The sequence below is a fragment of the Mesorhizobium sp. WSM4846 genome (genome assembly GCF_055811415.1).
Window position 1 is genome coordinate 1 of the sequence record NZ_JBVVPZ010000050.1, and the last position, 47,714, is coordinate 47,714.

Sequence of the window (47,714 nt, forward strand, 5' to 3'; positions counted from 1 at the left end):
TCAATCTCCTCTTACAACGAAGATTGAATCAGTGCTTCAGGACCGCTGCAACCCGGACTTTTTCAACACTATCGGTCAGAACTTGCCGTAGAAGTTCTCCGAACGAAGGCAGACAAGGATTGAACTCAGTCGTTCAGAGTGATTGGATTCTGCCCTAGTCTGGAAAGACCCGGCCGGCGTCTTCAGCCGAATGTCGCCAGAGTCTCAGTGCGAACCTCAACCCACTTGCCGGCCTAGTTGGCCTGCTAGCCGGCCTGCCTGCATCCCTCAGAGCGTCGCCAGCCGCGAATTTGTCATGGACTTTCCATAGGCTTGACGCAGCGTCCGCTTCTCCTCCAGCGCAATGATGACGCTTGTGGCAAAATCCGTCTTGTACATGACGGCGAGCCGTGTCAGCCCGCCTGGCGTGAAGACGTTGATCTCCAGAAGTTTTTCTCCGACGATGTCGAGCCCAACCAGAAACATGCCATCATTGATCAATTTGGGGCGCACCATCTCGGCAATGCCCAACATCGTGCCCGTTACCTTGACTTTGCGGGCTGTTCCAGCGGCATGGATATTGGACCGGACGTCGCCCTTGGCTGGAACGCGGCGAAAGGCTGCGTAATTGCCGTCGCGCACCAGCGGCAGACCGTTCATCAAGAAAAGACGCACGTCACCAGCCTTGGCCTCCGGAATGTAGACCTGCGCGATGAGATAGCCGTCACCACTGGCCGCTTCGAAAATCTGGTTGAGGTTGGAATCGGTGGGCGTTGCAATATGGAAGACGTTCTTGCCACCCGATCCTTGGAGTGGCTTGACGATGCAGCCCTTCGAGTGTTTGTCGATAAATGCGCGGATCTCGGTAATGCTGCGCGATATCAGGGTAGCCGGCCTGACCGCCTCGGGAAAAGACTGAAGGTAGAGCTTGCTCTGTGCTTGTCCCAGGCCATCCGGATCGTTGACGACAATCGCGCCGCGAGCCGCCGCGATCCGCCCGAACATAACGCCTGCGTTGGCGGCCCATGGCCGATCGGTGGCGTCCAGCGATGGATCGTTGCGCAGAAACACAATGTCGATATCGCTTATCGCCAAAGTCTTTTTCTGCTTCGCTGCATCCTTCAGGGCAGCATGCAGTCTGTCGGACGTCTTGTAGGAAGCATCCGGCAGAACCGCCACGCTGACAGCCAGACCGTCATCCGGACGCAGTATGAAGTCGCCTGGTTCAACATAGACAACGGAATGACCGCGCTGGACGGCGGCCAGCGCCAACGCTGTCGTCGTGTAGGCGGGCGTCTCGCTCTCAATGGAATTGACAAAGAACGCGATGCGCATCGAGGAGACTCCGCTCAAGTTTCAACCATATCGATCGGACCGATTCCCGCCATCGCTCTCTTGAGACGCGGACGCGCCGCGTCGGAAGAGAGGAACGCGGGCTCGAGGCGCGGCGCCCGCAGCAAGCCGCGCGCGTTGAGTTCCTGGATCGCTCCGAAATCCGCGGCGGAGATCTTGCCGATCCAAAACGGCGTGAGGCTGCCGCCGTCCTTCAGATGATCGAGGATCTGCACCATGCCCCGCAGATAGATGGCGTCCTTTGCAAGGCCCCCGCCTCGATAGACACGCAGAACGACGTTGAAGGCGCCGCGATCGTCGAGACCGAAATCCCTGTGGAGGATGCGGAAGGTCTCCTCGAATGTTGCTCCGTCGAGCATCGCCTGACAGGCGATAACCCTGGCCGCGATCAGCCTCAACCGCGCTGCGGTCATGCCGCCGACCAGATATTCCGCCAGCACGGCCAGTCCCTCCTGCATGCCCTCATAGCCGGCGAGCCCGTTGCGGAAGATGGCGAGCCCCTGCGCGTCACCGTTGAAATAGGTCAGCAGATGGACACCGATCTCGTGACTGAGCAGCGCAGTCAGACGCTCCGGTGGAAGGTTGGTATCGCGCGAAACCAGCAGTCGGTTTCGCGAGACCAGGAGGCCGGCCGGCAGGTCGCCGCGGATCTCCACGGAAGCATCGAATTTGGGGTAGGCGGCCCGGTATCCGGCGATCATGTCTCGCGCGGCCGCGGCAACGGCGTCGGCGCCCAGGCCCTTCTGCCGGGTGGCCGACGCAACGCTAGGCGCCTTTTCGAGAATGGCGCGTGCTCGCGCCGCCAGGCTCGGCTCGACGCTACCATAGAGAGCTCGTCCGAGTTCGACGAAGCGGGGCGTTTCGCGCGCCGCGAGCATCGACAGCTGGAGATCGAGTTCCTGCTGCTTTTGCGAGAGCAGCGTGGTCAGCAGCGGATCTTCCAGATGATCGAGCGAGACCGAATAGAGCTTCCGTTTCTGGCCGGCGACCTCGAACTCGAGCGGCCTGTAGAGCAGTACGGGCACACGCTCGAAGGCGCCTGCCTGGAATTCCAGCCAGGCTGGTTCGGCATTGATCGGTGTGACGGCAAGCAGAAAATCGAATGTCGACGCGACGTTGTCGATCGCCCGATCAGCGCGCACCACTGCGTCGATATAGGCGCGCCGCCCCAGCGAACGATGGGTTGCCGGCTGTTCCAGCCTTGATGCCTTCAGGAAGGCGCTGACGGCCTGAAGCGCGGAATCGACCATGTTGGCGACGACAAGGTCGTGGAGTTCGGGGTAGACGCGCTTGGTGCCAGGCACCCGGTAAATCGGTGCGAAGCGTACCGTCAAGCACGCCGCATCACCGAGATCATCCAGAAGCCGTGCTTCGGCGCGTGTGGTGGGGTTGAGTTCGTCGACGCGGGGCGTGCGGTATTTTGCCTCGCGTGCGGACGCAGCGGTGGCGAAGCGCTTCAGTGCCGCCTTCTCCGCCGCCGTGTCGCCGCAGGCCAGCGCAATCTCGAAGGGCGGCAGGAACGGAACATCCTCGGTCAGGAACCGGTCTTCGGCCAACTCGCCGATGTCCAGCATGAGGAAGGCGCCGCAGTGATCGCGCAGCCTTCGCACCACCAGCCGCGCGGCCTCGCGGGCGAGGCCGATGTCGGCCGCGATCAGATAGGACGCGTTGGCGGAGACGGCATGGAATGCCGCATCCTGATGCGACCCAACATGGACACACAGAAAGGGCAGCGGCCGATCCATGTGCAAACGGTTGCCATTGCCGAAATCGCGGCGGATTGGCTTGCCGTCCCGCAAAAGCGCGTCCAGGTCCGATTCGATTTGCGCCAATGGAGGCGCGGGTTCAACGAGCTTGGGCTTCATCGCATGGCCCGCAGCGCCGACTCCAGGACGGGCATCGTAGACGCCAGCATGGCGCGCAGCCGCTCGATTGTTCCCCAGTCGGGTTCGCCACTCCATTCGTCCATGAAAATCTTCTTGAACTCGACGGCGATGGCACACCCGGTTTCCGGAAAATTGGCATGGACGAAACGGGTCTGTTCGCCCTTGCCCTGGAAGGACACATTCTCGCGCACATCGATCGGCTCTCCGTTGAGACGCTGGCCGCGAAGCGTCTCGATGAAAGCGTCGACGACCGGTGCCCAGCGCTCGCGGTCCATGGAAGACGTACCGATGTTGATGTCGGGCGCGACGTCACGGGACGTAGGCATAGCCTCCCGTCCGTCGCGCCGGTGATTATAACTATGGACGTCGATGAGAACGAACCTGCCATGGCGCTTCTCGATACCGGCAAGGACACGGTTCAGCTCACTGTAGAAGGCGTCGTGAAAGGAGAGAGACTCCGTAACGATGTCCTCGTCCGGCTGCTCTCGCCAGACTTTCAGGCCCCAGGACTGGTCCGGCGACCGGTAGACCGCAGCGTCTCGCGCACGGTTCAGATCCACTTGGAAGCGTGACCGATGAACGATGATCTGGGTAGGAAAATCGGCGATGAAACGCTCGGTGAACGGGTCCTCTTCTCTACGCCGGTCGGGATCGGAGAGACACATGAGCGATCGACAAGCCCTGCCAACGTCGGTGCCGCTGTGGATAGCTGTACCGACTATAGGCGACTCTCCGAGCTTGATCGTCCAGCCTGCCGGTGATCCACCCCGGTCATTGCTGCCCAGATCATTGTTGGAAGTCATCGTGTTCACAGTCCATCGAATGCGTGGAGAGTGTGGACGGTTCCAATTCATCGAACAAGCGATCGTTGGCTCGCCCTGGATCAGCAGGCTGAACCGTCCAAAAACGTCAGCCGAAGGTGGCCGACGGCTTCAGCCGAACGTCGCCAGAGGCTCAGTGCGGACCTCGACCCACTCGCAGCGCCGGCTGTCGTGATAGAAGGACAGGAAGGGCGGCGGGAACGATGGGTCGGCGAAAGCCCCCACCGGAATGGCGACCAGACCGGGCTGGACATCGATCCGGTAATGGACAGTGGTGCCGCAATCCGGGCAGAAACTGTAGATGACACGGCCGCCTTCGTCGCCAACGCGCGTGAACTCCGCCGCTCGTCCCTGGATCGACACATCATTCTCCGCAAACCGCGCATTGAAGCTGAACGCGCTGCCGGTGCGCCGCTTGCAGGCCAGGCAATGGCAGACAGAGACGCGTACAGGCTCGCCCGAACAGGTGGCTGACAGCTGACCGCAGGAACATTGGGCGCGGCGCGTGACCATGGCTGGCCCCTTTCAGCGAACATCAATGGGTTTCGGCATGGGCCCTCAGCTCCGCCCTCTTCTGATCCGACACCACGGCAAGATCGAGAACCTTCTGCAATTCGGCCGCGTGGCGGAACGACGGCTCGGCTTGAACGCCGCTGCGCACCGCATCAACGAAGCGCTGGTAGTTGGTCGCCACCGTTCCGGCATCGAGACCCTTCCATTTTGCGTTCTCGATGTTCTCGCCCATGCACGCTTTCAGCTCCGAGCCGGTCAGATTGTGCACGACCTCGATCCCACCCTTGTCGCCATAAATGCGCAGCCGCAATTCGTTGAGATGACCGGTTGCCCAGCGGCTGGCATGGACGACGCCGAAGGCGCCGTTGCTGAAATCCAGCGCCATGGTGAAGCTGTCATTGGCGTCGAGCTCGTACTCGCCGATCCGGTTGCCGGGCGCCTTGTCGAAGGACCTGAGGCGGCAGAACACATGGTCGATGTCGAGCGCCGCGCCATAGCTGGCGAAATCGAGGATATGGATGCCGACATCGCCCAGCACGCCATTGGAGCCGTGGCCGCGCGACAGCCGCCACAGCCATTTCGGATCGGTACGCCAGTCGCCCCAGAACTTGGAAACCAGCCAACTCTGCAGATAGGACGCTTCGACGTGCCTGACCGTGCCGATCTCGCCGGCAAGCACCATGGCGCGCGCCCGTTGCAGCGGGGCGACGTTGCGATAGGTCAGGTTGACCATGTTGATGATGCCGGCTTGCTCGGCGGCATCGGCCATTTCACTGGCCCGCTGGTAATTTTCGGCCAGCGGTTTTTCGCACAGCACCGGCTTGCCCGCCGCGATCAGCATCATGGTGGTCGGATGGTGGATGCGGTCTGGCGTCACGTTCGCCACCGCGTCGAACTTGTCCCATGCGAGCGCGTCTTCCAGCGACGCGAACCTGTTGGGGATTGCGTAGCTGTCCGAAAACTTTTCGACACGCGCGCGGTCGAGATCGACGGCGCCGACCAATTCGACGCCTTCGATCCTGCTGAACTGCCTAGCGTGTTCCTCCGCCATCCAGCCGGTGCCGAGTATCAGGAGACGCATGATTCTTATCCTTAGGATGAGGCCTTATCTTCTTGTTCGATTTTTCAGAACCGAAGCTTCGTGATAGCGGTCTAGCGAAACCCGGCTTCGCCCGCGGCATGGAGTTTTCCGCCGCGCTCGGTGATCGGCTCGAGCGCCTTTTCCACCGGCACGTTCGGCGCGTCGAGGATGGCTGGATGCGAGCCCTGCGGGTTGTGCGCCCATTTCACCGCATTGCGCAGCACTTTTTGGACATTCGCGTCGTGATAGGTCGGATAGGTCTCATGGCCGGGCCTGAAATAGAAGATGTTGCCGGCGCCGCGGCGCCAGGTCAGCCCCGACCGGAACACTTCGCCGCCCTGGAACCAGGAGATGAAAACCGTTTCCAGCGGTTCCGGCACGGCGAACTGCTCGCCATACATCTCCTCGTTCTCGAGCTCGAAATACTCGCCGATCCCGGCAGCGATCGGGTGGTTGGGGCTCGTCACCCAGAGCCGCTCGCGCTCGCCGGCCTCGCGCCATTTCAGCGTGCAGGGCGTGCCCATCAGCGTCTTGAAGATCTTCGAGAAATGGCCGGAATGAAGCACGATCAATCCCATGCCTTGCCAGACGCGGCGCGCCACGCGCTCGACGACTTCGTCGGCGACGGCGCCATGGTCCTTGTGTCCCCACCACACGAGGACATCGGTTTGCGCCAAACGGTCGGCCGGCAGGCCATGCTCCGGTTGCTCAAGCGTCGCCCAGGACACGGAAATTTCGGGGTCGAGCCTCAGCGCATCGGCGATCGTTGCGTGCATGCCCTCGGGGTAGATCCCTGCCACCACCTCATTGGTCCGCTCATGGATATTCTCGCCCCAAACGACAGCGCGTATCGTCATGACATCCTCTTGATCGGTTGAAGCCGCCGCCCCGGCCCGGTCAGTCATAGTATCCTCAGCCGGGATTGAAAACGGTTTCGAGGCTGGCTGCTGACAATTGGCTGGAAGTCCGCGGGACAGCGCCCCTCTCTGTCCTGCCGAACATCTCCCCCCACAGGGGGAGATTGGATGTCACGCCGGCTCGGGCTAGCCGCGCACGACGAGGCGTTTGATCTTTCCCTTCTTGAACGCGGCGAGGAAGCTGGCGTAGTCCTTGAAGACGACGCAGCCGCTCGATTCCCCGCGGCGGCCGCGCAGCAGGTAGGTGTGCGCAAGAAAGCCGTCCCGGCCAAATTTGTTCTTGCCGTCGATAGGAGTGAGACGCAGCGCCTCCACCCCATGGAAACGCGATTCGCGCAGCCTCAGATCGTAGGTGTGAGGCGGTGTCGGGCCGGCATTCTTGCGATTGGCGTAGCGAGGCTGGTCGGCCATCGAGCCCAGTCCCGAATGCGCCTCGAGCCGCGAGCCGTCCGGCATATAGACGGTTTTCGCCGAGATGTCGTAGACGGCGACGCCGCTGCCGGGCTTGGTGAACAGGTTGCCGAAGACCCCGCCGCCGCCCGCCGGGCTGTCGGGTTTGGCATAGGCCAGCATGTCTGCGGCCTTCGATCGCTTGGCCGGCTTGCCCGGGCTGCTTTGCATGCCCCGGCTGCCCTGCATGCCCGGGCTGCCCTGCATGTCCTCTTGCATGCTTGGTTTCGCCGCCGGTGACGAACTCCTCGGCGACAAGGCTGGCGCCCGGGGCATCTCGACCTGCGGCGCGGCGGCGGTCTCCACCTTGTTGGCTTTGGATGGCTGAGACTGGGCCTTGGCGGCCCTCGATGCCTGGACCTTGGGCGCATTGGCCTTGGGTGCCCTAACCTCGGGTGCCCTAACCTCGGGTGCCCTAACCTCGGGTGCCCTAACCTCGGGTGCGTTGACCTCGGACGCCTCGTCTGACTGGTCGATTTCCGCCTGCGGACGCCAAGTCGGCAAGGGAACGCTGCCGGGCATTGCGTCCTGCGGCGGTAGCGACGCCATCTGCACCTCGCCCTCTTGCGTGGCAGCAGAATCGGCCGTCGTCGCCTGCGGCAGCACGTCGATCATCGCTTCCGGCAATGCATTCGCAAGCGCCAGCGCCAGCGCCAGCCGGGAGGATCGGTCGATTTCCGCAATCTCGGGCCCGAAGCGCACCGACGCGGGACCATGCTGATCGGCCAGGCGCACCGGCTCCGCAAAGCGCTGGCCCGTCGGCAGACTGACGACCGCAAACGGCGCGGCCCCGCCGGAGGCGCGGGCAAAGGCAGCAGCAATCTTTTCCGGCGATAGCGCCGCATTCGCCACCACCCTGTCGAAGCGCGATTGCGGTGAGATTTCGGCGACAAGCTGCACAGCATCCGGCCGCGCTAACGGCTTGAGACGCGCTACCTTGCCTTCATGCTCGAAGCTCGCGGCGGCCTGCGCGCAGCCGGCATTGCATCGGCCGAGCAGCGACGCCTCACGCTGCCGGCTTGCCAATGACGGCGCCCACCAATTGGCCCGTGGATTGACAAGTGTGTGTCGGGGATCGGCGAGCGCCATGGAGCGCGGCGCGAGCAGGTTTTGCGGAAAACTGTTGGAGGCGGCGGTGAGCGAAGTTCCCAGCGAATGGAGGCCGGCCACTGTGGCAGCCGACCACAGCGCGATCGCAGCGCCAACAACGGGAATCGCGACCCAGCGCAGGCCGAGCCTCATCGAGGGCAATCCACTATCAGGATTGTCACCCCGGTTATTCAAACGCATCAACGCCATACAACCAAACCTCAATCGGCCTTGCGGCATGCGGGCTCGCAGCCGTCACAATCACAGTCGCCTGGTGCCCCCCGGCACGCTTCACGTCTGTTGCCGATTGAATCAAAAGATGGACAAACTTGGTTAACCAATCCCTCTACCGATCGCCGATTAGGCGAAGGTCTATGTCAAAAAAGGCTCCCTCCAAAACTATGAAAATAGCGGAAATGCCCTCCATGCCAGGCTTTGCTGCCCGTTTTTGCAGGCCGAGTCAACAAAGCGAAAGGATTAGACCTTGCCTGGGCGGCGTCAGCTAAAGGCTGACACCTGCCAGCGCATGATCCGAAACGAGGCCCGCGTCCTCCGTTGGAGGCGCGGGCCTTGTCATACCTGCGCAGACTATGCGGCACGCTGCGCTTCCATCGGCCGCAAATTCTGGTTCATGCGGAACAGGTTCAGCGGATCATATCGCTGCTTGATTTCCAGCAGCCGCCGATAGTTGCCGCCATAGGCTGCTTCGACCCTGTCGACCTCGTCCCCGGGCATGAAGTTCACATAGGCCGTGCCGGCGGCATAGGGCTTGGCTGCTTCATAGAGACCCCGCGCCCAGTCGATGCAGGCCTGGTCCATTTCCGGTTCGCGCCAGCGGGCGTGGACATTCATGACGTAGTGCGCGCTGCGTTGCGGAAACGCCGTTGCATCCGCTGTCACCCGGCCCGCGGCACCGCCGACATGGCCGATGAAAATCTCGCATTCGGGGCCGGGAAGCCTGGGTATCGCCGCCGTGACGACCTCCACCGCGCTGTCGGAAAGCTCGGTGAAGTCATGGCTCTTCCAATAGTTGCGGGCGCCAGGCGTCAGCAACGGATCGAATGCCTTCTGCCAGCCGGTGAACGGGTTGGGACCGACCACGTCTGCAATCGGTGTGCCGATGGCGCGAAGCCTCTGTGTCGCCTTCTCACCCTCCTGAAGGTCGCCGCAATAGCACATGGCCAGGACCAGCACCTCCTTGCCATGCCATTCGGCCGGCAGGAACGGCAGCGGCGGCGCCTGCCGCATGACCGCCCAGCAGGTCAGCTCATTGGGCGCTGCTTCGAGCGCCGCTCGGTATTCCCGCAACACGTTTTCGGCATCGGCGAAGGGATGAACGACAAGCCCCGACAGCACCTGCGGACCGACTTGGTGGAGCTTGAACTCGAAAGCCGTGACGATGCCGAAATTGCCGCCGCCACCGCGCAGCGCCCAGAACAGATCCGGATTCTCGGTCTGGCTGGCGCGCAGCAGTTTGCCCTCGGCGGTAACCACGTCAGCGCAGAGAAGATTGTCGATAGTCAGGCCGAACTTCCGCGTGATCCAGCCGAAGCCGCCGCCCAGCGTCAGGCCCGAAATGCCGGTCGTCGAGTTGATGCCGGTCGGCACCGCCAGTCCGAAGGCCTGTGTTTCCGCGTCGACGTCGGCGAGCGTCGCGCCAGGTTCCACCCATGCCCGCCGCGTCGCCGGATCGACCCGCACCGACTTCATCGGCGACAGATCGATCATCAGGCCGCCGTCGCAGACGGCGCTGCCGGCGATGTTGTGGCCACCGCCGCGAACCGCGACGAGCAGCCTGTTTTCCCTGGCAAAATTGACGGCGGCGATAACGTCGGCGGCACCGGCACAGCGCACGATCAGCCCGGGCCGCCGGTCGATCATGGCGTTCCAGACGCTGCGTGCGTCGTCATAGGCGGCGTCGCCTTCCCTCAGCACGGTGCCGCGCAATTGTGCCGAAAGCGCCTCCAGGGCCGCGGCATCGACCGTCGTCTTGCCGCGTTCAAGCGTGGTGAGGCTCATGCTATCCATGGCTTTCCTCCCGATGTTTTGAGCCGTTTTCCCTCCACCCGTTTCCAAGTCTGCCTTTATATTAGAAGTCGCGCAAGTTCATGATCGCTCTGGCCGGCATTGCGCAACCCGCATAACGGTCAGCTCTCATTGAGCTAAAAGCCGCCGGCAGGCCAAGCCGAAATGAGTGCTGGATCGCTCTAGACGATCTCGTCGGTTCGATCGGAGGAACTACGCAGCGGTCCGCGGAGTTAGGCGTACAGCAACCAGTGCAGAGGAGAGCTCTGATGGCACCGCGCAGAAAACCCGACGATCCATCCGAAGGCCCGACCATCGAACAGCAGGATTGGGACGCGATCAAAGGCAGTAAAATTCTACCAGACAGCGTGCCGGGAAACGGCGACATCCGTTACGATCTCGACAAAGAGGCTGAACTGCCCGAGGAAGACGACGACAATCCGTACCAGGACAGCGACGAGGCGCTGCCGGACGACGAAGAGGACCGCGCCCTCTCGCGCAACCCCTCGAGGCAGGATATCGACGAGCCGTGAACGGCAGCAGTTCAATACCGTGGCAGCCGCACGGTTTCGGCCAAATTCCGTGAAAGTTCCTCCAGCGACAGAAAGGCCCGGCGGGGAGGAAGCGCCGGGCCTTTGTCCGAATGCCGTGCGATCGGCTGTCACAGCCGCTAGAGTAGAACGACTGCGCTTCCAACCGTGGCCGGTGGTTGTTGTTCCATCGAAACCGAAAAACATGGCGCGGTTTGCCAGCATTGCTGCTTGAATCGCCTTCGGCCCGACCGTCGATCACGATTTCTGTCTGAAGGAACAACTCCAAAAAACGCTCGTTGGATAATCATCGCAACCAGCGATGCAGCTCTAATGGAGACCGACCATGATGAAAAAAATTCTTTCCGCAACGACACTCAGCATTGCCCTTGCCACTTCGGCGATCGCGCAATCAAACGGCACTGGATCCGGCGCCAACGATCCGGGAGCGGCCACCGGGACAGGCACTGGCACCATGGCTCCCGGTACCGATAACGCAACTCCTGCCGATCCAAACGTAACCGGTTCAACCACCGACGGCGGCGACGGCATGAGTGATCGGTGCAAGGACGTAGTGGAGGCTGATAAGAACACTGCCGGTGGCACTGCAACCTCGGATAGAGAGGATTGCCCCGAGTAACGGGGCCAGGGCTCGCTGAGGCCGTGGTGGCGCACCGCGCGACCAGTCAGACAAAGCCGGGAACCGGCTTTGTCTTGCCGCTCAGTTGCGCACCCAACGTTAGCGCTTGCGGGAAATTCCGGATAATTGCCGCCATCCAGGTTGCGCTGCCTGGACTAACGGCAATCGCGGCAACTGCAGCGGCGGCGTAGAGCCGTGTTGAAAACAGACTTTTCCAGGCCGCCTCGTAGCGTCTGCCGGCCATCTCGCGCCCTGCACTGCCGCGTGGCGCGCATGAGAGTTCGCAGGCCAGCAGCCAGCCGGACTGAAGCGCCATCGAGATGCCCTCGGCGATGACAGGGTGAGACTCTCCGGCCGCATTGCCGACGCGAAAGATGTCGCGTTCGTAGCAGGAGCGAATTCCCGGCCGGATCGGACCTGCGGCAAGCCAAGGCCCGTCGGCGTCAGCAGACTCTAGCGCATCCCTTACTCCCCGGCATGATTCCATCAGATGACGGGAGACCGCCTCGGCGGCCGACAAATGGCTCTGGTGCCTGGGGTGTTTGCGCAACCGTGCGAGCATATCGCGCCGAATGCAGCACGAGATGGACAGCCGGCCATGATCCGCCGAAACCATGCCGCCATAACCGCCAGGAAACACCAGCAGAGGCATCAAATCAGGCGCCAGGGACGACCCGGTGAAATGCGCCTTGAAGCCGAACAGGTCCGAAGGGCGGTTGGTCTTTCCGAGCTGGCTGGGCAGCGGTCCTGGTTCCCAGGAGCCGTGTGCGGCGACAATCACCGGCGCGCGCAACATCGTCGTTTCGTTTCCGGCTTGAATTCCCACCAATTGCGCCTCGCCATCTGGGTCGATGGCGACGGCGCGGCAAGGCTGAAAGATTTCGACGCCCGCCGATCGCGCCGCCTGCAAAAGCAGACAGTCGAAAATATCCCGGCCAAGCGCCCGGCCGAAACCATCTTTTTTCTCGCGGGGCCTATCTTTTGCAGAAGGCCCATCTTTTGCGGGAGGCCCATCTTTTGCAGGAGGCCAGTCTTTTGCAGGAGGCATTGCCGCCTCGGCGCAGGTCTCGCCGGAAAACAAGCCGACGCGGCGGATTTCGGGGCCGGCATTGGCACGCCACGCTTCGCCGATCTCCAGCTGGTCCAGAAGCGCAAGATTGCTTGCCGATATATATTCGCCGCAGACCTTGCGGCGCGGGAACACGCTCTTTTCCACAATAGCCACGGCCCATCCGCGCCGGGCCAGCGTCAGCGCGACGGACGTGCCCGCCGGGCCGGCGCCTATGACGATCGCGTCATGGGTCGACAATCGAGTCATAGGTCATGACCGGCGCCGGTGCCGACGAAAATGTGGGAAAAAAGGCCGGCGCGCCGTTCCTCGACCGGTTTGCCGTTTGCCGCGAGCCAGAGACCGGAAAGCTCGTTGCCGCGAAAGCCGGCACGCACACTTTGAGCCGCGTCGTTTCGTGTGACGTCATTGGCGCCGATTGCCGGGAGAAGGCGGGTCGCGGCCAATGCCAGTTTGGTCCGCAACGGCTCTGTCGCCAACAGCAGCGGGGCCTTCGGCGCCATCAGCGAAAACAGACGCACGAGCTCGCCATCGTCGAAGTGATGCAGAAAGAGATTGACGGTGATCGCGTCGAACCGCGTGCCCGCATTCTTTCTCGCCCAGTCGAAGACATCGGCGGTGACGCCTTCGACCATCCATCCCAGCCTGTCGAAATCGGCACGCAATTGCGCGGTGATGAGGTCGACGCGGTCGAGCATTACCAGTTCGACCCCAGGCCAATGCCCGGCCATGCGATGCGCCAACGCCAGCATGAAGGAGCCATCGCCGGCGCCGATCTCCAGAATCCGGCGCGGTGGCCCCGGCACGAATTTCTGCAGCAGCGATGCCATGATCCTGGCCTGAAACATCAACGCGTTGATGCGACGGAGGTCACGACGCGCGGCAAGCGCTCGCGGATCGTCGGCCGCAAGTCCGTCGAGGATTTCCGGCGCAAGCTGGCGGTGCTCCAGGCTGCTCATGACGCCGTTCGGAAAAGCATGGTTTCGGCCGCCAGCCCGGGTCCGAACGACATGCCGCAGCCGAGCATGCCTGATGGCGCCTTCAACATCTCTTTCATCACGAACATGACGGTCGCCGACGACATGTTTCCATATCGGCGCAACACCTCGCGCGAAGGCTCCAGCGCGGTGGGCGCGAGTTCCAGGGCCCGTTCGACGGCGTCGAGCACCGAACGTCCCCCCGGGTGCACGGCCCAGAGATCGATCGCCTCGGTCGGCCGACCGCCGAGGATGGCGTCGTGATTGCTCCGCAACGCTTCGTGGATTGCTGCCGGGACCTGGCCGGAAAGAACCATTTCGAAGCCGTGGTCACTAATGCTCCAGCTCATCAGATCCCGCCGCTCACCCGCCACGATGCCGTAGAAGCTTTCGAGCTCGATGCCGTGCGGCTCGGCAGTGACGAGCGCAGCCGCACAGCCATCGCCCCAGAGGCAGAACGACAGCAGCTTTTCCAGTTCACTGGTTTCCCGCAGATGCATCGTGCAGAGTTCGATATTGACCAGCAGGACCCTGGCCTGCGGGTCGGAGCGGACGATGTGGCGGGCAAGCTTGAGGCCGTTGATCGCCGCGTAGCAGCCCATGAAACCGATCATCGTGCGTTCGACCGTGTCCGGCAGGCCGCATCGCCCAACCAGCTCCAGGTCGATGCCTGGCGCTGAAAAACCGGTGCAGGTGGTAACGATGAGATGGGTGATGCGGGAAGCGCCGCCACCAAGCTCCAATCCGTCGACGCCTTTTTGCGCGAGAACAGGTGCGGCATGACAGAACATTGCCATTCTCTCGGCCGTTCCAGGAAAGGCGCCCCGGATGAACTTCCCGGCCAGATCTGCTGATGGTCCTTCGGGGTCGCCGGCAGGTGCAAAGCAGGAATAGCGGTGCTCGATGCCGGAAACGTCAACCATGCGTTCGAAAATTCTTCGGCGACCGGCCGCAAGCATGGAGGCGGCGAAACGCAGGTAGAATTGATGAACCTCGTGCTCCGGCACCGCTGTCGCGATCCGGTTAATATACGCTTTGGCCGGCATATACGGTCTCCTCGGCGTCGCGCACGGTATTTTTCAGGACCACCGCCGGAGGTTGTTTGGTCATCGGCACCAGGTGTCGGGCAGCAGACATTGAGTGTTGCTGATGAACGTTTCTGAGAACTGATTTCATCCCACCTTTGCTGTTGCCAGGCGATGCTGCAGTTCGCCGGCATTAGGAACATAGGCACCATTACCGAGGAGTCCACAGAAGTGCCCGCGCTTCGGGCCGAGGCGCCATCGCTTCCGGCCCTCGGTAGGCGCGGTATTTTTCTGAGCGATGGAACATTAGCGCATACTAACGATTGTAGGGTGACAGCGAATATCTCCCGGATGTTGGCTGCTGGACCGGGATCCCGGTCGGCCCGCGCTCCTCCAGAGGCGCGGGCCTCCGGTCCAAAGAGTAATTGGCGGCTTAGGCTCAGTTTGGAACGAGAACGCCGTGAGGGCGTTCGCCATAATTATCGCGAGCCGCCACAGGCTCGCGGCAAAGATAAAGGAGAGCTGTCATGAACAATATCATCTGGCTGGTCGGGGCCGTCGTTATCGTAATTGCGATACTCAGCTTCCTTGGCCTTCGTTAGGTTCGCCTTTAGCGACGCCTACGCCGAGCAAGTCGTAATTTGGGTCGTCTCTGGAAGCCTGAGGTTTGCAGGCGCAGCAGCTATTGGCGCTAGCGAAACGACCTCGCCTTTCACCGGCGAAGTTCCCTGCCTGATCCATACTCTCCCAGACGCAGCGCTCACGGCGATGAGCGGTGGCAGCCCGCTTGGCAAGCGGCCGGCTTCAGTTGCTGCCGGACCAGATCGCGACTGGCCTGGTGCGGCGCCGATTGACGTTGCTGTGCCTTTTCTTCATTCTCCTGTTGCTGCCTGCTCCGAGATTCAGCAATGAAGCGCAGTCTCGCTTTCGGTGTGATTGTGATCGCCGTCGTCGGCGTGCTGGGCGGCGCCGCACTTTTGATTGCCGGCCAGTCCAGAGTTTCACAAGACGCGATCCAGTCGTCGGTTAGCCGCACCGCTGAATTGATCGACAGCGCCTGGAAGCTGCCCGTGGCTGCCACCTTCAGTGCCGAGGTCACATGGCAATCAAACGGATCAAGGTGCGGCCCGGCAAGTGTCGCAAACACATTCCGCTCCATCGGCGAGGAGGAGACAACCGAAGCCGAAGTCCTCGCGGGAACAGGAATGTGCTGGACCGGCTTTTGCGTCATCGGCCTCACGCTGGATGAGCTTGCCGAGGTCGCTCGAACGAACACCAAGCGGAAAGTCTCCGTGCTTCGGAATCTGAGCGCCGATGCATTTCGCGAGCACATGAAGCGCGCCAACGATCCCGGCCGCCGTTACATCGTCAACTTTACCCGTGAGAAGATTTTCGGCGCCGGCGCTGGCCATTTTTCCCCGGTCGGAGGATATCTGGAGGCCGAGGACATGGTCTTCGTCCTCGATGTAAACGAGGACTACAAGCCTTGGCTGGTCGAGCGTGAGCGCCTGTTCTCAGCCATGGACACAATCGATAGCGATGGCGACAAGAAGCGCGGCCTGCTGCTGATCGAGTAGCATTGTCGCAAGCAGTGTCGATTGCCTTGCCTTCAATCGACCAGCACGGCGACCACTGCGGTGCAGTCGCCCGCCTTGACCAGTCCGGGGAAATGGCGGGCAGCCAATAGACCCGACATCCTTGCCCTGATCTCCTGAGGTGCGGCACCGGTGCGGCCGGTGGAATGGATGCGCGCCAAGACCTGGCCCTCCTCGACAGGCTCGCCGAGATCGATCATCGTTTCGATCATCCCTTCGTCTTCGGCAAACGAGAAGCAATCGCCCGACGGCATGTCGAGCCAGCGGGTCGGCTGCATCTCCACCGCTCCGGCGACAATGCCGGCATGGCGCAGCACATTGAGCACGCCACGACGGGCGATCCGCACCGTTTCCGCGCGGGCAGTCCCACCGCCGCCAAGCTCTGTGGTGATGAACAGCTTGCCCATCTCTTCGGCGGCAGTGTCGAACATGCCGACCGCATCAATCTCCAGCATCTTCATCGACCACGGCGCCGAGAACGCTTCGACCGCGGCGAACCCCTTCGCCTCCAACTCCTTGTCGGGCCGGATATGGGCGGCGCAGAACGGCACGAAGTCGAGCGTCTTGCCGCCGGAGTGGAAGTCGAGCGCGATGTCTGCGCGGGGGAGCAACTCACGTTGAAAATAATCGGCGATCTTCTCGGTCACCGTGCCGTCAGGCCTGCCGGGAAAGCTGCGGTTCAAATTGCCCTTGTCGATCGGCGAGGTGCGGGTGCCGGCGCGGAACGCCGGATAGTTCATTGCCGGCACGATGATGACCGTGCCGCTGACTTGCTTGGGATCGAGCGTGCGGGCGAGATCGTAGAGCGCCAGCGGCCCCTCATATTCGTCGCCATGATTGCCGCCGGTGAGCAATGCGCTTGGCCCGCTGCCGTTGCGGATCACGCAGATCGGGATCATCACCGATCCCCAAGCCGAATCGTCACGGCTGTAAGGCAGCCGCAGGAAGCCGTGCTGTACGCCGTCGCGGTCGAAATCGACGGTTGGCGTGATCGGCGATGGACGAAGGCTGGACATCGGGCTCAACCCTTCACCACCAGTTTGCGCGGCACATTGGCCAGGCACTCGACCCCGGTCTCGGTGATCAGGATGGACTCGGTGATCTCCAGCCCCATCGTCTCCAGCCACAGGCCGGTCATGAAATGGAAGGTCATGCCCGGCTTCAGCTCGGTGCGGTCGCCGGGGCGCAGGCTCATCGTGCGCTCGCCCCAGTCCGGCGGATAGGAAAGCCCGATCGGATAGCCGGTGCGGTTGTCCTTGACGATGCCGTATCTCTTCAGCACCGCGAAGAAGGCGTTGGCGATGTCCTCGCATGTATTGCCAGGCTTTGCCGCGGCCAACCCCGCCTCCATGCCTTCCAGTGTCGCCTTTTCGGCATCGAGGAATTCCTGCGTCGGTTTACCGAGGAACACAGTCCGCGAAAGCGGACAATGGTAGCGGTTGTAGCAGCCGGCGATCTCGAAGAAGGTGCCCTCGCCCGACTTCATCGGCCGGTCGTCCCAGGTCAGATGCGGCGCCGACGCATCGGCGCCAGACGGCAGCAGCGGCACGATCGCCGGGTAGTCGCCGCCAATCTTTCCCTCTGGCCCGTCGACGCCGCGCGTGCCGGCATCATAGATCTCGGCGACCAGATCGCATTTGCGCATGCCGACTTCGATCTTGTCGACGATGCGCTGGTGCATCGCTTCGACGATGCGGGCGGCCTTGCGCATGTAATCGATCTCGGTCGGGCTCTTCACCGCGCGCTGCCAGTTGACGAGTGCCGTAGCGTCGACGAAGCGGGCATTGGGCAGATGTTTCTGCAGCGATGCGAAGGCAGCGGCCGAGAACCAGTAATTGTCCATCTCGACACCGATGCTGAGCTTGCCCCAGCCACGATCGGCCAGCACCTGCGACAGAAAATCCATCGGGTGGCGTTCGGTCGACTGCACATAATGGTCGGCATAGCCGACGATGTTGTCGTGCGCGAGATAGGCGGTGCGCTTGGCGCCGTTGGCGTCCTGGCCGCGCCCGTACCACACCGGTTCGCCCGACGGCGGCACGATGACGGCCTGGTGCACGTAGAACGACCAGCCGTCATAGCCGGTCAGCCAGGCCATGTTGGACGGATCGCTGACAACAAGCAGATCGACGCCCTTGGCTGCCATGGCCTTCCGGGTCTTGGCGAGGCGATCCGCATATTCGCCGCGCGAGAATTTTAGATTGGGCTGCATTGTTCTTGGTCCTCGTTTGTTGGGCCTTGCGGCCGGCATCAGCTTTCGAAAATCGTACCCGTCTTGGCCGCCCGGGCACGGTCGCGGGCGAGCGTGGCGATCGCCGTGTCCTGCACGCCGGTGCCGGTGAGGTCGGCAATGGTGATGTCGCTGGCCGAACGGCGGCCATGTCTATCGCCGGCGATTATCTGGCCGAGCTCTGTGATCTCGGCATCGGCTGCCATCACCCCCGTCGCGATGGCATGATGCAATTCGCCCAGCAGCCGCGTCTGCTTCGCGCTGTCGGCGACGTAGAGATCGGCCATGCGCAGGATCGCCGGCGCGATCTCGTTCTTGTGCTCGGCGTCCGAGCCCATAGCGGTGATGTGCTGGCCGGCCGAGACGAAGCCGGCCTTGATCAGCGGTTCGGTCGACGGCGTCGTGGTGACGATGATGTCGGCGCCGGCCGCCGCCTTTGCCGCGTCGGGCTCGGCGCGCACGACGATGCCCAGTCTTTCGCGCAATGCATCCGCCGCGGCTTCGGCCTTGACGGCGTCCCTGGCCCAGATGCGGGCCTCGGCGATCGGCCGCACCAGCATAAGCGCCTCGAGCTGCAGCCCCGCCTGGACGCCGGCGCCGAAGATCGCGGCGACAGAGGAGTCGGTTCGCGAAAGATGTTTCGCCGCGACCGCTCCGGCCGCCGCCGTGCGGACATCGGTCAAATAGCCATTGTCGAGCAGCAGAGCCTCGACCAGCCCGGTTTTTGACGACAACAGCACCATCATGCCGTTGACGCTGGGCAGGCCGAGCTTCGGATTGTCGAAAAAGCCGGGACTGATCTTGATGGCAAAACCATCGATGCCAGGCACGTAGGCGGTTTTGACGTCGACCTCGCCGCGATGCTCGGGAATGTCGAGCCGCAGGATCGGCGGCATCGCCACCGGCAAGGTGGCAAGCGCCCGGAACGCATTTTCGACGCACGCGACGGCATCGAGATCGAGCTTCACGATCGCGCGCAATTCGGCTTCGGTCAGTATCGTCATCCGGCTCATGCGGCGCTCTCCTCAATTGCTTCGCCACAAACGACTTTCCTGTGCAGCGTCATGTCGATATTGCGGCCCGACAGAATGAGCACAGTGGGACCGCTCGCCCTGACCTTGCCGGCAAGCACGGCGGCGATGCAAACCGCGCCGGCGCCTTCGACGATCTCGCGCTCCTGATCATAGGCATGGCGGATGCCGGCGGCGATCTCGTCCTCGCTGAGCAGGATAACATCGTCGAGCAGGTCGCGGCACATCGAGAAGGTCAGCCGGTTGTCGAGGCCGACGCCGCCGCCGAGCGAGTCCGCCAGCGTCGGCAGTTCCTCGACCAAAACCGGATGTCCGGCATCGAGGCTTGCCTTCATCGCCGCACCCCGCGCCATCGAAACGCCGATGACCTTCGTGCCGGGGCTGACGCCCTTCACGGCAGCGGCGACACCCGCCGCCAGCCCGCCGCCGGACAGCGGCACCAGCACCAGGGCAGCGTCCGCAACCTGCTCGATGATTTCCAGCCCGAGCGTGCCTTGCCCGGCGATGATATCAGGATGGTCGAAGGGCGGCAGCATGATCAGCCCGTCTTCCGCGACCAGCCGGTCGACCTGCTGCTGCGCATCGTCCTGGCTATTGCCGACGATGCGGATCTCGGCACCAAGCCGGCGGATTTCGTCGAGCTTGTTCTGCGGCACCAGTCGCGACATGCAGATCGTCGCGCGCATGCCTTCGAGCTTTGCCGCATGAGCCAGCGCCCGGCCGTGATTGCCGGTCGAGGCGGCAACCACGCCGCGCGCCTTCTCCTCGGCGTTCAGCGAAGCGATGGCGTTCGAGGCGCCACGCAGCTTGAAGCTGCCGGTGGTCTGCCGATGTTCGAGCTTGAGATAAACCGGCGCGCCCAAGTGCCCGAAAAGACTCGGGGAAAGCACGGTCGGCGTGCGCTCGACCTTGCCTGCGACGCGCTCGCGGGCTGACTGGATATCGGCGAGGGTGATGGGCGCAGGTGTCATGGCCTCATTGTCCCAAAGGCAGGGTCATCAGACGGCCGAATTCGGCGCGCGGCTCGTCGTCGCCGCAAAGCCGCAGGCAGTTCCAGGCGGTCGCCTGGTTGCTGGTGACGACCGGGCGGCCGATCGCCTCTTCCATGCCGACGACGGCAAGTGCGGCCCGCAGCGCCGTGCAGGACACGAACAGCGCGTCCGCTTGCGCATCAGTCGCCTCGCGCGCCAGATCGATCAGCGTGGCCGGTGCAATCCGCGCCATCTCGCGGTCGTCGTCGAAGCCGAGACAGGTGAAGCTGGCGATCTCGAACCCGTGCGCCGCGAAATAGGCGGCCATCGGCCGGCTGGTCTCGACAGTATAAGGAGTGAGAATACTGATCGTCCTGGCGCCCAGCGCCTTCAAGCCGCGCAGCCCTGCCATCGGCGGCGTAACCACGGGTACGCCGGGCTTGGCCGCCTGCACCGCCGCCTCGATCTCGGCATCGCCGATGACGACCGAGGCCGAGGTGCAGGAATAGCAGACCGCGTCGAGCGGCTCATCAGGCAGGATGAGCGCGGCGCCCGCCGTCAGCGACGGCTGCATCTTGCGCAAATTGTCCGGCGTCGTCGGATTGGCGTAGGGTATGCGCGCGACATAGACGCCGATCCGATCGCTTGCCACCATGCGACGAAAATCCTGTTCGGTCGTATGGTCGGTGGCAAGGATGATCAGGCCGACGCGCTTTTCCAGCGGACGCGCGTCGAGCGCCGGCCGTGTCGAGTGCAAGCGGATGTCGACTGGAGCGGTCACCATGCGCTCCTTGCCAACGGTTTGGTCGAAGGAACTGTCATTTTTCAATGCGCCCGTAGCGGCGTTCCAGCCAGCGCAGCAGCACGACCGAGAACAGGCTGATGACGAGGAAGAAGGCGCCGACCAAGGTCATCGGCTCGACATAGCGGTAATAGGTGTTGGCGACGCTCTTGGCCTGGTTCATCAGTTCCAGCACGGTGATCGCCGACAGCAGCGGCGTCTCCTTGAACATGGCGATAAAATAGTTGGCAAGCGCCGGGATCATCGGCGGGATAGCCTGCGGCATGATGATGTGGGTCCAGGTCTGCCTGGCGTTGAGATTGCAGGCCTTGGCGGCTTCCCACTGGCCGCGCGGCACATTGTCGATGCCGGCGCGATAGACCTCGGCCGTGTAGGTGCCGTAATGCAGCCCGAGGCCGATGACGCCCGCCACCAGCGGCGGCAGCAGGATACCGATATCCGGCAGCACGTAGAAGATGAAGTAGAGCTGCACCAAGAGCGGCGTGCCGCGAATGAACTCGGCGAGGAAGCCGACGCTGCGCGACAAGCCCTTGTTCGGCGAGCGCCGCGCCAGCGCGATGGCCAACCCCACGATCGCGGCCAGGACCGAGCCGAGCAGTGTCGCCAGGATGGTGATCTTCACGCCCTCGATCAGGGTCGGCATGATCTCCCAGACGAAATTCCAATCCCACTCCATTATGAGGCCCGATCCATCAGACGCGCACCCCGTCGAGGCCGCGCGCCATGCGGCGTTCCAGCGAACGCACACCCCAGGAAATGATCAGCGCAAGGGCGAAATAGATGACGAGAATGGTGGTGAACGGCACCAGCGTGTTGCCGGTCTGCGAGCGTACCACCTGGGCCTGGAAGGTCAGGTCGGTGAGCGAGATCAGCGAAACGACGGCGGTGGCCTTGAGCAATTCGATGGCGTTGTTGCCGAAGGTCGGCAGCATCACAAGCAGCGCCTGCGGCAGGATGACATGGCGCATGGCTTGCCAGCGGCCGAGATTGACCGCGATGCAGGCCTCGTACTGTTCGCGGCCGATCGACTGGACGGCGCCGCGCACCACCTCCGCGCCATAGGCGCCGACATTGAGGCCAAGCGCCAGCACGCCGGCCTGCAGCGGCGTCAGCGAAATGCCGATGAACGGCAGCACGAAATAGGCCCAGAACAGCTGCACGAAGATCGAGGTGCCGCGGAAGAATTCGATATAGGCGGTGGCCAGCGCCCGAATTGCGAAAAAACGCGACAGCCGCCCCAGCCCGGCGAGAAAGGCCATGATCAGGGCAAGCACCGACCCCATCAGCGTCAGCTCGATGGTAACAAGCGCTCCCTGCAATATCAGGCCGAAATAGCCGGACCATTGGGTCATGAAGTTCGAATTTCCAGCGTTCTACGGTTACAGTCTTGGCATCCTCTCTCCGCTCACGGGGAGAAGATGCCGGCAGGCAGATGAGGGGCAGAGCCAATTTGGCAGAACTGGCGCTGCCCCTCATCCGTCACTTCGTGACACCTTCTCCCCGTGAACGGGGAGAAGGAAAAAGGCGCCTATTTTGCCGAGCAGAGCTTGTCGCGGCTCGTCGACATCGCCGCCGCGGCCGAAAAACCGTAGGGCTCGATGATCTTGGCGAATTCGCCGGACTCCTTCAGCTTGGCCAATTCCACGTCATAGGCGTCGCGCAGCGCCTCATCGCCCTTCTTGAACGCCGCGCCGTCGCAATAGACCGGCGCGCCGACCACCGGGGCGACGACTTCGAGGTTCGGATCGTTGGCCTTCTTGACCAGATCGTTGATCGACAGCACCGGCAGGGAATAGGCGTCGATGCGGCCGTCCTGCAGCATCTTCAGGCCGCTCTGGCCGTCCGGCACGACGATGACGCGGTCACGCGGCACGCCGGCAGTGAGCGCCAGCTTCTCCTCGGTGCCGCCGCCCGGCGCCCCGATCGTTGCGGTGGCATCCTTGGCGACATCCTCATAGCTCTTGAAGCCCTTCGGGTTGCCCTTCTTGACCAGCATCGCCTCGGCGTCGCACAGCACCGGCTCCGAATAAGCGACCGCCGCGCAGCGCTCCGGTTTCATGAACAGGCCGGCGGTGACGACGTCGAAACGGCCGGCCTGCAGGCCAGGGATCATCGCGCCATATTCCGAAATCGAGGCGACGATGTCGTTGACACCAAGACGCTTGAAGATTTCACGGGCCACATCGGGTGCCGCACCCGAAACCTTGCCGTCGGCCGCAACCGCCGTATAGGGCGGCTCGTTGGCGATGGCGACACGGGCGAAGCCCTGTGCCTTGAGTTCTTCGAGCTTGCTGTCGTCGGCCGATCCCGCGGTCGAAGCGGCCAGAATTGCGGTCAGCGCAACACCGGCGACGCCGGCCAGAATGCCAAGTTTCTTCATTGTTCCCAACTCCTTGTTTCTCTTTTGGTTTGGTCGTTGTACGGGACGGCTTCGCCGCCCTGGGAGGACGGCGTTGCCGCCCGGGGCATGGCAGTCAGACGCGATGTCCGGCCGCGATGATCTTCTTCAGGAAAGCTTGCGTACGCTCCTGCTTGGGGTTGCGGAAAATCTCGTCCGGCTTGCCTTCCTCGACGATCTTGCCGCGGTCGAAGAACAGAACCCGGTCGGCGAAATCATGGGCAAAACCCATTTCGTGGGTGACCAGCAGCATGGTCATGTCGGTCTCGGAGCAGAGCCGCCACAACACGTTCAGCACCTCCTCGACCAGTTCCGGATCGAGCGCCGATGTCACCTCGTCGAACAGCATGATCCTGGGCTGCAGCGCCAAGGCGCGAGCGATGGCAACGCGCTGCTTCTGCCCGCCGGAAAGCTGCGCCGGCATCGCTTTCGCCTTGTCGGCCATGCCGACCATATCGAGCAGTTCCATCGCCCGTTTTTCGGCGGCGGCGCGCGGCATGCCCTTGGTCAGGATCGGCGCCAGCGTGACGTTGTCGATGACGCTCTTGTGCGGAAACAGGTTGAACAGCTGGAAGACCATGCCGATCTTCTGGCGCATTCTTGCCAGATGCCGTTCGTCGGCGGGCAGCAACTGGCCGTTGCGCTCCATGTGGTAAAGCTGCTCGCCGTCGATCTGGATGTGGCCGCTGTCGATCCTCTCCAGCGTCATCAGGATGCGCAGGATCGTCGTCTTGCCGGAGCCGGATGGGCCGATCAGCGCCAGCTTCTCGCGCGGCATGACCTGCATCGACAGTCCGTCCAGCACCTTGAAGGTGCCGAAGCTTTTCGAAATGGCGTCGATCTTGATGATGGGCGCGGACAAAGAATTTCCCCGTGCTGGAGAAGCTGTGCCTTAACGATGCGGAACGCGCCAAATCATGTCAATCAGGAAAATAAACTCATGACAATGTTTCTGACTCCGCAGAATTTCGCGGCAATGTCTGCCTAGATCGCCAGCAGCAGATGCTCCGGGTCGCCGAGCAGAAGCTTGGTGACAACGCTGAGGCCGGCGCGCAGTTCACCCTCGGTGGTCGAGCCCAGCGAGATGCGCACTGCCGGCTGCCAGGGCGCCGCCGAAATGCGAAACGATGTGCCTGGTGCGATCGCCACGCCCTGCAGGCGGGCCTGTGAGACGAAGCCCTCCTCGGCGCGGTCGCCGGGCAGTTCCAGCCACAGATGCAGCCCGTCACGATGGACGCGGTAGTCGACCCCGGCAAGCACCTGGGCGGCAATCTCCTGCCGCCGCCGCAGCGCCGACCGTTGCCAGCGGACGAGTTCCATCGCCGTGCCGTCGGTCACCCATTTTGTCGCGATCTCCGCCACCATCGGCGTCGCCATCCAGTTGGAGACGAGATGCCGGTTGGCGACGGCAGCGACATAGCGGTCGGGCGCCGCGAGATAACCGATGCGCAGGCCTGGCAGCACGATCTTGGTGAAGGAGGTGACGTAGAGCGTGCGCTCGGGCGCGAAGGCGGCGACCGGCGGCGGACGGCCCTCGACGAGCGGCCCGAGCACGTCGTTCTCGATGATGGCGATGTCGCGCCTGCGCGCCACCGCAGCGATCTGCTCGCGCCGCGCGGCATTCATCAATGTTGCAGTCGGATTGATCACCGAGGGCTGCACGAATACCGCGCGGATGTCGGAAAGCCGGCACGCCTCGTCGAGCGCCTCCGGGATCAGGCCGTTGTCGTCGATCGGCAGACCCTCGAGGTTGAAGCCGAGATAGCGCGCCAGCGGGATCAGCGTGTGATGGCCGATCGCCTCGGTGGCGACGGTCGAACCCGGCGGCGCCACGCTCATCAGCGCCACCGTCATGCCGGCCGTGGCGCCGTTGGTCAGGCTGACATTCTGCGCCGAGACGTCGAGACCGCACAGCCGCAGCCATTCGACCGCCACTGCACGGTGGCGCGGAAACACCATGTTCGGCCGGAACGACAGCGCCGAGGTCGACGGCAGGTTCTCGGCGAGCCAGCCCAGCGCCTGCTTCAGCCGCTCCAGATGCATCGGCTCGCAGACCGGCTTCAGGATCGACAGGTCGATGACCTCGCCAAGGCGCTCCGGCAGATAGGGCGGTTCCGGCTCGCGGCGCTGCGTCTGCACGAAGCTGCCGCGGCCGATCTCGCCGGAGACCAGGCCCCGGCGGATCAGTTCCTCATAGGCGCGGCTGACTGTCTGCACCGAAAGCTTCAAATCGTCGGCCAGCCGGCGATGCGTCGGCAGCCGCGCGCCGTTGGCCAGCCGTCCGTCATGAATGGCGCGCGCGAACTGGTCGGCGAGCGATTGATAGGCCGGTCGCCGGATAAGCGCGGGATCTGGACGCCACAATGTCATGACATATTAGAGATCGAAATCAGTGCAATTGACAATCTAAATAATGCGCCGTCATGGTGTCGCGGAAAAAAGTGGACGCTCATGGCCGCATTGAAACTGGATCAGATCGACCTGAAAATCCTCGACGCGGTTCAGCGCGACGGGCGCATCACCAAGCTGGCGCTCGCCGACAAGGTCGGCCTGTCGCCGACGCCGTGCTGGATGCGGTTGCGCAAGCTGGAAAAGGCCGGCATCGTCTCCGGCTATCACGCCAGGGTTGCAATGCGCGCCGTCGCGCCGGTCGCCACCGTCCTGATGGAGGTGACGCTGGCCAGCCACCGCCAGGCCGATTTCGACCGTTTCGAGCGCGTCATCCGCGACGTCCCCGAAATCGTCGCCTGCTGGTCGGTGGGCGGCGGCGTCGACTATCTGCTGAAAGTGATGGCGCGCGACATCGACGCCTACCAGCGGCTCGTCGACGCCCTGCTCGAACGCGAGATCGGCATCGACCGCTATTTCACCTACATCGTCACCAAGACGGTGAAGGAGGAGGTCGCCTTGCCGGTGGCGGATCTGTTGCCGGCGCCGTCGTGAGGTCTGGGGAAACTTGCCCGGAATCGCACGCCCAGGAGATTGGCTGAAAACGTCCCGCTTCGTCATCAAAGCAAGGAGCGAAGCGACGCGGCGCAGACCCCAGGATCCATATGTGGACGGCGCCCTGGCTGCAACGGTCGTTCTGGGGTGTTTTCGATCGCTTGCGTCCATATGTCCGGCCTTTGAATGCGGTCCTTGCGGCCGCTGGCCAAGGTGGCGCGGCGTCATTTTTCAATCGGCTGATGCGCTTGGCGACGCTTTGCCCCTTCCACGGCATCCCTGCCGCGTCCACTTTGCCAGCGGCAGACTTGTCGCTGAACAGTGCCACCGTCACCGGCTCGATGCCCACTTCATCAGCCGCGCGGGACAGTTCGTTAAAGAAGACAATATCGTGGGTAAACACGACTACCTGTCGCCTAGATGCCTCCTCCGCGATCCGCTTGGCCACCTTGGCGCTTCTATCCCGATCGAGGGACGACACGGGATCGTCAATCGCAATCGGTCCTGAACCGTCGGTCAAGGCGACTTCCGTGAGGAACCCAGCGAGGGCCAATGCACGCTGCTCGCCCTCGCTCAGGATCTCCGACGTCACCTTGGTCAGCTTCGTCTTGGGACCAACCTCGAATTCCGCCTTGGTCTGACCGCTCTTGCGGGCCAAGCCGACGTTGAGATGCATGATATCGTAGCGTGCCCGTTCGGCATCAAAACGTGTGACAACTGCAGTGCTCAGATGAGCGTTTACAAGCTCATTCGCGCGCAGCGTAATGCCCCGGGTCTGAACGTCGGCGAGAGCCTTCGTGTAGCCATCATCAACGACGAGCAAGTTCCCGGAGCGCGAAAGCTTTCAGTTCGTCGATCGGCACAACGAGGGGAGGAACCGTCCCGCTTTCTTTGCCTCCCAGTCTCGCCAGGGCCCCTTCCCGCCGTAAGGTCGGTTGCGGCACGTCCCATCCTTGCTGGAGCACGGCGAAATCAGCACTGGCCACATCAACTTGATGGGGGAAGGTCGAAGGGTGTCGGCAAGGAGCGATCGATGCGCGGCGGGCGGTAAAGGATCGCTTGCGCCATATCGTCGGCGATCTCCCCCGTTGGTCGCCGCTCCTTCTCAGACCGGTGCAGCACTTCGCGCAGCACATCGGGAAACGCCTCGATTCTACAGCGGACATCCTCATCATCATAGGAAAGCACCTCTCCCGCAATCGCGACGATGCCGCCAGCATTGACTAAGTAGTCGGGGCAATAGGTAATATTGCGAGCTAGTAGGAGGCGGTCATCGCCGGCTGTCAGAAGCTGATTGTTCGCGCCACCACAGACGATCCTGGCGCGGAGCCGGTCGCTCGCCGCTGCGTTGATATCGCCGCCGAGAGCGCAAGGAGCAAAGATATCCACATCGAGCGATGCGATCTCCTCGGTGGCGACGACGTCCGCACCGAACAATTCCGCGGCCCGACGCGCATTCTCTGCCCGAACGTCGGCCACGACAAGTGACGTTCCCGCAGCCGCCAGCAGCCTACACAACTCAAGCCCGACATGGCCGACGCCCTTGACTGCCACCTTCAATCCGGCGAGGTCGCGGCCAAGCCGTTCGCGCGCGGCAAGACGCATGCACATGAAAACCCCGCGAGCCGTGTAGGGCGACGGATCGCCCACTCTCGCCGACAGGCCGGCGACATGACGGGTTTCGGTTGCCACGGTATCCATGTCGCTGGCGACGCAGCCGACGTCTTCCGCGGTTATGTAGCGCCCGGAGTATGTCTCGACCACTCTGCCGAACGCGCGCATCAGCGCCGGCGTCTTCTCCGTCTGCGGATCCGCGATGATCACGGCCTTGCCGCCGCCGAGCGGCAGTCCGGCCAACGCGTTCTTGTAAGACATACCCTTTGACAGCCTGAGCGCGTCGGCAATCGCTTCGGCGTCGGTCTTGTAGGGGTAGATACGGCAGCCACCAGCCGCAGGGCCAAGCCGTGTGCTGTGGATCGCCACGATCGCACGCAATCCGGTCTGTTCGTCAGTGTGGAACCGAATCTGCTCATGCCCGTCGAACTCAGGATGAGAGGCGGCTCCAATATCGATTGTCTGCATGGCTGGGCCTCCTAGTCGTTTTCCCATGGAAAAGTATCGAGACGTTCAGCGCCGGTCGCCGTGATAAGCACCTGGGTTCCAGCTTGATGCTCTCCGACCCCTCCTCGGCGATTAGGCTCTCAACGTCGATAACCATGTTTTCCTCAAATTGACCCCGTGGTTCCTCTCGAAGTCGGGGGACAGGAGAACCATCGGCCATTCATCGGCCATGCCGACGCCGTGGACGGCAACCGGGTATCGATAAGCTCGGTGTTTGTCGGGAATGCGCCACGACCGCTCGTTGAATTCGCAGAAGGTAAGCCCCGGTTTCAGAAGGGCAAGGTTGTGGTGGATCTGTTCGAGCGCAGTCTGGTAGAGCTCGCGCTGCTTGGCCGTCATGTGGACATGGCCGCAAGTCCAGGAACGGGACAGATCGGCGCAATAGCCATAGGGACCGATCATGTCGGTGTCGAAGGAGATCATGTCGCCGCGCTGGACGACATAGTCGGAACATTCCTGAAACCAGGGATTCGTCCGCGGGCCGGCGGCGAGCAGTTTCGTCTCCAGCCACTCGCCGCCGGAGCGGGCGTTCTCGAAATGAAGCTCAGCCCATATCTCCCGCTCCATCCGGCCTGGTTCGGAGATCTCGTACATTCGGGCCATGCCTGCCTCGCAGACACGGATGGTCCACCGCATCAATTCGACTTCGTCGGCGCTTTTGATGGCCCGAGCTCGCTCGGTCAGTTCTTGTCCTTCGACAATGTCGATGCCACGCTGCTGAAGCGCGAAGACGCCCATCGGCTCGAGTTTGTCCACGGCGAGCCGCCGGTTCTTGCCTGCGCAGGCCAAGATATCGACAATTTCGTCGGCCCAGGCGCCGGCGCGAGTTTGGACATGTTCTCCAGAAAAGAGATAGAGCCAGTCCTTCGCCCTGCGAATCTCATCGACCGCTGGCAGCCCGATGTTAAGATGCTCGCAGCCTGCGAATTCGAAGATGATTCCTGGGCCGTCTGCCACGACCAGCGCGTATCGCGTGGCGTTGTGAGCGGTCCAGACGCCCTGATTCGAACTGTCGAAAGCATAGCGGATGTTGACGGGGTCGTAGAGAAGAAGGGCAACGCAATCGTGCTCCGCCAGCTTCTCGCGAATGCGTGACATTCGGTAGGCGCGAGCCCGATCAAGCGTAGCTGCGGCGATCGCACTCCTTAATGGAAGATGCGCGCCTTCGGGGTTGAAATAGGTGCGCTTGCGCGGATCATGGAAGACGTCCTGCCCGCGTTGATGATCGTGTACGCCGGGTTCTTCCGGGCGTTCTGGCATAGGGTCAGCTCCTTCTCGGCTCCCGAGCATGCGACGAAACGGGCTCTCTGTGCTGTCCCCGCAGTCCGCTTGGCGGCTTGCCGAAATAGTCTTGGCAAGTTTTCGCGAAATGTGAGGATGACTCGAACCCGCAAGCGATTGCGATGTCTAGAATGGGCAGGTTTGTGGAATTGAGCAGTTGCCGTGCCCGCGCCAGCCGGAGCGAAAGGTAGTACCGGTGCGGTGTCATCGACAGGTAGCGGTGGAATAGCCGTTCAATCTGCCGTCTCGATATCACCACGGTCCGGGCTATCTGCTCCAGCGAAAGCGGTTCTTCCAAGTTTCGCTCCATCAGCCTGACGGCCCGTATCAGCTTCTCGCTGGTCCCAGCTAAGCGAAGCCCAGGAGGCGCGGCCTGTGAAATTGCTCCATCGCGTCTATGATCGGTCGTCAGGTGCCGGCAGACTGCGCGCGCAAGGTTGGAACCGAATTCCCTCTCGATAATGTCGACGACCATGTCGAAAGCGGCAAAGCCGCCAGCACAGGTGACGATAGGACCGTCGCGGACAAATAAAGCATCGTCGATGCTGAGGCGGTCGAATGTTTCGGAGAGAGCGGCGAGCTTTGGCCAGTGTATCGTGCATCGGACGCCTGCCAGGAGGCCCGATTTGGCGAGAAGCCATGTGCCTGTGCCGACGCCGTAAAGCCAGACGCCGCGCCGCGCATATAACCTCAGCAGCGACATGACCGCGGCAGAACAATGGTCCTCGATGCCATCGCCAGAGCAAACAATCGCAGCATCAGGTAGCCTGCCTGCGTCGAGGCTGCGTCGCTCCGATTCGATGTCGCCGTTGACCCCGATGGGAATGCCACTCGCGCATTCGACAGCTTTTCCAGCCAGGCTAACAAGCCGCCACCTGAAGAGATCGCGCGCGACAGATTGTTGGCCAATCGCAGGGGTTCGATCATCGAGGAGAGGCAAACCTGTGAGAATCCCGGAACGAGGACAACCGCCAGCTCATATGGCCGGCTGCCCGCGTTCGGCGCTACTTCGTTCAGCTCTTGCAAGTCCTCCGGAATCTCAAGCGGCGTCCCGACGAGGCTGGTGTTCTTAGGCGGCGCATTCATGGCGGGTCGCCTCCACTGTGCGATCGCCTGACGACTGCCGCCTTGTTCATCGACAATCGCCCGCGATGCGAGACCATAGTTTCTGGACATCATTGTACAGAAATCTTTTTGCCCGTCTAGACATACGTGTCCATTTGCCTTTAGGCTCGGGGGGCAGTGTGTTTTGAGAGGCCGCGAGATGAAAACCCATTACCGAGCAGTCGTCATCGGCGGAGGCGTTGTTGGCGCTTCCGTGCTCTACCATCTGACGAAGCTGGGTTGGACTGACGTCGCGCTTATCGAGCGCGAGGTCTTGACCGCGGGATCCAGCTGGCACGCGGCGGGCGGGTTCCACGCACTCAACGCTGACCCCAACATCGCTGCGCTCCAGGCCTATACGATCGACCTGCTTTCCGAAGTGGAGAAGGAATCCGGCCAGGATATCGGCATGCATATGACCGGCGGGATCTCGATCGCCTCGGCACCCGAGCGATGGGAGTGGTTGAAGGCGTCATACCGGATCTTCCAGACGATGGGGATCGATGACGTTCGTCTGATCAGCGTCGAGGAGATCAAGGAACGCTGCCCGATCCTCAACACAAACGGCATGCTCGGCGGCCTTTACGCCGAGCGTGAGGGTCATATCGACCCGTCAGGCGTGGTTCACGCCTATGCGCGCAGCGCGAAGAAGCGCGGCGCCGACATCATCGAACACAATCGCGTCGTTGAGCTCCGGCAGCGCGCGTCCGGCGGATGGGACGTTGTGACCGAACAGGGTACTTTGGTCGCGGAGCATGTGGTCAACGCCGCTGGTCTGTGGGCGAAGCAGGTCGGGCTGATGGCCGGCGTCGATCTGCCCGTGTCTCCCCTGGAACACCACTACCTCGTCACCGAAGCAATCCCGGAGATCAAGGCGCTCACAAAGGAACTGCCGCTTATCGTCGACCTGGAAGGGTTCACGTATATGCGCCAGGAGCAGAAGGGCCTGCTTCTCGGCATCTATGAGATCAAGCACAAGCACTGGCACATGGACGGCGCCCCGTGGGACTTCGGGGTCGAGCTCATCCAGGAAGACACCGACCGAATAGCGGACGAACTCGCCCTCGGCTTCAGCCGGTATCCCTGCCTGGAAACAGCCGGCATCAAGCGCTGGGTCAACGGAGCCTTCACATTCTCGCCCGACGGCAACCCGCTGGTGGGCCCCGTCCGCGGCGTCCCGAACTACTGGGTTGCCTGCGGCGTCATGGCAGGCTTCCTGCAAGGTGGCGGTGTGGGCAAGTCGCTTGCCGAATGGATGATCCATGGCGAGCCGGAAGCCGACGTCTACGGCATGGACATTGCCCGCTACGGCGATTTCGCTTCCAATCGCGAATACATCCGGCAGACGACGGGCCAGTTCTATTCGCGTCGCTTTGTGATGAGCTATCCTAACGAGCAGCTGCCGGCGGGCAGGCCGCTTCGCGCATCTGCCGCACACGACGCCATGACGGCAGCCGGCGCCCAGTGGGGTAGCTCCTGGGGGATGGAAGTCCCTCTATGTTTTCCGCCGGTGGGCTTCGTCGAGACCCCGACCTTGAAGCGGTCGAACGCATTCGAGATCGTCGGCGAGGAATGTCGAAAGGTGCGCGAGGGGGTCGGCATCCTCGATATCACCGCCTTCTCGCGTTATGAGGTCACCGGACCAAACGCCGAGAAGTGGCTGGACCGCCTCCTCGCGTGCCGGCTGCCGAAGCCTGGCCGCGCCAAACTCGCGCCGATGCTTGGGCCAAACGGAAAGCTTAAGGGCGACCTGACGGTCTTCAACTGGGGCAACGGCCGATGGTGGATCATGGGCTCCTACTACCTGCGCCAGTGGCACATGCGCTGGTTCGAGCAGCACCTTAGCCACGGCGTAGCGTTGCGTGACATCTCCGACGCCACCGTCGGCTTCTCCCTTGCCGGCCCCAACTCCAGGAAACTCCTTGAGCGCCTCACCCATCAGGACGTTTCGAATGAGGCGCTCGGCTTCATGGCGTGCCGCGAGTTCGATCTTGGATTGATCCGCGCTAAAGTCGGTCGGCTCTCGATTTCCGGAGAACTGGGCTACGAGATTCACTGCCAGGCGGCGGAGCACGCGCCGCTGCGCCGGCTGTTGCTGGCTGCCGGCGAGGATGTTGGCGCGACGGAGTATGGTTTCTACGCGCTGCTGTCGCTCCGGCTGGAGAAAAGCTTCGGCATCTGGTCGCGCGAGTTCACGCAGGACTACACCGCCGGGATGACCGGAATGGACCGGTGGATCGCATTCGACAAGCCGGACTTCGTTGGCCGCGACGCGGCGGTCGCGGAGCGGGAGGCGCGCGGACCCGCCCGCATTCTGGTGACGCTGGAGGTTGGAGCAGTCGACGCCGACGCAAGCGGCTACGAACCCGTCTGGCGCGACGGCAGGCGCGTCGGCTTTGTGACGTCCGGCGGCTATGGCCACACCCTGGGCAAGAGCCTCGCGATGGCGCTCGTCGATCGCGATTGCGCGGCCGAAGGGACGGAACTCGCGACGCACATCGTCGGCGCCGAGCGGGCAGCCCGGGTCCTTGCACCCTCGCCCTACGATCCGCAGGGTAAGCGGTTGCGGGCCTGACCGGTCACGAATGCTGATGACCAGTCGCTACTCGGCCCTTTCGCTCCTGAAAGAAGGCGTCCGCGGTCAGACCGGGTGGCAGCCGGCTTGGCGCAGCCCGGATCCGCAGCCTGCCTATGACGCGATTCTGATCGGCGGCGGCGGCCACGGACTGGCGACTGCGTACTATCTTGCCAGGTCGCACGGAATGTCCCGAGTTGCAGTGCTGGAGAAGGGTTGGATCGGCGGCGGCAACACTGGCCGCAACACCACGGTAATCCGCTCGAACTACTTCTTTCCAGAGAGCGTCGCGCTCTACGATCTCTCGCTGCGGCTCTACGAGGGGCTCGCGAAGGAACTCAACTACAACATCATGCTTTCGCAGCGCGGCATGATCGTGATCGCCCATAGCCTGGCCGAGATGGAGATCGCGGCGCGCACAGCAAACGCCATGCAAATCAACGGCACCGACGCCGAACTCTTCTCGCCGGACGATGTGCGCCGCGTGGCGCCTTTGCTGAATTTCGCTCCCGACGCACGATTTCCGATCTATGGCGGCGTTTGGCAGGGCCGCGCCGGCACCGCCCGTCACGACGCAGTCGCCTGGGCCTATGCTCGCGCGGCGAGCCGGCTCGGCGTCGACATCGTGCAGGACTGCGAGGTTCGCGATTTCCTGGTCGAGAATGGACGATGCCGCGGCGTTGTCACTTCGCGCGGCACGATCCGCGCCGATCGCATCGGGATGACGGTGGCAGGACATTCCTCGGTGCTTGCGGCTCAGGCCGGATTTCGGCTGCCGATAAACTCTTATGCGCTGCAGGCCTGCGTGACGGAGCCGGTCAAGCCGGTGCTCGATACCGTGGTGCTGTCGCTTGGCACCGGGACCTATGCGAGTCAGTCCGACAAGGGCGAGCTTGTGATTGGCGGCAGCATCGACCGGGTGCCTTCCTATGCGCAGCGCGGCAATACTTCCGTCCTGGAAGCAACCCTGGCCGGTCTGCTCGAGATGTTTCCCTGCTTCGGCCAGCTCAAGCTGATGCGTCAATGGGCAGGCATCGTCGATGTCGTTCCCGACAGTTCGCCCATCATCGGCCCCTCACCACTTCCCGGCCTCTATCTCAATTGCGGGTGGGGTACAGGCGGCTTCAAAGCGATCCCAGCGGGCGGTACGCTCCTCGCCCATTTCATGGCGACAGGCAGGCATCACGATGTCAGCCGCCCGTTCGACCTTGACCGCTTCTCGACAGGCCGGCTTATCGATGAAGCTGCCGGCTCCGGCATCGCGCACTAGGGAGTTTCGATGCAACTCTTTCCCTGCCCTTTCTGCGGCCCGCGCGAGGAGGCGGAGTTTCACTATGGCGGCGAAGCGGGGAACCCCCGGCCGGAGGGAACCGATGTTCGCACTGGCGAATGGACCGATTATCTGCACTTGCGCACGAACCCCAAAGGGACGACTGCCGAGGTTTGGGTCCACCTGACCTGCCGCGAGTTCTTCGTGATGACGCGTAACAGCGTCACGCATGAAATCCTCGACTCCAGCCCACTCCACGCGGACCATGCGCAATGACGACCTGGCGCATCGATGGCGGTTCGGAGATCGACCGGTCAAAACCGATCGGCTTCACCTTCGAGGGGCGAGCGATCCGGGGCTTCGACGGCGACACGATCGCCTCGGCTCTGCTCGCCAACGGGATGCGAGTCGTCGGCCGGAGCTTCAAGTATCACCGCCCGCGAGGCGTTTGGGGCGCCAGCGTCGAGGAACCGAACGCAATCGTCGATGTGAGCGGCGGCAATCGTCCCGCCCCGAACGTCAGAGCGACGACCGAACCCGCGCAGGATGGCGTCATGGTGCGCAGTGTCAACTGCTCGCCGTCGGCGTTGTTCGACCGGAAGGGATACATCGATCACTTCGCCCGGTTTATTCCTGCAGCGTTCTACAGCAAGACGTTCATGTGGCCCGACTGGCACGTCTTCGAGCCGCGGATCCGCGCCATGGCCGGCCTCGGCACGATCGATCCGGCCTGGACAGCCGCAGCCTTTGCCGATCAGGTCAATCACCATTGCGACCTGCTGGTGATCGGCGCCGGGCCAGCCGGCCTCGCCGCAGCGTCTGTCGCGGCGAGTATGGGGCGCTCGGTCATGCTCGCGGATGACCAACGCGCTCCGGGTGGGAAGTTGCGTTACCAAAAGGCCGAGATAGACGGTGTCCCCGGCGCCGCGTGGGTTGACGAAATCATCGCTCGGCTGCGGGTCGCCAACTGTACAGTGCTCCCCGATACGACGGCCTTTGGCATCTATGACCACAATCTCGTTGCACTGTCGCAGCGTCAGGGAGACAATCCGGACACGCTCTGGCGGGTCCGGCCGCGCGAGATCGTGCTCGCAACCGGCGCCATCGAGCGGCCGCTCGCTCGCTTTCGCCAACAACGACCTGCCTGGCATCATGTCGGCTGACGCGGCCTTGCAGTATCTGCGCCGCTTCGCCGTCGTCCCCGGTCGCAGGATCATTGTTGCGACGAACAACGACAGTGCCTACGCGGTGGCTGCCGCATTGTTCGCCGCCGAAGCGGAGGTGACGGTCGTAGACACGCGTGTTAACGCGCCCGCCATCGACGGGGGCATCGTTTGTCTCTCCGGCCGCGTTGTATCCCGGGCGCGAGGGCGCCAAGCCGTGGCGTCGCTGACGCTCGACGATGGGACAATCCTTGCCTGCGATTGCCTCCTCGTTTCGGGCGGCTGGACGCCCACCATCCACCTCTATGCCCAGGCGAAAGGCAAACTCGCCTGGAGTGACGAAGTAGCAGCTTTCGTACCCGGCGCGAAGGTCGACGGTATAGCCGTTGCAGGAGCGGCCGCAGGCCTGGTCGGGCTTGGCCAGGTCCTTGCGAGCGGCGTCGAAGCCGCATCCGGCCAGCCGGCCGCAGCCGGAGCTCCGAGAAACACCGGCATCGAGGCAACGCTGCGCATTCTTCCTGCCTGGCCCAGAACAAGGCAGCACGGCCGGACGTGGATCGATTACCAGAACGACGTGACCAGCAAGGACATCGAACTCGCGGCGCGGGAGAACTTTGTGTCGGTGGAGCATCTCAAGCGCTACACCACGCTCGGGATGGCGACGGACCAAGGGAAGACCTCCAACCTCAACGGGCTAGCCCTGATGGCTGAGATCACCGGCCGCGCCATCCCTGAAGTCGGGACCACGACCTATCGGCCACCCTACGTTCCCGTTCCCCTGTCGACATTGGCCGGTCCACGTGCAGGCGCGCTGATGACTCCGATCCGACGGCTGCCGCTGGAGTCAGTGCACCGTGGCGAGAACGCTGTTTTTCAAGAGTACGGCGGCTGGCTCCGGCCTGCCTACTATGGCAATGCCGATGCCGGGGAAGCGATCAGGCATGAGGCGGAGATCACCCGCCGCTCCGGAGCGCTGTTCGATGGATCGACTCTCGGAAAGATCGAGGTGATAGGGCCGCAAGCGGCCGAGTTTGTCGATTTCATCTACTACAACACCATGTCGACGCTGAAGGTCGCTCGCTGCCGCTATGGCTTCATGCTGTCGGAATCAGGCGTCGTCTACGACGATGGAATCCTGGCCCGCCTCGGCGACGATCGCTTTGTGGTCTCATGTTCGACCTCGCACGTGGCCGGCGTCCACATGCGGCTTGAAGAGTGGCGCCAAGACCGTTTCGATCGCGCAAGGATCCAGATCCACAACGCCACTTCGCAGTTCGCAACCTTGACGGTGTCGGGACCACGGTCACGCGAGCTGGTCGAGACATTGGGTCTCGGCCTCGCACTGGATGACGCCAGCCTGCCGCATATGGCGTTAGCAGGGGGCAGCTTCGGGAATAACCCGGTCCGCGTCGCGCGTGTGAGTTTCACCGGCGACAGGAGCTACGAGATCTCGATCCGAGCCGACCGCGCCGCCGGGCTCTGGGCGGCGATGAAGGAGGCGGGAGGCCCACTTGGCATGGCGACGATCGGGCTCGAAGCGCTGATGATCCTGCGCGCAGAAAAGGGTTACATCGTCATCGGCAAGGATACGGACGGGACCACGATGCCGCAGGACCTCGGCGTCGACGGTCCCCGGATTAAGCGGACATCGGACAACACAGCGAACCGCAAGCAGCTGGTCGGACTGCGGCTGGCCGACGGCGAACCGCCCCTGGCGACCGGTGCGCATGCGGTCGAGCGCCACGGCGGGCACAAACGCAGCATCGGCTTCGTCACGTCGAGCTACTGGAGCCCGACGCTGCGACGGCCGGTCGCCCTGGCCCTCATTGAAGGCGGCAGCAATCGCCATGGCGAGACACTGGACTTCCAGCACCTCGGCACCATCGTGACCGCGACGATCTCCCCTCCCTGCGCATTCGATCCGGACGGAGAGCGTCTCAATGCGTGACCATGCCGCGAAATGGCCTGTCGCGCCAAACTGGGAGACCGCCAGGCTGGAAACGCAGGCGCTGTCCATCCACGTTGTGATCGACCTTGACCAGCAGCTGGTCGGCGGCAATCTGGGAGCCTGGTCTGCTGCAGCGGAGTCGGACGGTATAGGGGCCGGTGCCTTCGCGATTACAGCTGGCGATCCCTACTGCGTGCGTCTCGCCCGAGACCAGTTGCTCTGGGTCGGGCATTCTCTTGCTGCGACCGCCGGCGGCTGGTGTGAGGAAGGCTATACGGCAACCGATGTCGGAGCCGGCCTTCAGGTGTTCGAAGTGTCCGGACCGGCGGCGCCTTCGCTCATGCAGCGAGCGACAGCGCTGGACCTTGCTGTTTCAAGCCCGAGCGCGGCCATGCTCTTCGCCGGCGTCACCGCCATTGTCTATCGCTATCGATATACGGACACGTTCCGCGTCCACGTCGACCGCGCGCTGGCGACGCATGTATGGACATGGTTCCAAGCCATAACCCCGCTCTTGTCGAGCCCGGCCTGACACCGGCCAAGAAAAAGGCCGATCCCAGAGGATCGGCCGAAGACACCCGCGGTCGTCGAGCGATCCACTATTCGTCGAGCCATACCGCTTCAAGGTTGATCTCGTTGGTCTGGTGCATGCCGTGGTTCTTCACCGCCGGAACCGAGTGGTTGTAGAACTTGCGCCAGAAGGGCTGCGTGATGATGCCGGAATCCTGCAGCAGTTTTTGAACGTCGGCCATAAGGACCTTGCGCTTGGCCACATCAGCGACCTTCATCGCCGCGTTGAGCTTCGCGTCGAAGTCCGGATCTGAGAAGCCCGTCTCGTTCCAGGCCTCGCCGCTCCTATAGGCGAGCGCCAAGACCTGCACGCCGAGGGGACGCATGTTCCAGATGGTCATCGAATAGGGATACTTCGTCCAGTCGTTCCAGAACGAACTGCCTGGAATCACCGTCCGCTTCACTTTGAAACCGGCTTCGCGCTGCTGGGCGGCGACAACGTCGCCGGCATTCTTCTGCCATTCCTCGTCCACGGTGATCAGTTCGAACTCATGGTCGGCTTGACCCGCTTCGGCCATCAGCGCCTTCGCCTTTTCCAGGTCGCGCCCGACCTTTGGCAGTTCTGCATACTCCGGGTGGATCGGACAGACATGGTGGTTTTCGGCAAGCGAACCCATACCGCCATAAGCGAGTTGCAGCACCGCCGCGTTATCAACTGCAAGCTGAAGCGCCTTGCGAACGCGCTGATCTTTGAAGGGAGCGTTGGTGACGTTGGTCCGGGCTACGATGGTCGCTGCCGTAATCACCTCCGATTTCACGAGCCCCATATTGTCAAGGATCGACACAAAATCGGCATTGGTTTCGTAGTTTGTATGCACCTCACCTGATTCGAAGGCATTCGCCATGGCCGAAGGATCGTTCCCGTAGTCTATGAATTCGACGCCATCGAGATAGGCCTCGCCTCCCCACCAGGTTCCGTTCTCACGACGCTTGACCACGACCCGGTCACCCACCTTGTAGGAGACCAGTTCGAACGGGCCGGTGCCGATGGGATTCTTGACCAAATCACCTCCCATCCTTTCGTATCCGCGGTGGACGATTAGCGCTGGATAGTCGACGAAGCCCGGAATGATTGTGATGTCGGACGATGGGAGCACGAGTTTGACGGTATGGTCGTCGACCCTCACGATGGCACCGTCGCGTGCCTTGCCGGCAGGATCGATGAGCGCTGCCAAGCGTCCCGCCATCGAATTGCCCTCCGCCGAACGGTCACACCATCGGTTCAGGTTGAAAACGACATCGTCGGCGTTGAAATCATCGCCATTGTTCCACTTGACCCCCTTGCGCACATGCAAGACGTACTCAGTGGCGTCGTCATTGACGTCCCAGCTCTCGAGAAGCATCGGCCGGAAGGTGAAATCGCGTTCATACTTGACCAGGGGTTCAAGGAACTGACGGGCGGCGTTAGAGCCTTCGACCCAGTCGAATGTACGGGGATCTTTCATCTCCTTGATCAACATGGCGACCTTCAACACGCCGCCCCTCTTCGGTTCCTGAGCCATTGCCGCCGTCGGCGCTGTGAGACCCAGCATTGCATAGGCCGTCGCGGCCGAAGCGCCCATCGTGCTCGCCATCGCCAGGAATTCGCGGCGGTCCATCCGTCCCGCCGACGCTTCCGCAGCCAGACCAGTGACAAATGACGACACCGGCTTTCCGTTTTGATTGAAGAATGACATCTACTCCTCCTCGGCGTTTTCGCCCGTATGTTCAGGTCCCCTGTTCAGTCACATTCTCGATCTTATGACACCGGCGCGGCGCCTCCCTCGGCCTTGCGCCGTTCGATGAACTCATCGAGTGCGGGAGCCAGTTCGGCGGCGTGAACTGGCGGCTGGAACTCGTCCAGCACGTTGCGCCAGATCCCGTTCGCCCTTCTGGTCGCGTCCTTACTGCCGGCCTCGGTCCAGTTACCGAAGTTCGACCAGTCAGCCACGACTGGCTCGTAGAAGGCAGTTCGGTAACGGTCCATCGTGTGCTGGGCCGCAAAGAAATGGCCGCCCGGCTGGACCTCCTCAATCGCCTCGAAGGCGATCGCAGCGGCATCTCCCGGCGTCTCGGTGAAGAGTTCGGCCATCATCTGAAGGACTTCGACGTCGGTGATCAGCTTTTCATAGGAGAGGCTGAGACCGCCCTCGAGCCACCCGGCCGCATGGACGAGCACGGTCGCGCCGGCAAGCGCGGCCCCCCAGAGGGCGAACTGCGATTCGTTGGCGGCCTGCACATCGGAAATGTTGGCCGCGCTACCGCCGCCCGCCCTCCAGGGGAGGCCGAGATGTCTCGCGAGTTGTCCCGCGCCGAGCGTCGCCTTCGCGTGCTCGGGCGTCCCGAAGGCGGGTGCGCCCGATTTCATGTCCACGTTCGACGAAAAGCTTCCATAAACGACGGGCGCCCCAGTCCGGCTCGTCTGAGCCAGGACGATGCCGGCGAGTGCCTCGGCATGCTGAAGCGTCAGCGCGCCGGCGACCGTGATCGGCGCCATCGCGCCGGCGAGGCAGAACGGGGTGATGACCGTCACCTGACCGGCTCTCGCGAAATCGATGATGCCCTGCGCCATTGGGATATCGAGCTGGCGTGGCGAGTTGGTGTTTATGATCGTGTAACAGTGGGCGCCGTTGCGGAACTCGTCCTCGGACAGGCCGCGCGCCAGGCGCACCATCTCGAAACTATCGTCAACCTGTGGAGTTCCGCGGGCGAAGACAAAGGGAATTTTGTCCGACAGCGTGAGTTGCGCCCGCGCAGTAGCGTAATGGCGGAAACGCAGGTCGACATCCTGTGGTTCGAGATGGGGTCCGTGCATGTGCAGCACGTCGAACGTCTGTACCAGTCGAACAATCTCCTCGAAGTCGGCGAGCGTTCCTGCCCGACGCCCGCGATCGAGATCTGTCACATTAGGACAGCCGCAACCCGCGACGAAGGCAAGCGCGCCAGGTTCGAAAACGAGATCACGCTCTCGGGCACCACCTCGTGCCGGAATTGACCGCGGGGCACTCGCAAGGGCTCCAGCGACCACCTCGCGCCCAATGCGGACCATCATGCTGTCGTCGTCGACGAGGCATCCGTTTGAGCGAAAGATCTGGCGCGCCTCGGGCAGGAGCACCTTGATCCCGAGTTCTTCGAGCACTCGCAACGACGTGTCGTGGATGTTCTCTATCTGACCGGCCGAGAAAACCTGCTGAGGAGTGAGAGAATTGCGCAGATTGCGGTAGTTCGGACGCCGCGAGGCCTGAACGCGGTCGCCGCGGGGCCTCCGGCCGCCCCGCTGACGCACCTCGCTCCCCGTAGCTTCGACCAACATGCTCGTTTCTCCGATGCCGTTCGGTCGATCTGCCGAGGGCAGCATCCACCTGGCCTGATATCGCCGACGTTACCCCCACTGTACAGTATTGTCCATAGCTCATGGACACTAATGTCTACAACTTGATTTGACAGCCGTGCCGTGACATTGCTCGTTCATGACAACGCCGACCAATCCGAAGCCGCCCGCGAACGGCAAGATGAAAGCCACGCGCGAGGACTGGTTGAATCTCGCGCTCGACACCTTGATCTCTGATGGGGTTGAGAATGTCCGGGTCTTGAGTCTTGGGCAGAAACTGGATGTCTCACGCTCCAGCTTCTACTGGTATTTCAAGAGCCGCCAGGATCTGCTTGATCAGTTGCTGGAGCATTGGCGCAACACCAATACGCGTTTCATCGTCGAGCACGCGGCTCGCCCGTCAGCGACCGTCATTCGCGGGGTTATGAGCATCTTTGAATGCTGGATCGACGAACGGCTTTTCGATCCGCGGTTGGACTTCGCGATCAGGGCTTGGGCGCGTCATTCAGGGTCGGTTCGGCGGATCATCGATCAGGCCGACGAAGAGCGTGTCGCTGCGATCCGCGATATGTATTTGCGGCACGGCTATTCGGCCGAGGATGCCTTTGTGCGCGCGCGCGTCCTCTACTTCATGCAGATCGGCTACTATTCACTCGAGCTTCACGAACCGATGAGCAGCAGGCTCTCGCTGGTCGCTGCCTATCTCCGCAGTTTCACTGGCCAAGAGCCGACCGAAGATGACATCGCTGACATGGCGCGCTACGCGACAGAAGCCAACGCGCGCTCCCGCTAGCCCCTACTGCAAATGCAACTTGGTGGAAGCAGTCTTTAATTACGTTCGTTCGTCACTCAAGAGCGACCGTCGCAGGTCATATGGATACGGCGTCGGGCACAAGCGTTCATTACAGGTCCATAGATTCCATTCTGGAGATCGCAGGCCGGAGCATTTCCGGCCGTGCACCAAGGACGATGGTCGCGCCCCGCTGCCGGGCGCCGTCCACCCCATCATGCCGTGACATCGGGGCGCCGCGACGGTACAGAATTCTGCTCCGCTGCATTCCTCGGCGAAGGTCACGGCATGGATCCCAGGGTCTCCGCGACGTCGCTTCGCTCCTGCTTCGCCCGGGGATGACGAACTTGGAGGAGGTTGAGCCAATCTCCACGGTTTGCTACAGCCTGACGTAGGGCCAGAGAGATCGTCCGTTACGGCAGCCCAATAGAGACAATCTCTCTACGCGTGCGCTCCGAAACAGCCTCTCTGTCTGCGCCGCGCGCATAGTCTCTCCGCATCACTCCGAAACCGGGAGACCTCGAACATGTCCGCGCATTTTGCCCGCCCACAACGCCACGAAGCGCTTGACCGGCTCGCCGACCGCCGGCTGCTGCGCCAACTCGCCTATGTCGACGGCCACTGGACGGCGAGTGAAGCCGCCGAGAGTTTTGGGGTGGCCGACCCTGCTACAGGCGCCACCGTTGCCTGGGTTGCCGCGCTCGATGCCAGGCAGACGAGCAAGGCGATCGACGCGGCGTCGCGCGCCTTTCCCGCCTGGCGCGCGGCTCTCCCACAGGAACGCGCAAGAATCCTGCGAAGATGGTTCGACCTGATCATCGCCGCGAAAGAGGATCTGGCGCTGTTGATGACGCTCGAACAGGGCAAGCCTCTCAAGGAATCGCTTGGCGAGATCGACTACGCCGCCTCCTTCGTCGAGTGGTATGCCGAAGAGGCAAAGCGCCTCAACGCCGAAAGCGTCACCAGCCATTTGCCAAACGCCGAGATGATGGTGCGCCGCGAACCGCTCGGCGTCGTCGGCGTCGTCACGCCATGGAATTTTCCTGCGGCTATGCTGACCCGCAAGGCGGCGGCCGCGCTTGCTGCCGGCTGCACGATCGTCGCGCATCCTTCGTCGGAAACGCCGCTGTCGGCACTGGCGCTGGCCGAGCTCGGCGAACGCGCCGGCCTGCCGGCTGGCGTCTTCAACGTTCTCACTGGCAAGGCCGCGACCATCGTTGGGCGGATGTGCGAAGATCCGCGCGTCCGCGCTATGAGCTTCACCGGCTCGACCGAGATCGGCAGGCTTATCGCCGCGCAAAGCGCGCCGACGATGAAGCGGCTGGTCATGGAGCTTGGCGGTCACGCGCCGCTGATCGTCTTCGCCGATGCCGATCTCGACAAGGCGGTGACCATCGCCGTCGACGCCAAATTCGCCACTTCCGGCCAGGATTGCCTTGCCGCCAACCGCATCTATGTCCAGCGTCCGATTTATGATCGTTTCTGCGCCGCCTTCGCCAGGCGCATCGAGGCGCTGCGGACCGGCAATGGCCTGGCCGATGACATCGACATCGGGCCGTTGATGCATGAGCGCGGCGTCAAGAAGGTCGAGGAGCAGGTCGCCGATGCGCTCGCCCATGGCGCGCGCTGCCTCACCGGCGGCAAACGCGATTCTGCAGGACCGCTGTTCTACCGGCCGACCCTGCTCGCCGATGTCACCGACGACGCGCTGATCATGCGCGAGGAGACCTTTGGTCCGGTCGCCGCAGTGACGCCCTTCGACAGCGAGGACGAGGTTATCGCCCGCGCCAACGCCACCGAATACGGCCTCGTCGCCTATGTCGTCACCGAGAACGGCGGCCGCCAATTGCGCATGGGTCGTGCGCTCGACTACGGTATGGTAGCCATCAACCGCGTCAAGATCACCGGCGCGCCGATCCCGTTCGGCGGCGTCAAACAGTCCGGCATCGGTCGCGAGGGCTCGCGCCACGGGCTCGAAGCCTTTACCGATCTCAGATATCTCTGCCTGGACGTGGCGTAAGCTGTATCGACATTCAGGTGATGCCGGTCTGCAAATGGCGGCGTCCTGCGCTTCCGGTGCTCACGTACGAAAAAGTGCGCTCCGCTCCGGTTCTCGGTCTGGCCTGAATCCCGACACACCTTAGGCCGCGTCGGGACCATCTTTCTCTAAGGAGTCAAAAAAATGCTCGACCAGTCCAACGAACTCGCCGCCTGGGACCGCGACCACTTCTTCCATCCCTCGACCCATATGGGCACGCATGCGCGGGGTGAATCGCCGACCCGCGTGATCGCCGGCGGCGAAGGCGTCACCATCTGGGATAATAATGGGCGGAAGAGCATCGATGCCTTCGCCGGGCTTTATTGCGTCAATGTCGGCTATGGCCGCCAGAAGATATCAGACGCCATCGCCGCCCAGGCCAAGAACCTTGCCTATTACCATGCCTATGTCGGCCACGGCACCGAGGCCTCGATCACGCTTTCCAAGATGATCATCGACCGGGCGCCGCAAGGCATGTCGAGGGCCTATTTCGGCCTCTCCGGCTCCGACGCCAACGAAACCAACATCAAGCTGATCTGGTACTACAACAACGTGCTCGGCCGGCCGGAGAAGAAGAAGATCATCTCACGCTGGCGCGGCTATCACGGCTCTGGTGTCATGACCGGATCGCTGACCGGGCTCGACCTGTTCCACAACGCCTTCGACCTGCCGCGTGCGCCGATCCTGCACACCGAGGCGCCCTACTATTTCCGCCGCGCCGACCGCTCGATGAGCGAGGAACAGTTTTCCCAACACTGCGCCGACAAGCTCGAAGAGATGATCCTGGCCGAGGGCCCGGACACGGTCGCCGCCTTCATCGGCGAGCCGATCCTCGGCACCGGCGGCATCGTGCCGCCGCCCGCTCTGTACTGGGAAAAGATCCAGGCGGTTCTGAACAAATACGATGTGCTGCTGGTCGCCGACGAAGTGGTCACCGGCTTCGGCCGGTTGGGCACCATGTTCGGCTCCGACCATTACGGCATCAAGCCCGACCTGATCACCATCGCCAAGGGCCTGACCTCGGCCTATGCACCGCTGTCGGGCGTCATCGTCTCGGATAAGGTCTGGCAGGTGCTGGTCCAGGGTTCCGACAAACTCGGCAGCTTGGGCCATGGCTGGACCTATTCGGCGCATCCGATCTGCGTTGCCGCCGGTGTCGCCAACCTGGAACTGATCGACGAGATGGACCTGGTGACCAACGCCGGTGAGACCGGCGCCTATTTCCGTGCCGAACTGGCGAAAGCCGTCGGCGGCCACAAAAATGTCGGCGAGGTGCGCGGCGACGGCATGCTGGCGGCAATCGAATTCGTCGCCGACCGGGACGACCGCGTGTTCTTCGATGCCGCGCAAAAAATCGGGCCGCAGGTCGCGACCGCGCTTGGCGAGCGTGGCGTCATCGGCCGCGCCATGCCGCAAGGCGACATCCTCGGCTTCGCGCCGCCGCTCTGCCTCACCCGCGAAGAGGCCGACATCGTCGTGTCGAGGACGGCCGATGCGGTGAATGGCGTGTTTGCCAGCATCTAATTATCGACCTTGGTGCCGCCCCTCATCCGCCTGCCGGCACCTTCTCCCCGTGAACGACGGGGAGAAGGGACAAGCTCCAGCGCTGGCGACCCCCTCTCCCCGTTTTTCACGGGGAGAGGGTAAGGGTGAGGGGCAGCGCGCACCTGGAATATCTGGAAGCAACATCAATGACCTCCAAAGCCCTCCCCGCCACCATGGCCGCCGTGCAGCTAACCGGCCACGGCGGACCGGAAAAGCTCGTCTACCGCACAGACGTGAAAGTGCCCTCGCCCGCCCCAAGTGAAGTGCTGGTCAAGGTCACGGCGTGCGGCATGAACAACACCGATGTCTGGGTGCGCCAGGGCGCCTATGGCACGGAAGAAGATGCTGCCGCCGTGTCGACCTGGCGGCGTCAGGGCAATACGCTGACGTTCCCGCGTATCCAGGGCACCGACACGGTCGGCAACATCGTTGCCGTCGGCGAGGGTGTTTCTTCGGCCCGCATCGGTGAGCGGGTGATGGTCGATTTCTCGATCTACAACCGCGACGATGATTCACTCGCCGACATCGACTATATGGGCCATGGCCGCGACGGCGGCTATGCCGAGTACCAGACCGTGCCGGCCGAGAATGCCCATGTCGTCGCCACCGACCTGACCGACGTCGAACTCGCCACCTTCTGCTGCGCTTACCTTACCGGCGAACAGATGCTGGAACGCGCCGCATTGAAGGCCGGCGAGCGCGTGCTGGTCACCGGCGCGTCGGGCGGCGTCGGCTCCGGCATCGTGCAGTTGGCGCGGGCGCGCGGCGCCATTCCCTATGCCGTCGTCGGCAAGGGCAAGGAACAGGCGGTGCTCGATATCGGCGCCGAGGCGGTGATCACCCGTGGCATCGCCGATCTGCCCGCCGCCGTCAACGACGCGACCGGCGGCCAGCCGATCGACGTAGTTGCCGACCTCGTCGGCGGTGCGATCTTCAACGACCTGTTGCGCATCCTTAGACCCGAAGGCCGCTACACCACCGCCGGCGCGATTGCCGGCCCGGTCGTGCAGCTCGATCTGCGCACCATGTACCTCAAGCAATTGCAGCTGCACGGCTCCAGCCAGGGCACGCGACACGACTTCCGCCGTATCGTCCGCTACATCGAGGAGAAGAAAATCCGGCCGCTGGTCGGCGGTGTCTACAAGCTCTCCGATTTCCACCGTGCCCAAGCGGATTTCATCGCCAAGGATTTTGTCGGCAAGCTGGTGGTCGTTCCGGACGCCGTTGCGGATCGTCGATAAGATGAAGCACGTAGTCTCTGCATAGAGAATTTGGTCCTTTGACTGAGCCTGAAAAGGCCCGTGGGTGGTCGCTGCCCGACCAGACTGCAGCCGATCTCCAACGCTGGCGATTGGCATAAGCCACCACGACTTCGCATCCCAGCTAGTTTCCGCCCATAATGCTGCGGCTCAGAATAAAAGCGCTCTGTAGCGATCCTTCGCGCCCCCCTCTGTCCTGCCCTCTTTTGCCAAAACTCGACATCTCCCCCACTTGGGGGGAAGATCGGCAGCTTCGCGGACAGCGTCCTTTTTGCAAGGTTGGTGGTTGGCGAAATCAGTGATGAAGGCCAATCTCCCTCCTTGTGGGGGAGATGTCCGGCAGGACAGAGGGGGGCGCTGTCCCTCCACGATCAAAGGTTCTCGTGACGGCTTTGTTTATCTGCAAAACCATTCT

Annotated in this window: 40 protein-coding genes and 1 pseudogene; 14 read left to right on the forward strand and 27 right to left on the reverse strand. The window is 62.8% G+C overall.

All coding sequences use genetic code 11. The features are described 5' to 3' along the window. Positions 1 to 267: 267 nt before the first annotated feature. From AC0L15_RS28540 to AC0L15_RS28575, 8 genes are all read right to left on the reverse strand, one after another. Positions 268 to 1,314: a glutathione synthetase gene (locus AC0L15_RS28540; RefSeq protein ID WP_287250114.1), complete on the reverse strand. Its 1,047-nt coding sequence runs from the start codon at positions 1,312 to 1,314 to the stop codon at positions 268 to 270. Between the two features lie 14 nt (positions 1,315 to 1,328). Further along, positions 1,329 to 3,197, reverse strand: coding sequence for a flavohemoglobin expression-modulating QEGLA motif protein (locus tag AC0L15_RS28545; protein ID WP_353813161.1), 1,869 nt, complete (start codon positions 3,195 to 3,197; stop codon positions 1,329 to 1,331). Beyond that, the gene (locus tag AC0L15_RS28550) at positions 3,194 to 4,021 is read right to left on the reverse strand and encodes an N-formylglutamate amidohydrolase (RefSeq protein WP_287250177.1); all 828 of its coding nucleotides are present in this window, start codon (positions 4,019 to 4,021) and stop codon (positions 3,194 to 3,196) included. The genes AC0L15_RS28545 and AC0L15_RS28550 overlap by 4 nt, the downstream gene beginning before the upstream one ends. A 129-nt stretch (positions 4,022 to 4,150) precedes the next feature. Continuing rightward, positions 4,151 to 4,552 carry a GFA family protein gene (locus tag AC0L15_RS28555; RefSeq protein ID WP_287250118.1) on the reverse strand — a complete coding sequence of 134 codons (402 nt, stop codon included), beginning with the start codon at positions 4,550 to 4,552 and terminating at the stop codon, positions 4,151 to 4,153. A gap of 22 nt (positions 4,553 to 4,574) precedes the next feature. Beyond that, positions 4,575 to 5,633 (reverse strand): Gfo/Idh/MocA family protein, encoded by a 1,059-nt coding sequence (locus AC0L15_RS28560; RefSeq protein ID WP_287250119.1) that lies wholly within the window; start codon positions 5,631 to 5,633, stop codon positions 4,575 to 4,577. A 71-nt stretch (positions 5,634 to 5,704) separates the two neighbouring features. Further along, positions 5,705 to 6,490 (reverse strand): ThuA domain-containing protein, encoded by a 786-nt coding sequence (locus tag AC0L15_RS28565; RefSeq protein WP_287250120.1) that lies wholly within the window; start codon positions 6,488 to 6,490, stop codon positions 5,705 to 5,707. Positions 6,491 to 6,676: 186 nt separating this feature from the next. Beyond that, positions 6,677 to 8,242: a DUF2778 domain-containing protein gene (locus AC0L15_RS28570; protein ID WP_287250122.1), complete on the reverse strand. Its 1,566-nt coding sequence runs from the start codon at positions 8,240 to 8,242 to the stop codon at positions 6,677 to 6,679. A 435-nt stretch (positions 8,243 to 8,677) separates the two neighbouring features. Then, complete coding sequence (locus AC0L15_RS28575) at positions 8,678 to 10,117, reverse strand: FAD-binding oxidoreductase (RefSeq protein ID WP_287250124.1); 1,440 nt, start codon at positions 10,115 to 10,117, stop codon at positions 8,678 to 8,680. 266 nt (positions 10,118 to 10,383) lie between these two features. On the opposite strand from AC0L15_RS28575, the gene AC0L15_RS28580 reads away from it, so the two are divergent. Beyond that, on the forward strand, positions 10,384 to 10,647 hold the full coding sequence (locus tag AC0L15_RS28580) for a hypothetical protein (protein WP_473497834.1): 264 nt from the start codon (positions 10,384 to 10,386) through the stop codon (positions 10,645 to 10,647). Positions 10,648 to 10,990: 343 nt separating this feature from the next. Beyond that, on the forward strand, positions 10,991 to 11,284 hold the full coding sequence (locus tag AC0L15_RS28585) for a hypothetical protein (RefSeq protein WP_287250126.1): 294 nt from the start codon (positions 10,991 to 10,993) through the stop codon (positions 11,282 to 11,284). A 46-nt stretch (positions 11,285 to 11,330) separates the two neighbouring features. Here the strand turns inward: AC0L15_RS28585 and AC0L15_RS28590 are convergent, their stop codons facing one another. From AC0L15_RS28590 to AC0L15_RS28600, 3 genes are read right to left on the reverse strand one after another with little or no spacing between them, the layout of a single operon-like run. Beyond that, positions 11,331 to 12,602: an NAD(P)/FAD-dependent oxidoreductase gene (locus AC0L15_RS28590; RefSeq protein ID WP_287250128.1), complete on the reverse strand. Its 1,272-nt coding sequence runs from the start codon at positions 12,600 to 12,602 to the stop codon at positions 11,331 to 11,333. After that, positions 12,599 to 13,312: a methyltransferase domain-containing protein gene (locus AC0L15_RS28595; protein WP_287250131.1), complete on the reverse strand. Its 714-nt coding sequence runs from the start codon at positions 13,310 to 13,312 to the stop codon at positions 12,599 to 12,601. Before AC0L15_RS28595 ends, AC0L15_RS28590 begins: the two co-directional genes overlap by 4 nt. After that, positions 13,309 to 14,376, reverse strand: coding sequence for a type III polyketide synthase (locus AC0L15_RS28600; RefSeq protein WP_473497837.1), 1,068 nt, complete (start codon positions 14,374 to 14,376; stop codon positions 13,309 to 13,311). Before AC0L15_RS28600 ends, AC0L15_RS28595 begins: the two co-directional genes overlap by 4 nt. An 887-nt stretch (positions 14,377 to 15,263) precedes the next feature. On the opposite strand from AC0L15_RS28600, the gene AC0L15_RS28605 reads away from it, so the two are divergent. After that, positions 15,264 to 15,932 (forward strand): phytochelatin synthase family protein, encoded by a 669-nt coding sequence (locus tag AC0L15_RS28605; RefSeq protein ID WP_287250135.1) that lies wholly within the window; start codon positions 15,264 to 15,266, stop codon positions 15,930 to 15,932. Positions 15,933 to 15,964: 32 nt separating this feature from the next. Here AC0L15_RS28605 and doeB read toward each other — a convergent pair whose 3' ends face one another. From doeB to ehuR, 10 genes are all read right to left on the reverse strand, one after another. After that, a complete protein-coding gene (gene doeB, locus AC0L15_RS28610; RefSeq protein WP_473497839.1) occupies positions 15,965 to 16,966 on the reverse strand; it encodes a N(2)-acetyl-L-2,4-diaminobutanoate deacetylase DoeB in 1,002 nt (333 codons plus the stop codon). Positions 16,967 to 16,971: 5 nt separating this feature from the next. Then, positions 16,972 to 18,162, reverse strand: coding sequence for an ectoine hydrolase DoeA (gene doeA, locus AC0L15_RS28615; RefSeq protein ID WP_287238636.1), 1,191 nt, complete (start codon positions 18,160 to 18,162; stop codon positions 16,972 to 16,974). A gap of 38 nt (positions 18,163 to 18,200) precedes the next feature. Next, positions 18,201 to 19,193, reverse strand: coding sequence for an ectoine utilization protein EutC (gene eutC, locus AC0L15_RS28620; RefSeq protein ID WP_287250139.1), 993 nt, complete (start codon positions 19,191 to 19,193; stop codon positions 18,201 to 18,203). Then, positions 19,190 to 20,182: a hydroxyectoine utilization dehydratase EutB gene (gene eutB / locus AC0L15_RS28625; RefSeq protein WP_473497842.1), complete on the reverse strand. Its 993-nt coding sequence runs from the start codon at positions 20,180 to 20,182 to the stop codon at positions 19,190 to 19,192. The genes eutC and eutB overlap by 4 nt, the downstream gene beginning before the upstream one ends. Positions 20,183 to 20,186: 4 nt before the next feature. After that, entirely contained in the window at positions 20,187 to 20,966 is a 780-nt protein-coding gene (gene eutA, locus AC0L15_RS28630) for an ectoine utilization protein EutA (RefSeq protein WP_287250142.1), read from the reverse strand. 34 nt (positions 20,967 to 21,000) lie between these two features. Next, positions 21,001 to 21,660 (reverse strand): ectoine/hydroxyectoine ABC transporter permease subunit EhuD, encoded by a 660-nt coding sequence (ehuD, locus tag AC0L15_RS28635; RefSeq protein WP_091600368.1) that lies wholly within the window; start codon positions 21,658 to 21,660, stop codon positions 21,001 to 21,003. 16 nt (positions 21,661 to 21,676) lie between these two features. Then, positions 21,677 to 22,336, reverse strand: a complete 660-nt coding sequence (ehuC, locus tag AC0L15_RS28640) for an ectoine/hydroxyectoine ABC transporter permease subunit EhuC (RefSeq protein WP_287054503.1) — start codon at positions 22,334 to 22,336, stop codon at positions 21,677 to 21,679. Between the two features lie 176 nt (positions 22,337 to 22,512). Continuing rightward, on the reverse strand, positions 22,513 to 23,364 hold the full coding sequence (gene ehuB / locus AC0L15_RS28645; protein ID WP_023797848.1) for an ectoine/hydroxyectoine ABC transporter substrate-binding protein EhuB: 852 nt from the start codon (positions 23,362 to 23,364) through the stop codon (positions 22,513 to 22,515). 94 nt (positions 23,365 to 23,458) lie between these two features. After that, positions 23,459 to 24,244, reverse strand: coding sequence for an ectoine/hydroxyectoine ABC transporter ATP-binding protein EhuA (ehuA, locus tag AC0L15_RS28650; RefSeq protein WP_023797847.1), 786 nt, complete (start codon positions 24,242 to 24,244; stop codon positions 23,459 to 23,461). 122 nt (positions 24,245 to 24,366) lie between these two features. Beyond that, positions 24,367 to 25,752 carry a MocR-like ectoine utilization transcription factor EhuR gene (ehuR, locus tag AC0L15_RS28655; protein WP_287250145.1) on the reverse strand — a complete coding sequence of 462 codons (1,386 nt, stop codon included), beginning with the start codon at positions 25,750 to 25,752 and terminating at the stop codon, positions 24,367 to 24,369. Positions 25,753 to 25,842: 90 nt separating this feature from the next. Here ehuR and AC0L15_RS28660 point away from each other — a divergent pair, with 90 nt between their 5' ends. Further along, a complete protein-coding gene (locus AC0L15_RS28660) occupies positions 25,843 to 26,325 on the forward strand; it encodes an Lrp/AsnC family transcriptional regulator (protein WP_027155677.1) in 483 nt (160 codons plus the stop codon). On the opposite strand, the gene AC0L15_RS28665 is transcribed toward AC0L15_RS28660, so the two are convergent. The 4 genes and pseudogenes from AC0L15_RS28665 to AC0L15_RS28680 form a co-directional block, all read right to left on the reverse strand. Beyond that, positions 26,261 to 27,148 (reverse strand): AAA family ATPase, encoded by an 888-nt coding sequence (locus AC0L15_RS28665; RefSeq protein WP_473497844.1) that lies wholly within the window; start codon positions 27,146 to 27,148, stop codon positions 26,261 to 26,263. The two genes, AC0L15_RS28660 and AC0L15_RS28665, sit on opposite strands and share 65 nt — an antisense overlap. A gap of 164 nt (positions 27,149 to 27,312) precedes the next feature. Further along, the gene (locus AC0L15_RS28670; RefSeq protein ID WP_473497846.1) at positions 27,313 to 28,407 is read right to left on the reverse strand and encodes a Glu/Leu/Phe/Val family dehydrogenase; all 1,095 of its coding nucleotides are present in this window, start codon (positions 28,405 to 28,407) and stop codon (positions 27,313 to 27,315) included. An 11-nt stretch (positions 28,408 to 28,418) separates the two neighbouring features. Next, a pseudogene (locus tag AC0L15_RS28675) lies at positions 28,419 to 29,706 on the reverse strand (M24 family metallopeptidase). 4 nt (positions 29,707 to 29,710) lie between these two features. After that, entirely contained in the window at positions 29,711 to 30,667 is a 957-nt protein-coding gene (locus AC0L15_RS28680; protein WP_473497848.1) for a GlxA family transcriptional regulator, read from the reverse strand. A gap of 324 nt (positions 30,668 to 30,991) precedes the next feature. Between AC0L15_RS28680 and AC0L15_RS28685 the strand changes: the two genes are divergently transcribed. From AC0L15_RS28685 to AC0L15_RS28710, 6 genes are read left to right on the forward strand one after another with little or no spacing between them, the layout of a single operon-like run. Continuing rightward, positions 30,992 to 33,406 (forward strand): GcvT family protein, encoded by a 2,415-nt coding sequence (locus tag AC0L15_RS28685; RefSeq protein WP_287250152.1) that lies wholly within the window; start codon positions 30,992 to 30,994, stop codon positions 33,404 to 33,406. A 16-nt stretch (positions 33,407 to 33,422) separates the two neighbouring features. Continuing rightward, positions 33,423 to 34,676, forward strand: a complete 1,254-nt coding sequence (locus AC0L15_RS28690) for a sarcosine oxidase subunit beta family protein (protein ID WP_287250155.1) — start codon at positions 33,423 to 33,425, stop codon at positions 34,674 to 34,676. Positions 34,677 to 34,685: 9 nt separating this feature from the next. Next, positions 34,686 to 34,952 carry a sarcosine oxidase subunit delta gene (locus AC0L15_RS28695; RefSeq protein WP_287250158.1) on the forward strand — a complete coding sequence of 89 codons (267 nt, stop codon included), beginning with the start codon at positions 34,686 to 34,688 and terminating at the stop codon, positions 34,950 to 34,952. Beyond that, complete coding sequence (locus AC0L15_RS28700) at positions 34,949 to 35,839, forward strand: 2Fe-2S iron-sulfur cluster-binding protein (protein WP_473497850.1); 891 nt, start codon at positions 34,949 to 34,951, stop codon at positions 35,837 to 35,839. Before AC0L15_RS28695 ends, AC0L15_RS28700 begins: the two co-directional genes overlap by 4 nt. Further along, entirely contained in the window at positions 35,829 to 37,787 is a 1,959-nt protein-coding gene (locus AC0L15_RS28705; protein WP_473497852.1) for a glycine cleavage T C-terminal barrel domain-containing protein, read from the forward strand. Before AC0L15_RS28700 ends, AC0L15_RS28705 begins: the two co-directional genes overlap by 11 nt. After that, positions 37,780 to 38,319 (forward strand): aminomethyltransferase family protein, encoded by a 540-nt coding sequence (locus tag AC0L15_RS28710; protein ID WP_287250166.1) that lies wholly within the window; start codon positions 37,780 to 37,782, stop codon positions 38,317 to 38,319. Before AC0L15_RS28705 ends, AC0L15_RS28710 begins: the two co-directional genes overlap by 8 nt. 67 nt (positions 38,320 to 38,386) lie before the next feature. Here AC0L15_RS28710 and AC0L15_RS28715 read toward each other — a convergent pair whose 3' ends face one another. Continuing rightward, the gene (locus AC0L15_RS28715; protein ID WP_287250168.1) at positions 38,387 to 40,033 is read right to left on the reverse strand and encodes an ABC transporter substrate-binding protein; all 1,647 of its coding nucleotides are present in this window, start codon (positions 40,031 to 40,033) and stop codon (positions 38,387 to 38,389) included. 62 nt (positions 40,034 to 40,095) lie between these two features. Further along, entirely contained in the window at positions 40,096 to 41,649 is a 1,554-nt protein-coding gene (locus tag AC0L15_RS28720) for a trimethylamine methyltransferase family protein (protein WP_473497854.1), read from the reverse strand. A 157-nt stretch (positions 41,650 to 41,806) separates the two neighbouring features. Here AC0L15_RS28720 and AC0L15_RS28725 point away from each other — a divergent pair, with 157 nt between their 5' ends. The 4 genes from AC0L15_RS28725 to AC0L15_RS28740 all read left to right on the forward strand — a co-directional run bounded on the left by AC0L15_RS28725 (position 41,807) and on the right by AC0L15_RS28740 (position 47,281). Next, positions 41,807 to 42,460: a TetR/AcrR family transcriptional regulator gene (locus AC0L15_RS28725; RefSeq protein ID WP_287250172.1), complete on the forward strand. Its 654-nt coding sequence runs from the start codon at positions 41,807 to 41,809 to the stop codon at positions 42,458 to 42,460. A 523-nt stretch (positions 42,461 to 42,983) separates the two neighbouring features. After that, positions 42,984 to 44,477: an NAD-dependent succinate-semialdehyde dehydrogenase gene (locus AC0L15_RS28730; protein ID WP_287250174.1), complete on the forward strand. Its 1,494-nt coding sequence runs from the start codon at positions 42,984 to 42,986 to the stop codon at positions 44,475 to 44,477. Between the two features lie 162 nt (positions 44,478 to 44,639). After that, complete coding sequence (locus tag AC0L15_RS28735) at positions 44,640 to 46,019, forward strand: aspartate aminotransferase family protein (protein ID WP_287250175.1); 1,380 nt, start codon at positions 44,640 to 44,642, stop codon at positions 46,017 to 46,019. A gap of 167 nt (positions 46,020 to 46,186) precedes the next feature. After that, a complete protein-coding gene (locus AC0L15_RS28740) occupies positions 46,187 to 47,281 on the forward strand; it encodes an alcohol dehydrogenase family protein (protein ID WP_473497857.1) in 1,095 nt (364 codons plus the stop codon). Positions 47,282 to 47,714: the final 433 nt, after the last annotated feature.

Coding starts and splice junctions, on each gene's coding strand:
- AC0L15_RS28540 (WP_287250114.1), bottom strand. CDS start 1,314: ATGCGCATCGCGTTCTTTGTCAATTCCATTGAGAGCGAGACGCCCGCC.
- AC0L15_RS28545 (WP_353813161.1), bottom strand. CDS start 3,197: ATGAAGCCCAAGCTCGTTGAACCCGCGCCTCCATTGGCGCAAATCGAA.
- AC0L15_RS28550 (WP_287250177.1), bottom strand. CDS start 4,021: ATGACTTCCAACAATGATCTGGGCAGCAATGACCGGGGTGGATCACCG.
- AC0L15_RS28555 (WP_287250118.1), bottom strand. CDS start 4,552: ATGGTCACGCGCCGCGCCCAATGTTCCTGCGGTCAGCTGTCAGCCACC.
- AC0L15_RS28560 (WP_287250119.1), bottom strand. CDS start 5,633: ATGCGTCTCCTGATACTCGGCACCGGCTGGATGGCGGAGGAACACGCT.
- AC0L15_RS28565 (WP_287250120.1), bottom strand. CDS start 6,490: ATGACGATACGCGCTGTCGTTTGGGGCGAGAATATCCATGAGCGGACC.
- AC0L15_RS28570 (WP_287250122.1), bottom strand. CDS start 8,242: ATGAGGCTCGGCCTGCGCTGGGTCGCGATTCCCGTTGTTGGCGCTGCG.
- AC0L15_RS28575 (WP_287250124.1), bottom strand. CDS start 10,117: ATGGATAGCATGAGCCTCACCACGCTTGAACGCGGCAAGACGACGGTC.
- AC0L15_RS28580 (WP_473497834.1), top strand. CDS start 10,384: ATGGCACCGCGCAGAAAACCCGACGATCCATCCGAAGGCCCGACCATC.
- AC0L15_RS28585 (WP_287250126.1), top strand. CDS start 10,991: ATGATGAAAAAAATTCTTTCCGCAACGACACTCAGCATTGCCCTTGCC.
- AC0L15_RS28590 (WP_287250128.1), bottom strand. CDS start 12,602: ATGACTCGATTGTCGACCCATGACGCGATCGTCATAGGCGCCGGCCCG.
- AC0L15_RS28595 (WP_287250131.1), bottom strand. CDS start 13,312: ATGAGCAGCCTGGAGCACCGCCAGCTTGCGCCGGAAATCCTCGACGGA.
- AC0L15_RS28600 (WP_473497837.1), bottom strand. CDS start 14,376: ATGCCGGCCAAAGCGTATATTAACCGGATCGCGACAGCGGTGCCGGAG.
- AC0L15_RS28605 (WP_287250135.1), top strand. CDS start 15,264: ATGAAGCGCAGTCTCGCTTTCGGTGTGATTGTGATCGCCGTCGTCGGC.
- doeB (WP_473497839.1), bottom strand. CDS start 16,966: ATGTCCAGCCTTCGTCCATCGCCGATCACGCCAACCGTCGATTTCGAC.
- doeA (WP_287238636.1), bottom strand. CDS start 18,162: ATGCAGCCCAATCTAAAATTCTCGCGCGGCGAATATGCGGATCGCCTC.
- eutC (WP_287250139.1), bottom strand. CDS start 19,193: ATGAGCCGGATGACGATACTGACCGAAGCCGAATTGCGCGCGATCGTG.
- eutB (WP_473497842.1), bottom strand. CDS start 20,182: ATGACACCTGCGCCCATCACCCTCGCCGATATCCAGTCAGCCCGCGAG.
- eutA (WP_287250142.1), bottom strand. CDS start 20,966: ATGGTGACCGCTCCAGTCGACATCCGCTTGCACTCGACACGGCCGGCG.
- ehuD (WP_091600368.1), bottom strand. CDS start 21,660: ATGGAGTGGGATTGGAATTTCGTCTGGGAGATCATGCCGACCCTGATC.
- ehuC (WP_287054503.1), bottom strand. CDS start 22,336: ATGACCCAATGGTCCGGCTATTTCGGCCTGATATTGCAGGGAGCGCTT.
- ehuB (WP_023797848.1), bottom strand. CDS start 23,364: ATGAAGAAACTTGGCATTCTGGCCGGCGTCGCCGGTGTTGCGCTGACC.
- ehuR (WP_287250145.1), bottom strand. CDS start 25,752: ATGACATTGTGGCGTCCAGATCCCGCGCTTATCCGGCGACCGGCCTAT.
- AC0L15_RS28670 (WP_473497846.1), bottom strand. CDS start 28,407: ATGCAGACAATCGATATTGGAGCCGCCTCTCATCCTGAGTTCGACGGG.
- AC0L15_RS28685 (WP_287250152.1), top strand. CDS start 30,992: ATGAAAACCCATTACCGAGCAGTCGTCATCGGCGGAGGCGTTGTTGGC.
- AC0L15_RS28690 (WP_287250155.1), top strand. CDS start 33,423: ATGACCAGTCGCTACTCGGCCCTTTCGCTCCTGAAAGAAGGCGTCCGC.
- AC0L15_RS28695 (WP_287250158.1), top strand. CDS start 34,686: ATGCAACTCTTTCCCTGCCCTTTCTGCGGCCCGCGCGAGGAGGCGGAG.
- AC0L15_RS28700 (WP_473497850.1), top strand. CDS start 34,949: ATGACGACCTGGCGCATCGATGGCGGTTCGGAGATCGACCGGTCAAAA.
- AC0L15_RS28705 (WP_473497852.1), top strand. CDS start 35,829: ATGTCGGCTGACGCGGCCTTGCAGTATCTGCGCCGCTTCGCCGTCGTC.
- AC0L15_RS28710 (WP_287250166.1), top strand. CDS start 37,780: ATGCGTGACCATGCCGCGAAATGGCCTGTCGCGCCAAACTGGGAGACC.
- AC0L15_RS28715 (WP_287250168.1), bottom strand. CDS start 40,033: ATGTCATTCTTCAATCAAAACGGAAAGCCGGTGTCGTCATTTGTCACT.
- AC0L15_RS28720 (WP_473497854.1), bottom strand. CDS start 41,649: ATGTTGGTCGAAGCTACGGGGAGCGAGGTGCGTCAGCGGGGCGGCCGG.
- AC0L15_RS28725 (WP_287250172.1), top strand. CDS start 41,807: ATGACAACGCCGACCAATCCGAAGCCGCCCGCGAACGGCAAGATGAAA.
- AC0L15_RS28730 (WP_287250174.1), top strand. CDS start 42,984: ATGTCCGCGCATTTTGCCCGCCCACAACGCCACGAAGCGCTTGACCGG.
- AC0L15_RS28735 (WP_287250175.1), top strand. CDS start 44,640: ATGCTCGACCAGTCCAACGAACTCGCCGCCTGGGACCGCGACCACTTC.
- AC0L15_RS28740 (WP_473497857.1), top strand. CDS start 46,187: ATGACCTCCAAAGCCCTCCCCGCCACCATGGCCGCCGTGCAGCTAACC.